This is a genomic window from Pseudoalteromonas sp. SG43-8, from assembly GCF_014164245.1.
Classification (GTDB): Bacteria; Pseudomonadota; Gammaproteobacteria; order Enterobacterales; family Alteromonadaceae; genus Pseudoalteromonas; species Pseudoalteromonas distincta.
Genome location: NZ_JACJEX010000006.1, coordinates 71,427 through 118,645 on the forward strand (window position 1 = coordinate 71,427; position 47,219 = coordinate 118,645).

The window sequence follows — 47,219 nt, forward strand, 5'->3', positions numbered from 1 at the left end:
TGGTGCCGACTAACCGAGTCGAACGGTTGACCTACTGATTACAAGTCAGTTGCTCTACCAGCTGAGCTAAGTCGGCACACAAAACTGTGTGCTAAGGCACGTTCAATTTTAAAGATTGAGAACTTTTATAAAGCACTTAAAATAAAAAAACCTTGCATAAGCAAGGCTTTTCAATAAATGGTGCCTCGACGCGGAATCGAACCACGGACACGAGGATTTTCAATCCTCTGCTCTACCGACTGAGCTATCGAGGCACATAAACTGTGCTAGTTACCGATTAATAAAATTAACCTTTAACTTAATAAATGGTGCCGACTAACCGAGTCGACGGGTAATTTGAACAGACTACCGATTACAGTTTTTCTTTTCAAACTACTTTAAATAAATGGTGCCGACTAACCGAGTCGAACGGTTGACCTACTGATTACAAGTCAGTTGCTCTACCAGCTGAGCTAAGTCGGCACACAAAACTGTGTGCTAAGGCACGTTCAATTTTAAAGATTGAGAACTTAAAGTAAATGGTGCCTCGACGCGGAATCGAACCACGGACACGAGGATTTTCAATCCTCTGCTCTACCGACTGAGCTATCGAGGCACATAAACTGTGCTAATTAATTGTGATACTTTACAATTAACTTTATATAAATGGTGCCGACTAACCGAGTCGAACGGTTGACCTACTGATTACAAGTCAGTTGCTCTACCAGCTGAGCTAAGTCGGCACACAAAACTGTGTGCTAAGGCACGTGTAATAATGTTTAAACTGTTGATTAAACACCACTACTTTAATAAATGGTGCCTCGACCCGGAATCGAACCAGGGACACGAGGATTTTCAATCCTCTGCTCTACCAACTGAGCTATCGAGGCACTTAAACAGTGCTAATTAAAAGTCTTAAATGATTTTTAATGCAATCCCCACTCATCTCTACCGACTGAGCTATCTGGGCGTGCGGCGTATTAAACGAGTTTTGCCCTTACAAGTCAACTTTTTTTTTATTCTTTATAACTGTTTGAACGGTTTTCAGGCAACTCAGTGCATTTTTTATTAATAACGTTCATTTTTACCACAAGTCGAACTATAAATATAAATAAATCAGACTAAAACAGTAGTGAATTATTTTTTGTAAATGTTACGATTAGCTTAGATACGTACGATAGGGACTTATCGTAGTAAAATCACATCAATTGGAAACAATCAATGCAGAGTAAATTTTCATCGCCAGTCAAAGGCTTATTACCTCTTTTTTTAATCATAAATATTGCAGTAACAGCGCTTGCTATTATTGCCCACTCATTTTATTCACAAACTGAAGTTAAGACAGCCCAACCTGCATCATCTGTTAATATTGTAACGCTTGCCGATAGATTAGACTTACCTATGGTTGATGCATTAACTATGTATGGTCAAGGTAAAGTAAGGCAGTTACTTGATTTAACGTCGTTATTAGATGATGACTTTGAATATACTCTATATCGCTTCAATCCAACATCAGGTACTCAATTGGTATATAGCAGCAGTAAACCTGCTATCGCTTCAATTAAAACTGAAAAGCATCTAGTAGAAGAAGGCATCCTACATCACTTACTGCTGTTAAACGATCAACCTATTGGCGAGCTTATTATTAAGCAAAACCGACCAACCGCTCCTTTAAGCGCTCAAAACTCTCAAGTTATTGCCTACATTATTGCTATAGCAAGCGTAGCTGCATTATTTATATTTACTTTAATGTTTAATATGTACATTAATAGTCGCTTACGAAAAAGTACTGACACTCTTACACAAGAGCTGCAGGCAATCACCGAAAATGCTAATTACAATAGTAGTGTTGATGAGCAGCTTGATATTGGTTTAGGTGTAGTGGCAAAAAACATTAACTTACTACTACAAAAAGTACAGACTGCGATGAGTGAGAATGACGCCGCACAAAAAGAGCTTTATAAATTACAAAATGGCCTAGAAGCCGAAGTGCAAAATCGTACTATAGCGCTTGAGCAAGCCACATTAAAAGCAGAGCGAGCAAGCGAAACCAAAACGACCTTTTTAGCCACAATGAGCCACGAAATAAGAACACCGATGAATGGTGTTATAGGCACTATTGATTTACTGCGCCAGACCGAACTTGATGGCGCTCAACATCGTTTAAGTACAATTATTCGTGAATCAGCATTTTCGTTATTGAGCATTTTGGATGATATCTTAGATTTTTCTAAAATTGAGGCTGGAAAGCTAAATATTGACCCGATCCCATTTTCGGTAACCGATACCATTGAAGAAGTTGCTCGAGTGCTCTCATCAGTTGCTAAAAAACGTGAGCTTGATTTAGAACTAGCAATAGCACCTGATATTCCAATCAACCTTACCGGTGATAGTGTGCGTGTACGTCAGGTGCTTTATAACCTATGTAGCAACGCAATTAAATTCACTAGCACTGATGAAAAAACCCAAGGCCATGTAAAAATATCAGTAGAGGTGGTTCATAATACGACTGATCACTTTACCTTACGCTTTTGCGTAACTGATAACGGTAAAGGCATGTCGCAGGCGCAACTTCGCGAAATATTTAATCCATTTATTCAAGCCGAAAACTCAATTACCCGAGAATATGGTGGCACCGGTTTAGGTCTTTCTATTTGTAAAAGCTTAACTGAGCTTATGCTAGGTACTATTCATGTAACTAGTCATACCGGGATTGGCAGTGAATTTACAGTAGAGCTGCCGTTTAGCACATCGGGTAAAATTAAGTACGCACATAAAGGTGCATTAAATGGTAAGCAAATTGTTGTAGTTAGTAATCACCTAGAACGTGAAAAAACAATGTACCGTTATTTATCGTTCATGGGCGCTAAAATAATTTATGCACACACAGAAGAAGAAATTGAAGAGCACCAGCATTCACAAGATATTATTTGGGTGGCTGATGGCATAGACAATATGGATAAAACTAATGCGCTGCTTAGACGTTTATTTTATTCATTAGAGGACTATAACCAACAAGTTGTTGTACTAAGTAAGCTTGATGAAGCAGCTATAAATCATAAAAACATTTTTTATATTAATGCCTCTCCTCTATGTAAATCTAACTTTATGCTTTCTATATTGGTGGCTGCAGGGTTACATACACCTAAGCAAATTAAAAAAACCAAAACACTTAATAACTATTTAAATGTTGAGCAGGCACGTAATTCAAACAAATTGGTTTTGCTTGTTGAAGATAACCTTCTAAACCAACAAGTCCTCACCGATCAACTACATATACTGGGCTTTGGCGTTGAAATAGCGAACAACGGTGAGGAAGGCCTAGATATGTGGAGAAAAGGTGATTACTCACTTATTTTAACCGACTTACACATGCCTAAAATGTCGGGTTACGATATGGTCGAAAAAATCCGTAATGAAGCAGAGCTATTAGAATCGATTGATGCACAGCCTTACATTATTGCAGTAACAGCAAACGCACTTAAAGGCGAAAAAGAGCGCTGTTTAGCGGTAGGTATTAACGACTTCATTACCAAACCTATAGAGCTGAACGCGTTAGAAGAAACTCTAAAACGTTGGAGCGATAAACAAAGCCAAAACCCGAATGTAGTTATCCATCAAACTATGGCACTACCTATTGATATGGAAGCTGTTGCTAAATATGTAAACGGTGATAACGCTAAGCAAATTCGTTTCTTCAAAATGTATTTAGAACAAAGCCAAGGCTTAATTAAGAGTATTAATTCCGGCGTTATGGTTAACGACTTAAATGAGATTATTGAAGGGTGTCATCAATTAAAATCGATCTCCAAGACAATTGGTGCCCAAACGGTGGCAGAACTTTCAAGTGCATTTGAAGATAAATGTAAAGAAGGTGAACTCACAACCGATGAATTAATAGAGTTAAGAGATAAGCTGGAAATTGAATACTCTAAAGCTGCTCAATTTTTAAAGGAACAAATTAAAATATCTGAGCAAGAAGATGAGTTAAATGAATAAATAAACATAAAAAAAGGGCTTAATAGCCCTTTTTTATGTTTAAAACATTACTTTTCAGGCGGTCGATAACCTTCAATTTCTACATCTTTGTTTTCAAACAAAAAACCAACCATTTGCTCTTCTAAAAATGTGCGGTGTTCTGGGTCCATCATATTTAAATGCTTTTCGTTAATAAGCATTGTTTGTTTATGTTGCCACTGAGCCCACGCTTCTTTAGAGATGTTATTAAAAATCTTTTCACCAATTTCACCAGGGTATAACTGAAAGCCAAGCCCTTCGGCTTCTTTTTGTAACTTTTGACAAAATACTGTACGTGCCATGATTGATTCTCTCTAACGCTAAATATGGAGCTATTCTATACTATTGCTGTAATTTGTTTAACCAACTTTTTAGTTGGCGCTGCTAGACCAACCTCTATTGATTGATCAAGCGGATACCAGATTAATTGCTTATCGTTTACCACATCAGGAGTTTTCTTAACATTAAGTACATACGGGTTAATCCTCAATTCAAAATGTGAAAACACATGAATAAACGCTTCAAGCTCTACTAAACTAGCCTCCAGGCCTTGCTGAGCTAAAAATATTTGAAGCTCTTCGTACTCATTAAATTCAAAAAAGCCAAACAATCCGCCCCAAATACCGCTGTTAGGACGTTTTTCCATAAGCACTTTATCACCACACTGAATAATTAACTGATGACAACTCTTTTTAGGAACTGCTTTTTTAGGTTTAGAATGTGGAAACTCTTTTACTTTACCTGCATTAAAAGCACCACAGCCTGAGTTTAATGGGCAAGCCTCGCAATCAAACCGGCTGCGTGAGCAAACGCTCGACCCTAAATCCATCATAGCTTGATTAAACTCAGTAACATTATCTTTAGGCGTTAACTGCTCTGATAAATGCCAAAGCTGGTTTTCGACCTTTTTAACGCCGTACCAGCCCTCAATCATAAAATAGCGCGCTAAAACTCGCTTCACGTTCCCATCTAAAATAGGGTGATGCTGCCCAAGCGACAATGATAAAACAGCCCCTGCAGTAGAGCGCCCTATTCCTGGTAAATCCATTACTTCATCGAGTGTTTTCGGAAACTCACCTTGGTATTTGTCACGCACTATTTTAGCTGTTTTGTGTAAGTTACGCGCACGAGCGTAATACCCTAAGCCAGTCCAGTGATGCAAAACTAAGTCTTCATCCGCATCAGCTAAAGCGATAATATCTGGAAAGCTTTGCATAAACTTTTCAAAGTATGGAATAACAGTAATAACTTGGGTTTGCTGCAGCATCACTTCAGACACCCACACTTTATAAGGTGTTTTACCTAGCTGCCACGGGAGTGTTTTACGCCCATGAAGGTGATACCAATCAACAACATGATTAGAAAACCAGTGTGACTGTTCTTTATTTAAATCCAACATTTTTAACTTTTACTGATGCCCAATGGCGGCTCAGTCTATTGCAGTTAACAAAAAGATCAAGCTATACGGGGTGTAAAACCAGCTAATACTTGTGATTGCGGCCTCGGTCAGGGATAATATGCAACCATTTTTAAACACATTGTTTTTGTCAGGCCAATAATATGAGTGAATCAAGCAACACTAACCTTGAGCAAGCTAAGCAAGAAGGTAAATACATCCGCACCATTCGCAGTTTTGTAAAACGCGAAGGTCGATTAACCAAAGGCCAAGCCGCTGCAATCGAAAAATGCTGGCCAACAATGGGCCTAGAGCATAAAAACGGTATGCTTGATTTAAGCGAAGTTTTTGGCAACAACAACGATGTAGTAGTAGAAATTGGTTTTGGTATGGGTAAGTCGCTTGTCGAAATGGCAACAAATGCCCCTCACCTAAACTTTATCGGTATTGAAGTACATCGCCCTGGCGTTGGTGCTTGTTTAATGGATGCCGATGAAGCAGGCATTACCAACTTACGTATTTTTGAACACGATGCAGTTGAAGTACTTGCAGATTGCATACCTAATGAAAGCTTAACAACACTACAACTATTTTTCCCTGACCCTTGGCATAAAAAGCGTCACCACAAACGCCGTATTGTACAAACTGAGTTTGTTGAAAAGCTAAGAGCCCAACTTAAAATGGGTGGCGTTTTTCATATGGCAACAGACTGGGAAAACTACGCAGAGCACATGCTCGAAGTAATGAATGTAGCTCCTGGTTTTAAAAACCAATCAGAAACAAATGATTATGTTCCTCGTCCAGATTTACGCCCGCTTACTAAGTTTGAGCAGCGCGGACATCGCCTAGGTCATGGCGTGTGGGATTTAATGTTTGAGCGCACAGAATAATTAAATTTAATTACTCACTTTTACTTTTTAAAACTAAATATACTGTAAGGCAAAGCCATTTATGAGCGTACTAACCAACCCAAGTTTACTGTTACTTCGTAATAGCGAGGCACTAACGGGAAAATCTATCTTGGTGGTCAACTTTGTTCAAGATGGCTTTTTAACAGAGCTTAAAAAACTTAATCCGCAAAGCAAAGTAACTGCGTTTAGCTACAATCATGCTAACGGAGAGTTTGCTAAAAACACCAAAGATGTTGATGTTCATGTAAGCCACACAATACCTGGTAACGACTACGATTTAGTTATTCTTTACTACCCTAAATCAAAACCAGAGTTATTAATGGCACTTGATAATATTCGATCTGCTATTACTGATGATGCCGAACTATTAGTGGTAGGCGAAAACAAAAGTGGTGTTAAGTCAATTGAAAAGCAACTAGCTGGTAAAGCTGAGTTTAGTAACAAGATTGATTCAGCTAAGCACTGCGTTCTTTACTCATTTGCTGAAATTTCTAAGCACCCTCACTTTGATATTACGACTTACCATAAAAAGTTTGTTGTTAATGTTGCCGACACTGAATTTACAGCTATTAGTGTTCCTGGAGTGTTTAATCACGGTAGTTTAGATATAGGAACGAAAGTTCTACTGGAAAACGCACCGACAATTAAGCAAGGCAAAGTTCTCGACTTTGGTTGTGGCGCAGGTTTAATAGCAACTTTTTTAGGGCTTCATAATCCAGCACTTGAGTTTGTGTGTAGTGATGTAAGTGCGCTGGCAACTTATGCAACACAGCAAACCCTAAAGCTTAACAACATCAATGGTGAGGCTATATTAAGTGACGGCCTTAAAAGCATTAATGGCAAGTTTGATTTAATTATTAGCAATCCACCTTTTCATACTGGTATTGCAACCGACTACACAGTAGCAGAAACATTTTTAGCTAATGCAAAACAGCATTTAACTAAATTAGGGAAGCTAAATATTGTTGCTAACAGCTTTTTAAAGTACCCGCCTATTTTAGAAACTCAGTTTGAAAGCTATCAAACTGTATTTAAGAACAATAAATTTGCTGTATATAGCAGCTAATTTAAATTTGTAAAATGATTGAGCACAAACGTGCTCAAGCTAACTTTCGAATAAATATAAGAATTAATTTAGTTTTTTTTCCTTCATTTTTCCACGTCTTTGCTAAACTAAAACTCTAAATAATTAAATTTAACTCAGGCGATAATGAAATAATGCCTAAAAAAGTTCATCAAAGTAGCATTCGAAAAGCACTCATTAATTTGATCATGCTTATTACAGCTATTTGCTTATCGTTATCTATTTCTATCTCTACGTATTTAAGCGTGAAAGAACAAAAGCAATTAATAGTTAATAAGCTTGTTATTCTTTCTGAAATTGTAGCTTTTGATGCTGGGCAATCGGTAATTGAAGATGATCGTAAAACAGAAGAAAAACGCCTTAAGTCATTTGAAAAGATCCCTCTTGTAAAAAACATACATATTTACTCAATAGAAAAAGCATCCCAAAAGCCTGTTTTCTTTATTAGCTTTAATGCTAAAAAAACACCTCCTGTGCCACTGAGAATAGACAGTGTAGAAGAGCTAAAAACACCACGAATTACCAGTGACCATATTGAGCTAACCCGCCCTATTTACGATAACGAACAAGTAGTAGGTTATGTGTATATGCGAGGAAGCCTCGAGAGTTTAGAGGTTTATATTGAGAGAAAAATATTAATAGACGTGTTATTAACATTATTAATTCTGGCGGTTGTTTACTTTATTGCTATTAAAGTTCAACGACGTATAGCTAAGCCAATAGAGCAATTAAGCATGTTATTGCAGAATGTGTCTAAAAATCATAACTACGATGCACGCGCACCAGTAACTGATGTAAAAGAAATAAGTGCTCTTTCAAATAGTTTAAATATCATGCTTACGCGTACAAAAAAACAACTTGAACGCCACGAAAAAGATAAGCAAGAAATCAAACAACTAAACCTAAGCCTTGAAGAAAAAGTAAACCAACGAACAATCGCCCTTAGAGAGGCAAATCAAGAGCTTTTATCAACTCTTGAGCGGATGCATCAATACCAAACACAAATTGTTGAAAACGAAAAAATGGCATCTTTAGGGCAAATGGTTGCAGGTGTTGCCCATGAAGTTAACACACCAATAGGGCTAGGTATTACAGGTTCTACGTTACTTAGAGATAAACTAGCAGACATACAGCAAAGCTTTGATGACAAAAAACTGACCTCAAGCCATCTAAAACGCTTTATAGATGAAGGTATTGAAAACTTAGATTTAATTTACCGCAACTTAAATCGTGCAGCTGACCTTATATCTAACTTTAAAAAAGTAGCGGTTATTCAAGATGACGGTGTAAATACCTATATTAATGTGCACAAATTAATAAGTGATGTTTTAACATCTATTCAATCTGAATTATTGCCCAAAAAGCCTGTTGTCACTATCAACTGTCCGACCGACTTGGCTATTCATAGTAAATCTGAACCTCTACAACAAGTTTTTCAGCAGTTACTTATGAACTCTGTAATTCATGGATTTATAGGTAAAGAAAACAATGAAATTCGCTTTGACGTAGAACTCGTCGGGAAAAAATTAACAATCGTTTATTCTGACAATGGTCAGGGCGTTGACAAAAATATTAAAAATAGAATTTTTGACCCATTTGTAACTTCAAAGCGCGGGCAAGGCGCAAGTGGCTTAGGCATGCACTTAGTTTATAACCTAGTAACACAAGCACTTGGCGGAAGAGTGATGTTTGATCTTGAAGAAAAACGCGGTGCTCGCTTTATAATTACTATTCCTTAAATAAAGACTATTAAAAAGTGCATATATTTAAAATTTATCCTTGAATTAGCATTTAATGACCTCATTAATGAGGCATGTGATAAGTGCGTAACATTATTTAATTGCTTTAAATAAATATTACCAAGCGATTTATGAACTTTTTTATCTTTGCTGTATCACATACATTGATGAAAGGTTAAAAAGTGATATAGTTTTGCTTTGAATTAGTCTGATTATTTTAAGTACCTTGTTTGATTGAATGATATGTCAATTATCAAAGGAAAATGGCTTCGACTTTATGATTCAAATAGCTACATCCATGTATATATCAATTAAACAGTAGTTTTTGCACTGTCCTTTTTAGCAGACTTTGGACACCCTACTGTTTTATTTTTATCCAATTTGTTTTTTCCTTGTTAACAAATGGGTATAATCCTATAATCTCTAGTAATCGGTTATAAATTAGTCACCGATTTTTTATAAATAATATATTCCAAAAGGTTAATTAATAATGCAAACGCCAGTCATTCTAATCGTAGAAGATGAAGACGTAACTCGACTGAACCTAGTTAGTTTATTTGAAGCTGAAGGGTACAAAGTTATTGAAGCCATTGATGGCGATGATATGCATGACAAGCTTACAAATAACGATGACGTTAATCTTGTAGTTATGGATATCAACCTTCCTGGTAAAAACGGTCTTATTTTAGCCCGTGAATTACGCCAAAAGCGTAAAGTAGGTCTTATATTCCTAACTGGTCGTGATAACGATGTTGACCGTATTTTAGGTCTTGAAATTGGCGCAGATGACTACGTTACTAAACCATTCAACCCGCGTGAATTAACTATCAGAGCTCGCAACCTTATTACTCGTACTGCCTTAGGTGGTGAAGAGTCAGCACTAGAAACAAATGGTGTTATTACGTTTAATGGTTGGGAACTTGATGAAAACAGCCGTTGTCTTACTTCTCCAAATGGCGACGCTAAGCGTTTACCTAAAGGTGAGTACAGAGCACTTCGTTTAATGCTTGATTCTCCAGGTCGCATTTTCAGCCGTGAGCAATTAATTAAGCATATGACAGGCCGTGAGCTTCGCGCAAATGACCGTACTGTTGACGTTACTATTCGTCGCATTCGTAAGCATTTTGAAAGTGATAACTCAACGTCTGAGTTAATCAGCACCATCCATGGTGAAGGTTACCGTTTCATTGGTAAAATTGACGCTTAATTAGAGCTAATTAGTTTCACTCTAATTGCTGTAAAAATAAATGAAGGGCTTTTTGTCCTTCATTTATTTTATCTGCCAGAATATCTAACCACTGCTTTAACACCTCATCAGATTCATCAATAGCACCATGCTCCATTATTTTGGCATGAAGCTGCACATCATTAAGACCTACTGAGCCAGCCGCCCCTTTGAGTTTATGCGCTACTGATTCATACTCTTCTCTATCACCAGTATTTAATGAAGTAAGTAACTCTTGCTGATATTGTGGACTTAGCTTTTCGAATAGCTGACTACTGCGTCTAAACACAGCTAAGCCCATTGAATTGACAAAGTCTTCTATTGTTTCTATATCTAATAAGTGTGAATCAATGCCTTTAAGGGCTTCTTCACTTACTTTTAACAGCGGCTCTGTGCATTCACTTTGCTTAATTCCAAATAAATCAGCCAGCATTTTATCAAGCTTCACTGTGTTAATTGGTTTAGCAAGCGCCCCTTGTATTGATATGCCTTCAAGCTCTTCTTCAGCACTGCGAACATTTGCCGTTAGCGCTACAATAGGTAGTTTATCAAAGTGACTGTCTGAGCGTATTTGCTTGGCAACTACGTCACCATTTATATCAGGCAATTGCATATCAAGTAATACTAAATCTAAGTCATCTTCGGTTTCGACAAACGAGAGTGCATCTTCACCGGTTTCAGCCCACAACACCTCATGCCCGCGTTGCTCTAATAAGTTTGTAGCAATTTCGGCGTTAAGAGGTACATCTTCTACTAGTAAAATATACAAACCACGACCAACATAACTTTGCTCTGTTGGTGCTACACATAAACTAAGCGGTATCTGCACTGTAAAGCAGCTCCCTTCGCCCTCAGTACTATTTACTGTAATTATTCCTTTCATTGCACTTACAAGCGCCTTAGTTACAGCTAAACCAATACCTGAGCCTATAGCGTTAGTCCCGTTTAAGTCTGGCGCCTTGTAATACATATCAAATATATGAGCAAGCTGCTCTGGCGGAATACCTTGGCCGGTATCCGATACTTTAATAACTAACCACGGGCCTTCAACTCTATTCTCTCGGCTACATTCAAGAGTTACCTTTCCTTGCTGTGTAAACTTAACGGCGTTATTAATTAAGTTCCAAACAACTTGGCGTAAGCGAGTTGGGTCGAGCTGTGCGTAAATATCCAGCATCCCATTGCGCTTAATATCAAACTCTAGCTCTTTTTGCTCCGCGATTAAGCCCGCAAAGTTAACAACGTCATTTATAAAGTCTGACACGTTAATAGAGTTGGTCACTATATCGAGCTGATCTCTATCTATTTTGTCTAAATCAATAATATCGTTAAAAATATTACCGAGCGTTTCAGCACTCGAAAATATAGTATTACCCCAACTACGCTGCTGTTTGTTTAAGTCAGTATCAAGCAGCATTCGTGTTAAACCAACAATACCATTAAGCGGTGTTCGAAGTTCATGGCTTAATGTAGCAATAAACTTACCTTTGTCTTTATAGGCCGTTTCGAGCGCTTGAGCGGCCTCCTTACGACTTGTGATATCACGACCAAAGCCCAGTAAACCAATGTAGTCACCGTCATCATTTATAAAAGGCAATTTACGCAGCTCGAACCAACGCATTTCACCATTCACCTCATAACCCACATCAATAGTCAGCGCTTTATGGCTTTGCTCTACTTCTTTATCGGTTTTCAAAACTTCAGATAAAAAGTGACTAGGAAATATTTGCTCAACCGTTTTGCCAATTAGTTCGCTACTTGATTTGCCCATTACTTCTTCAAACATTTTATTACAACCAGCAAACACGCCATTATTATCGCGGTAATAAAACAAATCAGGAGATGAATCTACTATTGAGCGCTGCAGCATGCTTTGTTGAGCAAGTTCTTGTTGTGTTTTTTTACGCTCAGCAATTTCTCGTCGTAGTTCTTCAATAGCGCGGTGCTTGGCATGAAATGCCATTTTACGCTCATCAATTTCGATATTTAGACGATTAATGTTATCTTTTAAGGTTTGATTTAAAAGCTTTTCTTGCTTGGTGGCGCTATCTAAATAAGCATATGAGGCATCTAGTTGTCGAATTGAATTAAGCAACACACTTATAATTAAAGGAGAAACTACAGCCGTAAAAAATACCACGGCTAAAATATCAACCAGGTGTAATTCGCCTATCGCCACATAATAAAACATGCTCGATAAAATAAGAGATACAGTTAAAAATAAAGTGTAACAAATAGCAGCGGTTTTAAATTCACCAAATCGCGTTATTGAGCTGGAAAGTACCCGAGCCCAAGGGCTCAAAGAATAATCGGTCATACGTAATTTTATCTCTTAGCTGTGTACTTAATATAAAGAAGGCAATGCGTATGTATAAACATACCATTTTCCCAGATTTTAGCATTTTTCTCCTACCACTACTCACGTTGTGCGATAAAAACAGAATTTTTCATGTTTGATTTAGCTCATCTATTAAACTCATCATTTCAGCAATAAATTATTTAGTGTAAAATGCCCCGCTTTATTATCCCCAAAATACGAGTAGCGCACATGCAAACCAATATGCCAGATATAGCAGACACTGCACCCGCTTTACAAACAGGTAAATTAGACTGGGTTGGCATGGGCGAAATAGAACTGCCATTTATTTTTGAATCCCGAGACTTATCTCCAGTTACAGTAAACGCCAAAGCTCGTGCATTTGTAAATTTACATAAAGAAGATGCCAAAGGCATTCATATGTCACGTCTATTTTTGGCACTTGATCTGCTTTCAACTGAGCAGCAAGTCAATCCGCAAACAATAGCGCAAGCACTCGATACCTTTATAACTAGCCACGAAGGGCTGAGCGATAAAGCACAAATTGAATTTAAATTTGAATTACCGCTACGCCGTAAGTCACTATTAAGTGGTAAAGCGGGCTGGAAAAGCTACCCAGTTGTACTGACCAGTACGATTGAAAATAACTTTATTAGCTACGAGCTAACCGTAGATGTTACTTATTCTTCAACGTGCCCATGCTCTGCTGCACTTGCGCGCCAGCTTATACAAAACGCGTTTAACGAAAAGTTTAACCAAGAAACGTTGAGCCAAAAAGATGTGCACGAATGGCTAGGCACTACACAAGGTATTGTAGCGACTCCCCACTCGCAGCGCTCTATTGCCAACGTAAAAGTAAAGCTTGATAGCAACGTTCAAGAATTTGACGTAGTTACGCTAATTAACACTCTTGAAGCTGAGCTTAAAACACCAGTACAAGCAGCAGTAAAACGTGAAGATGAGCAAGAATTTGCCCGTTTGAATGGTCAAAACCTTATGTTTTGTGAAGATGCAGCGCGTAAAATTAAAGCATTGCTAGAGGCAAACCATTACAGTGATTATTGGCTGCAAATAAACCACTATGAATCACTGCATGCACACGATGCTGTAGCTATTGCAGTGAAAGGTGTTAAAGGAGGCTACAAAGCTTAATCGCTGTGTAGCTATTGCTTGTAAACCAGCCGGTAATTATTTTATAACCCATACTTTTTAGGCACGTAAATTGCTTTGTTTGAGCAGTGTCAATTTGTTGTTATGGAGTTACCGTATGGAATTCGCTTTATTATTAATCCTAGTATTAGTTGTCGGGGCCTCTGTTGTTGCGTCAAAATTTAATGACGATGGCGGAAACCCGTATCCTTTTACTCGCAAGCAAACTGTTTTTACGCAGGTTGAAGGCGCTTTTTTAAATCTTCTAGAGCGTGCTGTTGGCGATCAATATAAAATTGTTAGTCGTGTTAAGTTAATCGACGTTATTGACTGTAAGCAAGGCCTTTCAGTAAAGTCTAAACGTGCTGCTTTAGCTAAAGCTAAAAATAAGCAACTCGACTTTGTTTTAATCGACAAAGAAAAACTAACAATCATTGCTGCTGTTGACCTAGTTAACAATGCCAACAAAGATGGCCACAAAGCTCAACGCGACTGGTTTGTAAACGGTGCACTAGAGTCTGCGGGCATTCCACATATTCGTATGAAAGTTAAATCGGGCTACCGCCCTTCTGAAGTACGCGATGCAATTATGTTTAAACTTGGTAAGCCTGCAGCAACACAAACTCAGCGCCCTGTTCGTAATCGCTCACATAAGCCAGCGGTACTTTCACCTTCTCAGGCTAAAGCGCAAACCACCGCGTTAGCTGAAATTTAAAAAACGAATTAAATACTCTCCTAAAAAGTATTTAAAGCGAGCTCATAAACAAGCTCGCTTTTTTGTTTTTTATTGTTAACTTCACGTATAATCAAGTGATTCAAACTCAGGAATTAAACTTTATGAATGTTGGTATTATTGGCGCAATGGAGCCAGAAGTTAAAATTTTACGTGAAGCTATGCAAAACCCACAAATTTTAACTAAAGCAGGTTTCACTTTTTATACTGGCGAGTTGGCTGGTAACACGGTGACACTTGTTCAATCTGGTATTGGTAAAGTTGCATCAACTATTGCAACTACCTTACTGATCGATAACTTCAAACCTGATTGCATAATTAACACAGGCTCAGCCGGTGGATTCGATCCATCGCTAAGTGTTGGCGATGTAGTAATTTCGTCAGAAGTACGTCACCACGATGTAGACGTAACTGCTTTTGGCTACGAAATTGGCCAAGTACCACAAATGCCGGCAGGCTTTGCAGCACACCCTAAATTAGTTGAAGCAGCACAGCAAACAATCGAACAAATCAGTGATGTTAAAACACTCGTTGGCTTAATTTGTACTGGTGACACATTTATGTGTGACCCTATACGCATTGATAAAGCACGTAGTGATTTTCCTACAATGCTTGCTGTTGAAATGGAAGGTGCTTCTATTGCACAAACGTGTTTTACGCTAAACACACCATTTGTTGTAATTCGCTCAATGTCTGATATTGCTGGTAAAGAGTCACCACAATCATTTGAAGAATACCTAGAAACGGCATCAATCAACTCATCTAAAATGGTTGTTGCACTTTTAGAAAAACTAACAGCAGTATCTTTGTAAATGCTTAGCAATATTGTTCAAAATCACTTGGACTTTATTGCCTTTATACTAGCGCTCCTTGCTGAGCGCTTTATTCCCCTTATTAGCTGGTATCATCCTAATACGGCGTTAAATGCTGTTTTTAGTGCTATTGGCAAACGTATATACAAAAGCAAAGAACCTAAAAGCTATCAATATTTGGCAGCTATACTCGCAAGCTCACTTATTTTAAGTGTCATTCTCATTATTGTAGTGTTGCTACTCGAGTTTGCTTTTTATCCTGAATTACTCGCTGGCCTTATTTTATACTTATGCTTAGAAAGTAAGAGCATTGATAAAAAAGCACTTCGCATTGCAAAGCTAACTAAACAAAATCAAAAATCCACAGCGCGCGAATTACTAAAGCCACTGCTTGCCCGTGAAGTTAATAGACTTTCATCAGCTGGTATTATCAAAGCATTAATTGAGAGTTTAATACTGCGCACCGCTCGATACTATTTCGTAGTCATATTTATATTTTTAGCATTTGGTCCTATAGCTGCCCTTGCCTATCGGTTACTTACCTTAATACAACAAGCATGGCGTAGTGATATCCCCCCAAATAGTTACTTTTTAAAACCGCTTAAAACACTCTTGTTTATTATTGAATATATTCCGATGCGCTTACTCGCTTTAACTATTGCAGCAAGTCGAGCAAGCAAACAAAGCATGCATTTTATAAAGCATTATGGCAGGCATTTTTATCAAACAAATACAGGCTGGCTCTTAAGCACATGTTCTGCATCGCTTGGCGTGCAGCTGGGCGGGCCTGCAGTTTATTTAGGTACTCGCTTTAATAAAATGCGTATTGGTACTGATAGACTACCTACACCCGAGGATGTACCTGTAATAGTTAATAGGTTAAATCAGGCCCGTGTATTTTGGTTGTTAGTAATAGCCAGCATTGAAATATTAAAATTGATTTAAAGGGCTCAAAATACGAGCACAAAAAAACCAGCCGAGGCTGGTTTTTTAGTTTTTAAACTGTGCTTAAGCTACAGTGATGTTTGCAAACTTACGTTTACCTACTTGGTAAATAGCCGTTGTGCCTTTTGCTATTTCAAGTTTGGTATCAGTGATTTTATCTTCACCGTTAAGTTTAACTGCACCTTGCTTAATCATACGCATTGCTTCTGATGTACTTACTACTAAATTTGCTTCTTTAAGCAAGTTAGCAATTAAAATAGTATCTTCTGCAATAGTGATTGTTAGCTCTGGGATTTCATCTGGTAACGCTTTTTTCTGAAAACGCTGAATAAAATCATCATGTGCACCTTGTGCATCAGCTTCACTATGAAAACGAGCAATTAGCTCTTTAGCTAGTTCAATTTTAATATCGCGCGGATTCGTACCTTGCTCAACACGTTCTTTTTGAGCTGCAATTTCTTCAATAGAAAGCGCACTTAATAAGTCGTAGTAACGCCACATTAGCACATCACTAATTGACATTATTTTACCAAACATATCGTTAGGTGCATCAGTAATACCAATGTAGTTACCAAGCGACTTAGACATTTTTTGAACGCCGTCAGTACCTTCAAGTAATGGCATCATTAATACTGTTTGCGGCTTTTGACCTTCTACTTTTTGTAGCTCACGGCCCATTAACAAGTTAAAGCGCTGATCAGTACCACCTAGTTCAACATCTGACTCTAGTGCAACCGAATCCCAACCTTGTACCAGTGGATATAAAAACTCATGAATTGCAATTGGTTGGCCGTTTCCATAACGCTTTTTAAAGTCATCACGTTCAAGCATACGTGCTACGGTTTGGTTTGCAGCAAGTTTAATCATGCCTGCAGCGCCTAACTTTTCCATCCAAGTAGAGTTAAATGCAACAGTGGTTTTAGCAGGATCTAGAATTTTGAATACTTGTTCTTTATATGTTTCGGCATTGGCTAGTACGTCTTCACGAGTAAGTGGTTTACGCGTTACGTTTTTCCCCGTTGGGTCACCAATCATGCCAGTAAAGTCACCAATTAAGAAAATAACCTCATGACCTAAATCCTGAAAGGTTTTCATTTTATTAATTAGTACAGTGTGTCCTAAGTGTAAATCAGGCGCTGTAGGATCAAAGCCTGCTTTTATTTTTAGCTTCTTGCCCGACTTTAGTTTTTCAACTAGTTCGTCTTCAATTAATATTTCTTCTGCACCGCGTTTTATCTCTGCTAGAGCGGTTTGTAAATCCACTGTGTATTACTCCAAAATTCTGCCGACGAAGGGGCGACTAGTTACTTGCGTAGTCACGGTTTAATAAAGGTTTAAACCGAATAAATAGATGTAGCTAACATAACAAATTTCTACCTAATTAAAACAACTTTTTAAGTGATTCATGCAACTAAACTAAATCAATTGAGTCTTAGCTAGGTAGAGCGTTAAAAAAGACTTTCTAAGCCCGATTTTAGCGTAGTTTAAGGTCAGTTTAAATCTACAAAACACTAGTATTCGTACATTATTAAGTATATCCTGCAATATTATGTATTTATTATCTTGACAGCAGAAAAAGGCACGTTATGGTTCACGTGGTTCACACGCTCCCCAAAAAACACAAATTGCTTATTCTAGGTTTGGTTTCTGCTATTGTTGGCTTAGCCTTTCTTCCTTCTGAAAAAGCCACTGCATCCAAAGACAATAGTGCAAATGCACTAGAAATTGGTAAGCGCTATGAGTTACAAGTTAAAGTTGATAACAACGAAAAATTAACTGAGTTAAATTCAGAGCAAGCAGCAGAAAAGTTACCAGAATACGACTTTGTCGATCATAAAGTTAAAAATGGCGACAATTTAGCAATTATCTTTAAGCGTGCTGGTTTTTCGGCTCAAACGCTTCATAAACTAATTAACACTAATGCAGAGACTCGCAAACTTACTAAAATTCACCCAGGTGAAATACTTAGTTTTGCGACAGCTGAAGATGGCTCCTTAGCTCAACTGCGCTATGTGATTTCAAAAACAGATACTTTATTTGTTACCTTAAACGAAGAAGGTAACTACGATACAGCTATTGATAGCAAAGAAATTGAAACGCTAACCAAAACCGCTGGCGGCGAAATATCTAATAACTTTTGGACTTCAGCAATTGCAGCAGGTTTAAGCGAACGCCAAATAATGAACTTTGCTGACATATTTGGTTGGGATGTTGATTTTGCAAACGACATTCGTAAAGGCGATGTATTTGGCTTAATTTACGAGTCTCACTATGTTGATGGCGAGTTTATTGGTACCGGTAAGATTATTGCAGCTGAATTTGTAAACCAAGGTCAGCGCTTTGCAGCTATTCGCCATACCGACGGCAATTTTTATACGCCCGAAGGGCGTAGCATGAAAAAAGCATTTTTACGTGCACCTGTAAGCTTTAAGTATATTAGTTCGAGCTTTAATCCTCGCCGCTTACACCCTGTTACTGGGCAAGTTAGAGCGCACCGTGGTATCGACTTTGCTGCACGCACTGGCACACCTGTTGTTGCATCTGGTAACGGTAAAGTAATTAAAGCCGGTTACAGCAAGTACAACGGTAACTACGTATTTATTAGCCATGGCACGCAATATGTAACTAAGTACTTACACCTAAATAAGAAGCTAGTTAAAACGGGCCAAAAAGTTAAACAGGGCCAACAAATTGGTACTGTAGGTTCTACAGGTCGTGTTACTGGTGCACATTTACACTATGAATTTTTAGTAAATGGCGTTCACCGTAATCCTAAAACTGTAAAACTCCCTAAGTCAGAGCCATTACCTCGCTCAGAACTTGCCAAGTTTAAACCTATTGCTGATAACTTTATTGCCCAGCTTGAGCGCAATCGCGAGCTACAGTTAGCACTTAAATAAAGTTTATCAATAAACATTAAAAAAGCCTTTGCAGGTTTAACCTGCAAAGGCTTTTTTGTATACGCTATAAATCATTAGTACATCAGTACATAAATGAGCTGAATAACTAAAGACACCATCACTAATGGCCAAATATATTTACTGTATTTGGTTGCGCCGTTGAGCCCTATTTTACTTTGATACTTTTCAAGCAAGGGTATAAGTATCGCCAGCGCAACAAACAAACCAATTAAAATAACGAATATGTTCATATTAACGCCCTACTTATGGTAATTCGTGGCCTTTAGCGCTTACATAAAGTGCATACCAATGCTCACGAGTTAGCTCTACGTTTACAGCATCACAAGAGGCTTTAATCCGTTTAGCATTAGTTGTTCCAATAATTGGCTGAATAGATGCGGGATGGCGAAGCAACCATGCAAGTACAATTGCCTCAGCAGAGGTTTCATAAAGTGCAGCCAGCTTATTAACTAAAAGACTGGTGTTGATATCTGCCTGAGATGCGTTTGATAAATCACTACCGCTGTACAAGCCTTGGCATAAACTACCCCAGCTTTGAATTTGGATTTCAAAATGGCGACAGTACTCAATACTACCTGGCGTAAAATTAAGATCTTTACCGTCACTGTTACCGGCATATACACCTTCATCAACAAACTGATGTTTTTGTAAACTAGCCTCAATTTGGTTAGCCACAATTGGCATATCAAGCGCATGTTGTAAAAAGTTCATTTGGTGCTGCTGCATATTAGACACTGCAAAATTGCGCACTTTACCGCTTTCTTTTAAGCAACTAAATATACGAGCAATCTCGTTAACTTCCATGAGTGGATCAGGGCGATGCAGCATAAGTACGTCTAAATAATCTGTATTTAATCGTTTTAATGATGCTTCAACTGACTGCTCAATCCACTTTTGGGAAAAATCATAACGCTTTGGCCCTAAGTCATCTTCAAAACGAATCCCACACTTAGATTGAATATACATGTGCTCTCTAAGCTCTGGTCGCTCACTTAATGCTTTACCAAAAACCTGCTCTGCTTTACCAAAAGTATAAATATCAGCATGGTCAAAAAAATTAATACCACCTTCAATGGCGTTATCTATACATTCATGAGCTTGCTTAACATGTGCATCAGTGATTGCGTCTTTATTCCAACCGCCGCCCAGACCCATACATCCAAATACAAGTTTACTAACATGAGGCAAGTGCTTTGCTAAAGGTGTGTGAAGCATGATAACTATCCTTAAAATGTTGAAGAGCTGTTACTGTAAACAAAAAGCACTAAACAAGAAACCATTAAGAGGCGAAGAAATTAAGAACAAAAAAAGCGCAGTAAACTGCGCTTAATAGTTAATCTATTTTAAATTACATTTTTAGCCAACAAGTGCTAATAAAATACCCGCAGCAACTGCACTACCAAGTACACCCGCTACGTTGGGTCCCATTGCATGCATAAGTAAAAAGTTATGTGGGTTACTTTCAAGGCCAACTTTATTAACTACTCGTGCCGCCATTGGCACAGCAGATACACCTGCAGCCCCAATTAATGGGTTTATAGGTGTTTTAGATATACGGTTAAGTCCTTTTGCCATAAATACGCCAGATGCCGTACCAATTGCAAAAGCCAGTGCGCCAAGCACTAAAATACCAATCGTCTCAACAGTTAAAAACTTATCTGCAGCAAGCTTTGAACCTACAGCTAAACCTAAAAATATAGTTGTAACATTGATGATTTCGTTTTGAGCACTGTTACTTAATCTATCAACAACACCCGACTCTCGCATTAAGTTACCTAAACAAAACATACCTACCAGCGGTATAGCAGCCGGTAAAAACATAGCCGTTAAACTAAGTACCATAAGAGGAAAAATAATCTTTTCCTTTTTAGATACTTTGCGAAGCTCTGGCATTTTTATTTTACGTTCTTCTGGGGTTGTTAATGCACGCATAATTGGCGGCTGAATAATTGGCACAAGTGCCATATATGAATACGCAGCTACTGCTATTGCGCCTAGTAAATCAGGTGCCAGTTTTGATGCTAAAAATATTGCTGTTGGCCCATCGGCACCACCTATAATGGCTATAGCCGATGCGTCCTGTAGAGTAAATTCAAAACCTGGCACATAGTTAAGTAATATAGCGCCAAACAATGTAGCAAAAATACCAAACTGTGCAGCCGCACCTAATAACAACATACGTGGGTTTGCAATAAGCGCGCTAAAGTCGGTCAGCGCCCCTACTCCCATAAATATCAACAGCGGAAAAATCCCCGTATCAATACCCACATAATAAACGTAGTACAAAAGCCCACCTGGGTCTGACAAACCTGCCACTGGTACATTTGTTAAAATTGCACCAAAACCAATAGGTAGTAATAATAGTGGTTCAAAGCCTTTAGCTATCGCTAAAAACAGTAATAAACACCCTACCGCAATCATTATTAACGATGGGATTGTAAAGTTAGCAATGCCTGTCGCATTCCAGAGGTTTAAAATACCTTCCATCCTCTATTTACTCCTAAGCTAATGCAATCATAGCGTCGCCGGTAGTTACAGCATCGCCTTCACTAACTAACACTTCAGCAATTGTTCCGGTATGCGTAGCGCGTATTTCAGTTTCCATTTTCATGGCTTCCATAATAATCACTACATCGCCTTCGTTAACAACTTGCCCAGCTTTTACCTTAATCTTAAAAATATTACCGGCTAGAGGCGCGTTAAGTGTTTCACCTGATGCAACCGAAGCAGATTGAGGAATGTGCTCAGAGTCTTTTAATGTTACTTCTTTAAGTTCACCACCTTGCGCTACTACTACGTCATAAACTTTACCATCTACTTTTACACTGTACTGCTCAGCCTTCACTTTGTTACTATTTGAAACTGATTTAGAAGGTGCTTTACTGCTTTTATCTTCAACAGAAGGTACTGGCTCAAATGCATCTGGGTTGTTGCGGTTTTTAATAAACTTCAAACCAACTTGTGGGAATAATGCATAAGTTAATACGTCATCAATTTGATCATCAGCAAGTGTTAAACCTTGCTCTTGTGCTTCTTTTAATAACTCACCTTCAAGCGTTGCAAGCTCAGGTGCAATGTTATCAGCAGGGCGACAAGTAATAACTTCCGCTCCATCAAGCACGCGCTCTTGTAGCTCTTTATTCATTGGTGCTGGTGTTAAGCCATATTCACCTTTTAATACGCCAGCAGTTTCTTTAGTAATTGTTTTATAACGCTCACCCGTTAGCACATTAAGTACCGCTTGAGTGCCAACAATTTGCGACGTTGGTGTTACTAAAGGTAAAAAGCCAAGATCTTCACGTACACGTGGGATCTCAAGTAAAACCTCATTAAGCTTATCGGCTGCGCCTTGCTCTTTAAGTTGGTTTTCCATGTTTGTAAGCATGCCACCAGGTACTTGAGCTAATAAAATGCGCCCATCAACCCCTTTTAAGCTACCTTCAAATGCCGCATATTTTTTACGTACATCTCTAAAGTAAGCAGCAATTTCTTCTAGGTGGCTTAAATCAAGCTCAGTATCACGCTCAGTCCCTTCAACTATCGATACAATAGTTTCAGTTGCAGAATGTCCATAAGTCATACTCATTGATGAAATAGCGGTATCGAGCATATCAATACCAGCATCAATTGCTTTTTGGTAAGTAGCAGTACTTAAACCTGTTGTAGCGTGGCACTGCATAGCAATTGGAATAGATACAGTTTCTTTAAGTGCTTTAATTAGTTTTTCAGCATCGTACGGCTTTAATAAACCCGCCATATCTTTAATACAAATTGAGTGACAACCCATATCTTCAAGCTGCTTTGCAAGAGTTAGCCACATATCAAGTGTATGAACTGGGCTAACTGTGTACGAAATAGTACCTTGAGCGTGAGCGCCTACTTTTACAGCTGCTTTAATAGCTGTTTCTAGATTGCGAACATCGTTCATTGCATCAAATATACGAAATACGTCAACGCCATTTTTATGTGCGCGTTCTACAAACTTTTCAACTACGTCATCAGCGTAATGGCGGTAACCTAATAAGTTTTGACCGCGTAATAGCATTTGCTGTTTAGTATTAGGCATCGCTTTTTTAAGTGCACGAATACGCTCCCAAGGATCTTCGCCTAAATAACGAATACACGAGTCAAATGTAGCACCACCCCACGATTCAATAGACCAATAACCCGCATCGTCTAATTTGCTAGCAATCGGTAGCATATCGTCTAGGCGCATACGCGTTGCTAATAATGATTGGTGAGCATCGCGTAATACCAATTCTGTTAATTTTAATTTAGCCATGTGTGTGCCCCTTATTTATTATTTGATTTGTACTGAGCAATGGCAGCACTAATAGCAGCGATGTGCTCATTAGGCACACCTTGAGATTTAAAAGATGGTGATTTAACTGGTGTCGCCAAGTCAGGTTCGCTAAAGCGCGTCACCAAATTAGACATAAGCGTTACTGCACCAATTAATATCGACAGAAATACAAACACCCCAACCATGCCAGTAAGCATTAAGTTACCAGCCGTTGTGAGTAGAGCACCTATATCCATTTTTCTCCCCTTGAAACCCATATCGAAAATAAAAAATCGATTTAATTAAATATTTATTCACTGGATAATAACAAAACTAATCGCTTTGTCTACATCTTGTAAATTGGTAAAACCAATTAAACAATAAACAACATAACACTCAATTAATTTACATGCTATAACTCAGCAATCACGCGCTCTACAATACATACAAGAAATAACGACTATAGCTAATAGTTATATGGAATTTGTTAATTAACTATCAAGCTAAGTAAAAATAAACACTAATTCTTAATATAAAGTGCAAAGCCACACACCAATTGTTAATTGGTCTTACCAAAATAAGTTTATTTAGTGAACATTTAGCAGTTATTTGCAACAGTGTGAATAACTTACATAACAAAGCGTAAAAGTTACTAACCAACTAATAACTAGAACAACAGCTAAAAACCATAACCAATTGATATTTATACAAAATAAACTTTGGCATATAACTGGCATTAGTTATTATGAGCAAATTTGATAACCAAGGAGAAAACAATGTTACGCTGGACAATTACATTTTTAGTTATTGCTTTAATCGCTGCAGTGTTAGGTTTTGGTGGCATCGCAGGTGCCGCAGCTGGTATAGCAAAAATTATATTTTTTATCTTTTTAGTACTTTTAGTGATTTCATTAGTTTCAGGTGCACTACGTGGTAAATCACCCAGGTAGATAAAGCATTCAACTAACAAACACTAAAATTTAATTAATATTTACAAGGAATTACACTATGAACTCTACAACTTTAAAAGCAGCACTAATCGCAGTATTTGCAGGTTTTTTCATGATGGGTTGTGAAGACAACCATGCAGAAGATGCTGGCGAACGTATCGACGAAGCAGTAACTGATGTGCAAAACTCTGTTGAAGATGCATGTGAAAATGTTAAAGAAGGCGTGAACGCTGAAGAAACTAACTGTTAATCCTTCTTGTACCGCTAAAAAAAACGGCTTTCGAGCCGTTTTTTTGTGCCAGTAATAAAATCACTGACTATAAAGCTGCTCATTTAGCAGTTAGCTTGTTAAAATAAAAAAAACGATATTTAAAGCAAGGCAAAATGGCATTCACAACCACCTACACATTAGATAAACCCTACTTTTACGAGTGTTTTGATGAGTCACTCCCTTATAGTAAACGTGCAAAACCTAAATACTTTTTACTTGTGTTGCTAGTTGCGCTTGGTTTATTTGGCATTTATGTTTTAGACGATCATTACTTAGGATCGTTTATGATCATGTTAGCGGTACTCGAGTGCGTCGCTTTTTACTATCGCAGACCATGGTGGGTAACCAGACAAATGCTCAGCAGAGCATCAGGCTCTGAGGTAACACTTACCTTTGATGAAGAAGGTATTAAATCTGCTAATCATTACAAAAGCTATCAATTAGAATGGCAAAATATAAGCGAAGTAATAGACACCCAACAAGGTATTATTATTAAAAACAAAAGCGGCATGCAGTACATATCAAAACAAATACTTAGTCCTGAAACACTCGCTTTTATAAACAAAAAAGCCACTCAGTGAGTGGCTTTTAGTCTAGTTGAGTTAATTACTCAACTACGTATACGTGTTGATTAAGCATTGCCCGGATTAGGGTTCGACTTTTCAGCTTGTATGCGCATGTAAATCTCTTCACGATGCACTGATACGTCTTTTGGTGCATTAACACCGATTCGAACTTGATTTCCTTTAACACCTAGAACAGTAACTGTTACTTCGTCACCAATCATTAGGGTTTCACCTACTCTACGAGTTAGTATTAGCATTCTCTTGCTCCCATGTTCCAATAAAAATTATAAGATTCCGCTTAAACATACTAATGAAAATTAGACTGAAAAGTAAGTAAAAACTCGCAATCTATCCATTTTCTGTTAAAAATGCCTTGTGTAATGCACGAACAGCCAACTCTAAGTACTTTTCATCTATTAAAACTGAAATTTTAATCTCTGAAGTCGAGACTAAAACCACATTAATATTTTCCTGCGCTAATGCATCAAAAAATAAACTAGCGACACCAGAATGTGATTTCATACCCATGCCAACAGCAGAAACTTTAGCTACTGCTTGCAACCCGCTTATATTTTGAGCACTGAGCTGAGCTTGATCTTCACTCAATAATTCAAGTGCTTGCAGATAATCATTCGAGTGCACAGTAAAAGCATAGTCTATTTTTTCAAAGTTATGATTAACTTGATTAATCATATCTATTTCGATGCCATTTTCGGCAAAAAGTTTCAATATTTTTGAAAGATATTGCGTGCCCGTTGGCACACCTTGTACCTTAATTAAACATTCGTCACGATTAAACGCAATCCCCGATACAACCTTGCTTGGCATATCGTTCTCCTCAAAACTTATTAATGTACCTTCATCGGGATTAAAGCTCGAAAGCACCCTAAGTGGCACATTATGTTTTCCTGCGGCTTCTACTGAGCGAATATGCAAAACTTTCGCCCCTAAACTTGCCAGCTCCAGCATTTCGGCAAAGGTAACTTGGCTCATTCTGCGCGCGTTAGGTTCAACACGAGGATCTGTAGTATATACGCCGTCAACGTCTGTATAGATCTGGCATTCGTCAGCTTTTATAGCCGCTGCTATTTCTACAGCCGATGTATCGGTGCCGCCGCGCCCAAGCGTTGTAATATTGCCCTCAACATCACGCCCCTGAAACCCAGCAATAATAGCAATACGATTATGCTCAAGCTCATGCTTCAAACGCGTAGCAGCAACCTCTGCAATACGAGCTTTACCAAACATGTTATCGGTTAAAATATTGACTTGATCGGCTAATAAGCTCACAGCAGAGTGGCCACGTTTTATAATAGCCATAGCAAGTAGTGATACAGAAACCTGCTCTCCGGTGCTAATAAGTACATCTAGTTCACGGCTACTCGGGCGAGTATCGATTTGTTTGGCGAGATTAATTAAGCGGTTGGTTTCTCCCGACATAGCCGAGAGCACCACAACCACTTGGTGTCCTTGTTGTCTGGTTTTTACAACAAGGTCGGCGACCGCTTCAATTCTCTCTATCGAGCCGACCGAAGTGCCACCGAATTTTTGAACAATAAGCGCCACTTAGGCTTAAGTACGCTCAGTTAACCAAGCTGTAACGCTATCTAGTGCAGCAGCAAGGTTTTGTGGCTCGCTACCACCGGCTTGTGCCATATCTGGACGACCGCCACCTTTACCACCTACTTGGCCTGCCATGTGGTTAACTAACTCACCGGCTTTTACTTTGCCTGTTAAGTCTTTAGTTACACCAGCAATTAGGCTTACTTTGTCGCCACTGGCAACACCGAGGGCAATAACACCTGAGCCAATTTTGTTTTTAAGGTCGTCAACCATACCGCGCAGTGCTTTAGATTCAGTACCTTCAACATTTGCTACAAGTAGCTTAACGCCGTTAATTTCAACAATCGAATCAAGTAAAGATGCACCCGCTGCACTTGCTAACTTATCGTTAAGTTGCGCAATTTGCTTTTCAAGGCCCTTTGACTTTTCAAGTAACGCAGTTACCTTTTCAAGTACCGATGCGCTATCACCTTTAACTAAAGCAGCTACATCATGTAATTGTTGCTCTTGCTCACTAACATAAGCAACTGCATCTGCACCGGTTACCGCTTCAATACGGCGAACGCCTGCTGCAATACCGCTTTCAGATACTATTTTAAATAAACCAATATCGCCTGCGCGCTCAACGTGAGTACCACCACAAAGCTCAATAGAGTAGTCGCCAATAGTAACTACACGTACTTCGTCATCGTACTTTTCGCCAAACAACGCCATAGCACCTTTCGCTTTAGCATCATCAATAGCCATAAGCTCAGTATTAAGTGCAAAGTTACGACGAATTTCGTCATTAACTACACGCTCAATTTCACGTAGCTCATCTTTTGTAACCGCTTCAAAGTGCGAAAAGTCAAAACGTAAACGATCAGGCTGAACAAGTGAGCCTTTTTGGCCTACATGGTCGCCTAATAATTGGCGTAGTGCTTCGTGTAAAATATGTGTAGCTGTGTGGTTTTTCTTAATGCTATCGCGGCGTGCATCATCAATAGTCGCATCCACTTTATCGTTAACACCAATGCGGCCTTGCACAGTACCGTGGTGAGCAAAAGCATTACCAAGTTTAGTGGTATTAGTAACATTAAATTCGCCACCAGCAACTGTAATAGTACCCGTGTCGCCCGTTTGGCCGCCTGATTCAGCGTAAAACGGTGTGCGGTCTAATACTACAATACCCTGTTGACCATCTTCTAATAACTGAACAGCTTCGCCACCGGCAAAAATTTCTACCACTGTCGCGCTATGGTGTGTGCTGTCGTAGCCTTTAAACTCAGTAAGCTTTTCTGATTTTAATTGCTCGTTGTAATCAGCACCAAACTTACCCGCTTGTTGCGCTGTTTTACGTTGTACAGCCATGCATTCTTCAAAGCCTTGATGATCAATCGTCATCTGGCGCTCACGCGCAACATCGGCCGTTAAATCAGCTGGAAAACCATACGTGTCGTAAAGTTTAAATACTAAGTCGCCCGGTATAATATCGCCTTTAAGGTCAATTAAGCTTTCTTCTAAAATAGCTAAGCCACGTTCAAGTGTTTTACCAAACTGTTCTTCTTCAATGCGTAATACTTTTTCGATAATTTCTTGTTGCTTAGCAAGCTCTGGGTACGCTTGACCCATTTGCTCAATTAGCGCAGCAACTAATTTATAGAAAAACGAACCTTGTGCACCTAGCTTATTACCGTGGCGCACAGCACGACGAATAATACGACGTAGTACATAACCACGACCTTCGTTAGATGGCATAACACCGTCAGAGATTAAAAACGCACACGAACGAATATGATCCGCCACTACGCGTAGTGACTTATCGTCCATATCTTGCGCGTTAGTAACACTTGCAGCTGCTGCAATTAAGCCTTGGAATAAATCGATTTCGTAATTTGAATGCACACCCTGCAAAATTGCAGAAATACGCTCAAGGCCCATTCCCGTATCAACAGACTGCTTAGGTAGAGGCAACATAGTACCGTCGCTTTGACGGTTGTATTGCATAAATACAAGGTTCCAAATTTCGATGAAACGGTCGCCGTCTTCCTCTGGAGTGCCCGGAGGTCCGCCCCAAATATGCTCACCATGGTCATAAAATATTTCAGAACACGGACCACATGGACCAGTATCGCCCATAGACCAAAAGTTGTCAGAGGTCGCAATACGAATAATACGATCTTCACTTAAGCCAATATCTTTTGACCAGTACTCAAACGCTTCTTCATCATCGTGATAAATAGTAACAAGCAGTTTTTCTTGAGGTAATTTAACAACCTCAGTTAAAAACTCCCACGCAAACTTAATCGCGTCTTGCTTAAAGTAATCGCCAAAGCTGAAGTTACCTAACATTTCAAAAAATGTATGGTGGCGAGCAGTGTAGCCTACGTTTTCTAAATCGTTATGCTTACCGCCAGCACGTACACAGCGCTGCGAACTTGTCGCACGTGTATAAGGGCGGCTTTCTGCGCCTAAAAATACATCTTTAAATTGCACCATGCCGGCATTATTAAATAACAACGTGGCATCGTTACCCGGTATAAGCGAGCTAGAAGGTACTATTTGATGTTGCTTGCTGGCAAAAAAGTCTAAAAATTGTTGCCTAATTTGTGCGGTAGTCATGTGCTGCATTTGAAAGTCTCACCTGTATTTACTGTGCTTGCATTGCAAAATTAATTTCATCGTAGCTAAAACCTCGATACATTAAGTAGCGCACGCGCTTAGCTTTATCTTTGTAATCGAGATCTGGCGGTGTATTCGAATATTTTTTATTGTACGCATCCTGCGCAAGCTCAAACCAATCTATTTCAAGCTCTTCAACTACCATTTCAAGTAGCGAACGATCAATCCCTTTGCCCATAGCTTCGCTTTGTATTCGCTTAAGCCCGTGGCATTTAAATATGTGTTTTCTTACAAAGCCTTCACAGTATCGCTGCTCGTTAATAAAATTGTGCTTTTCGCACCAATCAAGCAGCGTTTCAATAAACTCTTCTGTCGCTTCTTTTTGCTGTAATTTGAGCGTTAACTCACGACGCGAATATTCTTGGCGCCCTAGTAACCAAAGTACATAATTTTTTAGTTTTTGCTTTAATTTATCATCCATTAAGCGTCAAAACGTCCGCTTGTTTCACTACTAAGTGGCTTAACATTAATGTCGTCACTTAATGGTACAACAGGCATAAAAATGGCTTGATAAGATACAAAAAAGCTAATGTAGCAAATCGGCATTAAAATCAACAGTGGTAAGAACGATAAGAACATCGAAAGCGCCATAAATAATGCGCAAATAAGGCCAAAAACGCCAAGTGGAAAAATGTTATGATAAAACACCATTAACGATTTTTTAAGTGCCGTTAAAATGCGTGTTTCTTTACTAAAATAAACAAGCGGTACAGCGTAAGCAAACGCTGTTAAGTAAATTAGCATTGCCATAAAAAATAAAATGACATTCGCGCCCGAAATACTCTCAAGCATTTGTTCAAGTGCCACGTTTGGATCAAGTCCTGGTTGGCTCATAACACCCACTGCATCGGCAAATAAGCCATTAGCAAGTAACGCCATTAAAATACCCGCACCCATTTGGTAAAGTGCTAAACGTAATAACCCTAAACGATTTCCCTTAGCCGTAAATGGCTTGAGAATATCGGCTAGCATAATTTTTCCGCCCTGCTGCTTACTAAGCACCGCTTGGTAAAACCCTGCGGTTAAAAATGGCGTAGCGAGTGCTGCTACTACTTGCAGCAGCGGTAAAAATAAAGACAGCAGCCCTACAATGCCAATAAATAAATGCATAAAAATAAAGGTTGCTGGCTGGGTTTTAAAAATAAGCCACCCGGCTTTTAACCACTTTAGCCCTGCATCGGCTTTAAAAATTCGTAATTGTGTAGACATACTTGCTCTTAATTTAAAACGAAACACGCCAAGTATAACTTGGCGTGAGGGGGGATTAATAGACGAAACGTAATTAAATAATTAAGGTTTTTTAATTTTCTTAATATCTAACATATGCGCGCCATGCTTAATTTTTGTTTCTAGGTACGATTTATTACCCGCAACACCCGCTTTAATGTGCGCATGTGTACCCACAACCGAGTCAACATTAATACCGGCATCTTTTAATGCATTAAGCTTTTTAGGATTATTAGTCATTAATTTAACGTGGCTTAAATTAAGCGCATTGAGCATTAATACCGCATCCGAAAAGTCACGCAAATCATCAGCAAAGCCTAAATGATTATTAGCTTCGTAGGTGTTCATACCTTGCGATTGCAATACGTAAGCGTCTATTTTGTTGTATAAACCAATGCCACGGCCTTCTTGGCGTAAATACAATAAAATACCGCCTTGCTCGTGCATCATTTCAATACATTCATTTAGCTGCTCACCACAATCACAACGAGATGAGTAAAATACATCGCCCGTTAGGCATTCTGAATGCATACGAATTAGCGGTACATCTTGCTCTGTATCGGCGTTGTTAAACACCATAGCAATATGTTCTTTACCATCTTTTAAATCAGTAAATGAGATTATTTCTGCAGGGATATCACTATTTCTGCCAACTTTAAGCTGGACTCTTGCTCTTACTTGCGCCACGACAAATCCAAATATTTAAATAACTACGACACGACAATAAAGTGATAGTATCACAAAATAGGATAAATACACCGTAGTACAAGACTGTTTATGGCAAATATATGGCGACGACAGGCGTTATTTTCAATGATTGTTAAGCAATAAATTAATACAAATAACCGCCAATATTATTTACGTTGATTTACCTTAATCAGTGACACCTACAGGCACGTTTGGTATTTTGTATTTTAAACAACGATAGGGATTATTATGAAACGTCAGCAACTCGCTTTATTTATAGGTTTAAGTTTGTCTGCTTTAAGCGCAACCACTTTAAGTACTACAGTACTTGCAAGCCAAGCAAGCGATCCTCAAATAGTATTTAGCCAAGCATACCAAAGCTATTTAGCAGCAGTTAAAGCAGACGAAAACGTACAACAAGCTGCCAAACTTGCTTACACATCAGGTAAAGCCGTTTACGGTAAAAGCGACGACAATACTGCTAACTTAGCTATTAACTACGCTAAAGCTATTAAAGGCTACGGCGATGAGCTATACGAACAACGTTTTGCACTTTATGATGAAGCACATACTATTTTAGCGGCTAATCACGGCAAACAATCAATAGAAACAGTTGATGCACTGCTCGGAAAAGCTAACTACACAACATCAGCTTACAAAGCAGCTAACTTTTTAGAACAAGTAATAGGTATAGCTAAAACACAAAATAACCCTAAGTTTGTAGCCGACATGAAACTTGAAGCTGCAACGCTACTGGCTAAAAAGTTTAGTTCTAAAAAATATCGTGAGGCTAAAAACTACCTAGAAGAAGCCGACGAATACTACCAAGAAAACTTACCTGAAAACTCACTAGAGCGCATAAAAGCCGATTTTTTAATGGCCTCATTCGCAGAGGGTCGTAAAAGATACAATCAAGCGATTGAAAGGCTAAATCGTATAGTTACTGTATTCGATAGTAACTTAAACTTTGATCATGGTGCAGAGCTAACAGCTCATTCAAAGCTTGTAGGTCTGTACGAAAAACAAGATAAAAGCGAAGAAGCAACTAAACATTGCCTAGCTATCGCTCAAATGGTGCCATGGAAAGAATCGCAAGAGCAAACGCCGCTTTACCGTGTTAATCCTAAATACCCAGTTAACAAAGCCAGGTTTAGTACCGATGGTAGAGTTGTTATGGAGTTTGAGGTAGACGCAGCTGGCTTTGTAAAAAACCCAAAAGTACTTAGCTCTGAAGGCGGCAGCGCATTTGAAAAATCAGCCAAAGCAGCGCTTGAGCAATGGCGTTACGCGCCAAAGTTTGAAAATGGCAAACCTGTTAGCGCTATTTCTCAGGTACAACTCGACTTTAAAATTAACCGCCACTAAAAGCGGCTCATTAAAAAAGGCGCTTTAAGCGCCTTTTTAATACCAACTAATACAAATCCTACGTAGTTAAAATTCATAACTTACGCTAATACCGCCATCGGCTCTTTTTTCATTGCTGTCGCTTGCTTTACCGTAGCCCACATCTAGCTCTAATCTAAAACCAGCGCTGTTCAGTTCATTAAAATTGTAGCTGTACGTAAGCCCTATGCCGTTTGTTGTTTCTTCATCAAAAATACCGCCAATTACACAACTTAGCGTATTAGCAAAGTCAGTTGCTACATCATTAGTTGAACTTTCACACTCTTGGTCTGTATCTCTTGCACCAATAGCGCCCACAAGTACGCCAAAAGCATGCTTTTTATTATCGCTAACCGCTTGTTCAAAACCGGCAGAAAATCCATCATCAAGGCCTAGTTTATAGTTTGCATACCAGCGCTGTGTGTCGTCGTTAGCCGATAAAGACACCTCAGGAATAACTAAATAAGGATAGCCACCCCCAATCGAAAAACTAACATCGTTAGCAAAAGTAGAACAAGAAGCAATAGATAAAGTGAGTAGTAATATTTTTATTTTCATAAAGTTCCCTTTGAGTAAGTATAAAACGTACTTACTTTAGGAACGCCATGCAATACGACTAAAAGCTCGTTAAATTTAGCTTTAGTAATAAAATAGGGATTAAATTTTAGCGAGTATTTTATCGCTAGCCGCTTCTATTAAATTGAGCACATTTTCAAAGCCATCATCGCCGCCGTAATAGGGATCGGGAATAGCGCTTTGGGCTTGCTCGCCATATTCTAAAAACAGCGCTAATTTGTACTGTAGATGCTCAGGGCACTGGGCTTTTAAATCAGCTAAGTTTTGCGTATCGGCCGCTAAAATTAAATCGAACTCAGTAAAGTCGCTTGTACGCACTTTACGTGAATAAATGCCTTTAAAGCTGTAACCGCGCTTCTCCCCTGCTGCCATTGAGCGACTATCAGGCGTTTTACCTTCGTGATAGCCAATAGTGCCCGCCGAATCAACTTTAACGTTAACACCTAGCTTTTTAGCGCGGGCTTTTAATACCGCCTCTGCGGTTGGCGAGCGGCAAATATTACCTAAACACACTATGAGTACTTTTTTCATTAAGGCTCCTCCAACTAATTTAAAAACCTAAGCTTTAAAACTGTTTTAAAATGCTTTCATCGTAATCTTCAACATTAAGCGTTACGTTATGTTGTGCTGCAACAGATTCAAGCTCAGCTTGTTTAATGGCTAAATCGTCCATGGTGATTAGGTTATCGTCTAGTTGCCACAATAACCGAGAGCCCGCGTAGCTATAATGAATCGCTAATAACGCATCGGCATTACCTTCACGGCCAGCGGCTTTTAACTTAGCCATTTTACGGGTTATTTTATTAAGTGCTTTTTTAAGCTCCCACACATAAACAACTTCAGTCATAAAGCTATGTGTACGGTATTTATTAAGTAACCACGCAAGCCCAACGCTTGTAATAGCAACGCCTATTAAGTTCCAATGAAAGTGGCTACCACTTTCATCAGGAAATAAAGCAATCAGCGTTTGCGATATAGCCAAGCTGCCTACAGCCAAACCAATACCGCATCCTGCAATAACACGGTTTAAATGTTTACGGTAACGCGCTTTATTTATTTCAATGAGTTGCATAACAGCCTAAAAAGTTAATAAGTAAAAGAATGCGAATGGCTATTGTAACTAAACCCCACATTTTTTATAAAATTATTTCACCCCTTTTTGATTTGCCACCCGTTATAGCTTTGAAAACACCCTAATAGTAGTGGTCAATAAAATTTGGAGCGGCTTATGCACACACTTGAAGTACCTAACAACCCAGTATTTATTAAAACATCGACTGCCGTTATCGGCGGCGCCGCAATGACCTTTGCAGCTTTTGCGTTTATGCAATATTTAATAAGTGGCGAGCAACGCGCACCGGTTAAACTAGGGGGCGATATTATAGTAGAGATTTTTCAGGCACCTGAGGATTCAAAAGTCAGGCATATACAAAAAATACAGCCGCCACCGCCAATGCCTAAAGTGCCGAAAAAAGCTCCACCGCTTGATACATCAGCCGATCCTGTGTTGGCAATTAGCGACTTTACGCCAGTTACGATTGACGATTTTGGTGGCGACATTAACAATACTATTAATCGCCCTACTGGGGATGCAACACCCATAGTGCGCATAAACCCTAAATACCCAACCACAGCCGCGCGCGATGGTATTGAAGGTTGGGTACAACTAAGCTTTAGTATTTCGCCAACGGGGGAAGTAATCGACCCGGTAGTTATTAACGCCGAGCCAAAACGTACCTTTGACCGCGAAGCAATAAGAGCCATTAAACGCTGGAAATATCGCCCCAAAGTAATTGAAGGTGTGGCACAATTACAAACAGGTCAAACCGTACAACTCGATTTTAAATTAGATAACTCTATTTAACGGACTAAACGCCTATGCTACTAAGTATTAAGTCATGGTTATTTGAAACGCCAAGCAAGGACTGCATGGCAAGTTACGCAAAAAGTGGCGACAATCGTTACTTAGAGCAGCTTATTGCCCTCTACAGTAACGACTTATACCACTACCTTGTTACGCAATCTAATACGCATTTAGCATACGACGTAAGCCAACAAACATGGCTAAAAGTAATCGAAAAACGCCACCTTTACCAAGCGCAAACCACACCCAAAGCGTGGTTATTTAAACTTGCCCGCAACACACTCATTGACGAATACCGCAGGCAACAGCACTTTGTAGAGCTTGACGAAAAAACGCATTTAGCAGCACAAAATGATAAAAGCGAAAGCGATTTAAATAGTGGTGACTTAAATAGTGGTGACTTAACTAGTGGAGACTCGCATATAGGCAGCTCAAACATAAGCTATGACGCGTTCGATGCCGCGCTAAAACAACTCAGCTTTGTACAGCGTGAAGCCATAACATTACAACAAGAAGGCTTTTCGCTCGCCGACATAGAACTTATAACGCAAAGCAGCCTTGAGACCATTAAAACAAGGCTGCGCTATGCCAAGCAAAATCTTAAACGTTTATTAGGAGCAAACAATGAACAAGCCTGATGAGCCGCTTGATCAAAAGCTCGCACAACACTACAAAGAGCGAAAAGCGCGCACTACACTTACAAGCACTCAGCAAAAAACGCTACTTAAAAAGGCCACTAACACAAAGCCTAAAAAGTTCGGCTTTACACTACAGCTAACCAGCCTTGCCTGCGCTCTGGGTGTATTTGCTTTTATTGTGTTTGATAATAACGATGGCATTAACCAGGCGCCTAAAACTGTACTTAACAGCGAATTTAACACCATAGACATTCACGACTATTCAATTATAAAAACACACGAAATAAACCAAGCTGGTAGCTACGCAAGCTCCATAAACGAGCAAAAACACGCGCTCGATAGTCAATTAGCTAACGATTTACGCCGCCACCAACAACGCCACATAGAATACGGCACTTTAGTGAAGGTAGATAACGACTGGTACATAGCCAGCTGTAATGATGAAGTACTCGTGCAAATTAAGCATTCGCTGTTGAGTGATTTAAAAGGTAAACACGCGGTTGAAAGTAATATAAATACAGGTGATATGTTAGCTATGGCGCATAACGGTAAAGGGCAGATTATTGCACTTAAACATGCGGGAGTTGGGGTTAAGCAGTGTGGGGCTTAGTAATTACTATATGTTTAGTGATATTCTAGTTATTCTTGAAACAACGTATTTTAATAAAAGAAAGCCTCGCTAAGGAAAGCTATGAAACCAATAAAAAAAGTTGATTTAGAACTAACCACCATACAAAAGTGGTCTAGTGCACTTTTGTTGTTTTTAGTACTTATTTTCATTTGTTTTGTCAATGTATTCGGTATCGGTGCACCAAAAAACATTCAAACCTGGACAAATACCTCTAGTGTGTTTTATAACCTAACAAGTACGTGTATCGCTGTAATATCCCTCATACTTCTATTAAATATCTGGAGAGATAATAGAAAAGAGCTCAAAGAAACTCGTGAGGCTCTACAAGATCAACTGAACATTCAAAACTTTACAGTCACTAAAGAGACCGTAACTTCTGTTATATTTCAAATAAAAGAGTTAAATAAAAGGCACTTAATACTCATTGAAAACAATTACAACTATGTAATTAAATCGGTTGGAGAAAGAGGCGATTTAGACTTCACTTCGTTAACAATAAATAATAATGGAAATTCGGATCAATTTACACATAGCCATTTTTTTGAAGAATATTTTCTATCAGTTGGCTCTAAAAATATAAGTAATGATTACTCACATCCAAATAATTATAAATCTCTTATTTTTGATAAGAACTTTTTTATCTATAAGGATAAAATCATTGCTCTCGGCTTACTTCTTAGCTCTGTTAAGTCCGAAGAATATAAAAAGATTTTACGAGTGATACTCTATCCTGAGTTATCAATCTTCACATGGTTATTTGTACTAGAAATATCTTCTCACCTACACCTATGTGAAAAAGGAAAGCATCATATAGGTATGGAAGCAGTCTTCATAGAGATTGCCTATTTAGTTTCCTTTCAAATCGAAAATAAAGGGCTATTAGGCTGGCTCTCTGAAGAAACAAGAAAAAATATGGAAGATCAAGGTATAGCTATTTAAAAATTTAATATACATGAATAAGCCTGCTACTTAGCAGGTTTATAGCTTCAGAACTAATAATAGTCCAATATAATGCTGAACAGCCCATCATATTAACCATCAAAACCGTCACTAAACACTCCCTTAGATAGCCCACCGACGCGCCAGCAAGCTAAGCGCCTACAAAACAGTGTATATACTTGGCTTTAAAGCGGTGAAATAAATTGGTGATACGTTGGGTTTCGTGTCACTCAACCCAACCTACGTACGCTATAAACGCGGTGTCACCATCTAATAGATTATTGTAAATAGTTACTGCTTTAAAAGTCGTTTTTCTGGATTATTTAAGTACTTTAAGCCAATGGTAACTATGCGTGTATGCACCATTGTTATAACGCGTATTTGCACATTACCAATAACAACAATATCGCCTTTACTGACTTCTCCTGAAAGCTTTTGGTTGATCACTTCTTCCAAGCTTATTTCTTCTGGGGCGTCTATTTGCATGTGATAAGAGTAAAATATATCGCCTACCAACGTTACCCCTTTCACTTTAAGTTCGTTGTGCGCTAAGTGGCTATCTTGATGGTTTGTTTTATCGGTTGCTGTAAAAACTAAATCAACAAAAGGTCTGTTATCTGGTTTTAAAACAACAAATAAGTGATCGTTTGGTTTTAACTTAGTTGAACCCCGTGGCGGTATGATTGACGGACCCCGTGTGATCATAGCAACGACCACACTCTCAGGAAGTGCGGCATGTGACAAGCTGCGCCCAGAAACCCGAGAAACGTCACTTAAGGTGTATTCTACAATTTCTATATCAATATCGTTTAGTGCTGTGATTTCGAGCGTTGCAGCAGCCAAATCAGGTGGCGGCTCTACTAAATTTAGTTTTTTAGCCATCCACGGCATTGTTGAGCCCTGTAGCGTGGCTGAAATTAATACCACGAAAAAAACGACATTAAAAATAAGTTCAGCCCCTGAAAGGCCAAATAGTAATGGGAATATAGCTAAAATAATGGGCACCGAGCCTCTAAGGCCAACCCAAGATACAAACAAGGTTTCGCGATTATTAAAGCCAAACAGTTTTAAAATAGGCGCTACCGCTAATGGGCGAGCAACAAAAATGAGTGCCAATGCAATAAGTAATCCTTCTAACCATACATCAACCAACGACGACGGATTAATAAGGAGGCCTAATACAACAAACATGGTTATTTGCCCAAGCCATGCTAAGCCGTCATGAAACAGAAAAATACCGCGTTTATATACAAATTTGCTGTTACCTAAAATAACACCCGTTATAAATACAGCTAAAAATCCACTGCCGCCGAGCGTTGCAGAAAGGCCAAATGAAAGCAGTCCAAATGCGGTTACCATCACTAAATACAAACCCGATGCATTTAGTTTAATTCGATTAATAAACCAAACCGATATTTTACCAATTAAAAGACCACAAATAGCGCCAACACCCATTTGTTGAGCAAATAACTGTAGTAAATCCAGCCCTACTGGCATGTCATTAACGAGCATTTCGAGCAAACCAACCGTTAGAAAAATAGCCATTGGATCGTTCGAGGCGCTTTCTATTTCAAGGGTCGATTTAAGCTTTTTATTTAAGTGAATACCCGCACTTCGTAAAAGTGCAAACACTGCTGCAGCATCTGTAGAGCCAACAATGGCGCCCAGTAATACACCTTGTAATATGGGCAGGTCTAAAATATAAGTAGCCACAAGGCCTGTAATTACAGCGGTAAATAACACCCCGATGGTTGCTAAAGCAGACGCGGGTTTCCACACTTGTTTAATTGAACTGGTGGGCGTTTGTAAGCCACCATCAAATAGAATAATAGCAAGCGCGAGAGTACCCAGAGCATGCGCGGCCTCTGCGTTGTCGAATGATATACCTGCAATACCGTCTTCACCTGCGAGCATACCTACAAGTAAAAATAGCACCAACACTGGTAAGCCAACGCGTGCAGAGAGCTTACTCGAAATTACTCCAAGTAAAATTAAAATGGCACTGACGAGAATGATATTATCAATTACAAACATAGTGTGGGTTTACAGCCTTATATGAGTTAAAAAGTAAGAATTTATAGCTACCAAAAAGCTTAAAGCTCATGCTATACAATAACCTAAAAAATATAAATACGGATACTTAAGTCTATATTTAAATTGTTTGTTTAATAGCTAGAGCGTCGTTAAGCTTGGTATTACTCCGCTCGGTCTTAATTTAAAAACAAAAAAGCCTGCAATAAGCAGGCTTTTGACTAATCATAAGCAATAACAAGATATACGAAATATTTAAAACTATTATTAATAATCCTAATTCTTATGAAAATCCGTGCTCAATATCTCGAAACGTCCATTGTCCGTTTGGATCTGCTATATCAATTAGTTCACAGGCTTTTTTATTCCAAGCAGCTAACCATGAAATATAATTTGTTAGTTGGTGATAAGCGCGGTCTGGGGCATCAGGACGAATTCTTGACATTGAGAAACCTGAATACGTAGCACCACTTCCTACCCAACTAACAATTGATGATACGGCTCCACCGGCAGGAACTACAAAACCAACAGTCGTTGTTACTAACCCTAATATAGTCGCTGTTTTTTCAACAGCATTACCCGTTTTCATTATGTCGCCGCTTATAACTGGGTGTAACAAAGCTAATAAGCTAACTGCTTGTGGCTGATTAGAGGCAACTGCAACATCATTTGACGTTTTTGAAGTGTTTGTGGGTGAAGCTTTTCCTCGCATTGCAGGAAGTAAGCTATTAAAAGATTTTTGGCTACTATTACTCGTTGAAAAAGTAACTGATTGTGTACTTAAGCCTCCAGCTTTAACTCTTTTTTCATCTCGTGGCGTTACAGTTGATTTGTAAGTGCGCTGTAATCGACGATAAACAGCTGCACTACATTGAGTCATTTGTATTGCTAATGCAGCTTGCTCTTTGAAGTCTCGACCGATTGCTCGCTCTGATAACTGAGTTAGCTGATTTTTCTTTTTAAGAGCTTGCTGACCAATCATAATATCCATAAAAATGTCCTTATTTATTATTTAATTGGTGAAATCATATCATTTAAAGTTACGTAGAGAAATCCTGACAAGTTATTATTACAATGATTCAAGGTACATAAAAAGCTGCTTCAGAGTATTCGATTTATGCTTCTTTAACAGAGGAATATCTTAAGTATGAACCATGACTATATGTAAAACATAAGCCCTTTACTAAGTTTACTTAGTGAATTATTTGAGGCTTAATATTACTAAAATCACTGTGGATTGTAATCTCTACATTATCAGGTTTTATAGCAGCGTCGCTTAAACCCGTATTAGTGAAATACTCTTCGAAGCCCTGCTGATATTCAGGAAGAACCTGCTTATATGCAGTAATAAATAAACTCAGCTTTTTAGCTATAGTTGGATACTTAGCTGCAAGGTCTCGTAGCTTTTCAGGCTCAGAAAAAGCAAATTCGGCGAAAATATTAAAGTCGTTCTCAATATTAGTTTTACCGTAGGTAGATAAAAATCCATTTTCATAATCAGGCCCTATACTTCTATCTTGCGTTAAAGCCTCATAATTCGAGGAAGCAGGACTCCAACTTTCAGGCAAAAGACCTTGCCATGCAAGATTAACAAAAGGGGAGCGTAAATAAATTAAAGAACTAAGCTCGTGATGAACTCCCCGTAAAGAATTTTCATAATTGAAGTTAGTACCGTTCTTATTTGAGATATTTGATAATATTATAGAATTTCTTGAATATGTTCCCCCCGCTTCAGCCCCCTCCATGAGCATAGGTCCTGAAATATAAATAGCATTAATAAATTTGGAAACAAAGCCTTCAGGATAAACCTCCAGCGCGGTTTCAATGCCATCAAGTGACTCTGAAGAATCCTCCAAAGAAGTGCTTTCCATCTCAAGCGTAGGTGGCTTGCCTCCAATTCCTAAAAATTGTTCAGGAAAAAATAAACGAGTATCACCAGCTTTAATATCAAGCTGGTATGTTTTTGCTAATCTATTAGCTTGTTCTGTTTCACTTTCTGGGTAAGAGCATGCGTTCAAAAACAATAAAAAACTAAACAGGACAAAAACTTTATTTTTCATTTAAACAATCCTTGTTTTGTCCCCTAAAAAAGCCTGCATATTTGCAGGCTTTCAAGGCATTTTATAAATAATTAAAACTCAGCATTTACAACTCACTTTCATAACACGTTTTTACAACACAATAATACTTGTTATTAAGTACGCTAAAAACGTAAGGCCGCCACCAAATAAGGCATACGGTAGCTGCGTTTTAACGTGGGTGAGTAAGTCACACCCCGATGCAATAGCCGATACAGCGCTGGTGTCGGATATAGGCGAGCAGTGATCGCCAAATATACCACCACCTAAAATAGCACCAACAACAAGCGATGGCGGTAAACCTAGCGCTTGAATAAGTGGCACACCAATTGGGATTAATATAGCAAACGTGCCCCACGATGTACCCGTAGTAAACGACATTACCGCGCCGGTTAAAAACAGCACAGGTACGATTAAGTAAATAGGTAGGTAGTCGCCAACAAGCGACGCTACAAATACGCCAGTACCCAATTCTTTTAAGCTTGCGCCAAGTGTAAGCGAAAGCAGTACAATGGCGACCAGTGGCATTAATTCGCCCATACCTTTAAAACCGGTATCAACTAATTGATGATGGGTAAATTTACGTGAGCCAATCATTAAAAAGTAAGCGACAACAATGGCTAAAACCGTTGCATATAATACGGATTTAGAGCCGCTGCCCTCTGCTAATACACCATTACCGGTGTAGTACATAAAGCCAACCATGCTGGTAATAAGCGTAATAAGCGGGATTAACATGTAACGCGCTTTAGAGCCTTTTACTTCTTCTTTTAAGTCAGTTGTTTGAAGCTCTAGTTTTTCTTCGGCTTCTTTCATTGGGCCATGCACTTTATCAAACGCGATGGTATAAAAAACAATGGCAAGGGTAATTATGGCGTAAAAGTTATACCCAACGCTGCCCCACAACACCGATACAGCCGACTCACCTAGCTCGTAGTTACCTAACAAACCAAGTACAAACGCACCCCAGCCATTAAGTAGTATTAAAATACACACTGGCGCACTGGTGCTATCAATAATGTACGCTAGACGCGCTCGGCTCATTTTAAATTTGTCGAATAAGCCACGCGATAAAATACCCGAGGTAAGTACGCTCAAGTTAGATTCTATAAACACTGCAATGCCGGTAAACATGGTTAAAAACCCCACTTGGCGCTTACTTTTTGCAATACCTTTGTTCATTAACATATTAACAGTTGCTGCAACGCCGCCAGATTCGCGAATGTAGGCAAGCAGTGCACCAATTAAAATACTAAATATTAATATGCGTGTATTACCTGGCGAGCTGGCAACCGAAATAATACGTTCAATGGTATTTAAAAAAGTGTCAAACAAGCTATTACCTTCGCCCTGAAAGGCGAGTAAAAACTCAGAAGAAGCAACAGCAACAAGTAGCGCCATAATCACTTCTTTTCGCCAAAACACGATAGCAATCGCAATTAGCGGCGGTAAAATAGAATACCAATGCATAAAAAGTTAACCTTAATTATTAGCGAGCCACTCTCGCTTTGTACGCGTTTTATCGCTTATTTGTTAAGCCTAGCAGCATAAACTGGCTTAGATTTGTAAACCGCTTAGCTTAATGGATTGCCTTACTCAAGTCACCTGTAAATAAATCACTTAGAGTAATGCTGTTAGTACGTTTTAACCTATACGATAGCTTATTGATTTAGTAGCGCTTCATAAATAAGCGACACCACCGATCCGTACTGCGCGGTTTCAAATTGTTTACCTGTAAATTCGTAACGTTTTTGCGAGCCTTTAATTGCACTGTGGCGAGCATTGGTAAGTAAAACAATAGCTAAATCGTAAGCGGGGTCAATTACGGTCACTGTTCCCGTCCAACCTGTGTGCCCATAAGCCTGCGCGCTTGCATAAGGGCCAAAGTGCCAGCGCCTTGCTTGGTTGTTACCAGCAAGCCTAAAGCCAAGCCCGTAGGTCTCATCGCTTGATTGCGGCGTTAAAAATTGCGCTAAGGCGCTTGCACTAAATAATTGTTGGTCGCCGTAGCCACCATTATTTAGTAATAGCTGGCAAAGCACCGCTAAGTCATGAGCATTACTAAATAATCCTGCATGCCCTGCTACGCCATCAAGAGAATAGTAAGCGCGCTCATCGTGCACTTGTCCTTGTAAAACACTGGTGCGAACATTATCAAACTTAATGCGCCCGTCTCGTGTGTTGCCGCTAAGCTCAGTGGCTGCAAATTGCTGCGGCTTAAAGCCTTTTTTAAGTGGATTAAATAACGTGTTAGTTAATTTTAATGGCGCGTACACTTGCTGCTCTAGGTACTCATCAAGGGGCTGCCCAGTTATGCGCTCAATGAGTACGCCTAAAATCATGTAATCAATATCTGAGTAAACATGCTGCCCAGATAATTTACGACTAAAAGGCACGCTGGTAAGTAATAGCTGTTTGGTGGTTTTACTGTTTTGCGAATAAAACGCTTCGCCGTAGCTGCCATCTTTACGATGAAAGTCAAATACTGGCGGGTATCCGGCACTGTGTGTGAGTAAGTCTTTTACTGTGCGCTTTGCTCGCCCTTCGCCTTTATATTCGCTTAGGTAGCTTTGCACGGGTTTATTAATATTTAACAGCCCTTCACTTACTAATTTCATAAGTGCAAAGTTTGTGGCAAATATTTTGGTGTTTGAGGCAAGATCAAATAAAGTATTAGTTTGCATGGGCTCTGGGCGTAGTAGCATTAAATCACTTTGCTGGTATTGCTTTGCATCGCCATAGGCGGTTAATTTTATTAGCTCGCCATTTTTAACAACGGCCAACACAGCCCCAGGAAAACCCGCTTTTACATCGCGTTCAATTAATGTGTCTACTTCAGTAAAATCTATATGCTTTTTTGGTTCATCGCTTAAAGTAGGAAATGCAAAACGCAGCGTTAAACTTGCGCCAGCAGGGAGAATATTTTCAACTTTAAAGGTATTAACACCGTTGTGAGTATTTTTTGCCAAACTGTAATTGTATAAGGTGTTGGCGCTTAGTTGGTTAACGTCGAGCTTTTGATTATTAATGTAAATATCGGCGCTTTGTGCGTTGTGGTTTTGTATTAATAATTGCCCGCGCCCTTTGTAAGCTTTAAACGTTCCTCGGTTATTTACATAAAACCGGCTACTTGGATTTACCTCAGGAAACGTTACAACCACTTGTGCATTAGGCAGCTCTACAAGTTGGCTTTTTGTAAGTGGTAGCACCGAGCTAATAGGCTCAGGTGGTGTACTACAACCCACAATAATAAAGCTCAATGCCGCTATAAATGCTTGTTTGATATAACCATACCTTTGATTTTTTAAAGCAATAAACATGCTTAGCCCTTATTTATATAACAAGTAAGGCGCTCTTTGCGCTTTAAATTGCGCAAGCCCCGCCTGCCAGCTTTGTTTTATTTGCGCCTCTGATTGCCCTGCTTCAATAGCTAAGCGCAATTTATTAGTACCCGCTAGCTTATCCATAAAGTCAGCGCGCTCAAAAAACGAGATGTTATTTTTAGTAAGCTCCGTATACGCATTTATTAAGTAAGTTAAATTTAAACCTGAAATATTTGCTTGTCTTAAATCGAGCCCTTGTACGGTTTGGTTTTTAAATTTAGGGTTTAAAGCAGCGCCTTTAATTGCGCGCGGTGTAAAATTAAAATCACCTAATGCAACTGGCGAATAGCCAATTACTTGAAATGCAAAGTCGGTGCCTCTACCAATGCTAATAGGCGTTGCTTCAAAAAAGCAAAGTGATGGGTAAAGCGCAATGGCTTGATCGTTAGGTAAGTTAGGGCTGGGTTTTACAGGCAAGCTGTAAGTACTTTTGCGAGTGTAATGATCAACAGGGATCATCGTTAATTTTAAATCGGCCGCTTTATTGATCCAGCCCTCGCCCTTGATCATTTTGGCAAGTTCGCCAACGGTCATGCCGTGTAAAACAGGAATTGGGTGCATGCCTACAAACGATTTAAATTCTGGCTCTAATATTGGCCCATCAACGTAGGCAATATTTGGGTTGGGCCTGTCGAGCACCAAAAATTCTATCCCCTGCTCTGCAGCGGCTTCCATCATGTAGTGCATAGAGCTTATGTAGGTATAAAAACGCACTCCCACATCTTGAATATCAAAAATAATCACATCAACATCGGCTAAAGCAGCTTGGCTTGGTTTTTTATTTTTACCGTAAATAGAAATAAGTGGAATACCTGTTTTACCATCAACGGCATTTTTCACATGGGCGCCCGCATCGTGATCGCCACGAAAGCCATGCTCAGGTGCAAAAATTTTAGTTATATTAATATTTTTAGTCAGCAGCGCATCTACTAAGTGAGTTTGCCCCACCATTGATGTTTGATTAACGACTAGCCCTACACGTTTATTTTTTAACTGCGGTAAGTATTTAGCATATTGCTGTGCACCTACTACAAGTGAGTTATTAACTTCGTTAGCTTGCACGCTTGCAATAAAAATGGTGCTAAAAATAAAAAACAACGTAATAAATAGGGTTTTAAACATACTGCAATATCCTTTTAAACAAGGCGTTTAAAATAACATAGGTAATAATAAAGAGCAGCTTTAGAAAAGGGTTAAGTGGGCTTGAGTAGATATAGTGATTAGAAGCTGTCGCTTCTCACACGAGCAAGCTCTGCGTCTACAGCGGATAAATAAACTCGAAGTTTAGATTTAAAGATTAGAGCTAGTTTTACTTGAAAATACCACCTCTCATTTTAAGCTTAAAGACCGTATTTAACCTTCTTAGAGCTAAACGCTTCTAGTTATTTAGTTTCTTGGTCAATGAACCACTTAAAGATCTATTACACATAGAGAAGCGAAAGAGAAGTAAATGAGAAGACATAAGCCCGGGTTTATTAATTTAGCTTTATTACTACCTCTAAAAGCGCAGCGCCTCTTAACCTCTTTGTGAATAAATTACTTATTTCTGGCGTTGCCAACAAATAAAATCTTATAAATTATATTTTTGAGGGGGGAATAGAAGCTGTCGCTTCTCACGCGAGCAAGCTCAGCGTCTACAACGGATAAATAAACTCGGAGTTTGGATTTAAAGATTGGGTTGGTTTTACTTTTAGGCGTGCAGCTTGCTGACGCGACGAGCGTAGCTCGTAAATAAAGTATCAGTTATATCGGTGGCAAGTAACTAGAAGCTGGCGCTTCTCACGCGAGCAAGCTCTGCGGCTACAACGGATAAATAAGCTCGGAGTTTAGATTTAAAGATTAGGGCTGGTTTTATCTGTAGGCGTGCAGCTTGCTGACGCGACGAGCGAAGCTCGTAAATAAAGTATCAGTTATATCGGTGGTAAGTAATTAGAAGCTGGCGCTTCTCACGCGAGCAAGCTCTGCGGCTACAGGAGTGGTAGCTTACATTTCACTTTATTTCAGGCACAAAAAAACCGACTTAATGTCGGCTTGTTTATGAAAGTGGTGGGCGCAGGACGTATCTTGTAAGAGTGAACCTCCGACTGCTTGGTTCTAAATTCGCCTAAACCTACACTTCACTTTATTTCACTTTATTTCACTTTATTTTAGGCACAAAAAAACCGACTTAATGTCGGCTTGTTTATGAAAGTGGTGGGCGCAGGACGTATCTTGTAAGAGTGAACCTCCGACTGCTTGGTTCTCAATTCACCTAAACCTAC

The 47,219-nt window shown here is 39.0% G+C and carries 42 protein-coding genes and 6 tRNA genes; 18 read left to right on the forward strand and 30 right to left on the reverse strand.

From position 1 onward, the window contains the following. From H5122_RS12690 to H5122_RS12715, 6 genes are all read right to left on the reverse strand, one after another. Positions 1–76 (reverse strand) — tRNA-Thr (locus H5122_RS12690). 102 nt (positions 77–178) lie between these two features. Next, positions 179–254 (reverse strand) — tRNA-Phe (locus tag H5122_RS12695). Positions 255–386: 132 nt separating this feature from the next. Then, positions 387–462, reverse strand: a tRNA-Thr gene (locus H5122_RS12700). Between the two features lie 57 nt (positions 463–519). Continuing rightward, positions 520–595 (reverse strand) — tRNA-Phe (locus H5122_RS12705). Positions 596–646: 51 nt separating this feature from the next. After that, positions 647–722: transfer RNA gene (locus H5122_RS12710), tRNA-Thr, on the reverse strand. 71 nt (positions 723–793) lie between these two features. Further along, positions 794–869, reverse strand: a tRNA-Phe gene (locus tag H5122_RS12715). A gap of 331 nt (positions 870–1,200) precedes the next feature. On the opposite strand from H5122_RS12715, the gene H5122_RS12720 reads away from it, so the two are divergent. Then, a complete protein-coding gene (locus tag H5122_RS12720; protein WP_182682386.1) occupies positions 1,201–3,978 on the forward strand; it encodes an ATP-binding protein in 2,778 nt (925 codons plus the stop codon). A gap of 47 nt (positions 3,979–4,025) precedes the next feature. Here H5122_RS12720 and H5122_RS12725 read toward each other — a convergent pair whose 3' ends face one another. After that, positions 4,026–4,298: an oxidative damage protection protein gene (locus tag H5122_RS12725; protein ID WP_002962543.1), complete on the reverse strand. Its 273-nt coding sequence runs from the start codon at positions 4,296–4,298 to the stop codon at positions 4,026–4,028. 35 nt (positions 4,299–4,333) lie between these two features. Beyond that, entirely contained in the window at positions 4,334–5,395 is a 1,062-nt protein-coding gene (gene mutY, locus H5122_RS12730) for an A/G-specific adenine glycosylase (protein WP_182682385.1), read from the reverse strand. Positions 5,396–5,556: 161 nt separating this feature from the next. On the opposite strand from mutY, the gene trmB reads away from it, so the two are divergent. The 4 genes from trmB to arcA all read left to right on the forward strand — a co-directional run bounded on the left by trmB (position 5,557) and on the right by arcA (position 10,333). Beyond that, positions 5,557–6,282: a tRNA (guanosine(46)-N7)-methyltransferase TrmB gene (gene trmB, locus H5122_RS12735; protein ID WP_007582957.1), complete on the forward strand. Its 726-nt coding sequence runs from the start codon at positions 5,557–5,559 to the stop codon at positions 6,280–6,282. Positions 6,283–6,343: 61 nt separating this feature from the next. Further along, positions 6,344–7,369, forward strand: coding sequence for a 16S rRNA (guanine(1207)-N(2))-methyltransferase RsmC (gene rsmC / locus H5122_RS12740; RefSeq protein ID WP_182673995.1), 1,026 nt, complete (start codon positions 6,344–6,346; stop codon positions 7,367–7,369). 152 nt (positions 7,370–7,521) lie between these two features. Then, complete coding sequence (locus H5122_RS12745; protein WP_182673996.1) at positions 7,522–9,126, forward strand: sensor histidine kinase; 1,605 nt, start codon at positions 7,522–7,524, stop codon at positions 9,124–9,126. A 490-nt stretch (positions 9,127–9,616) separates the two neighbouring features. Next, positions 9,617–10,333, forward strand: coding sequence for a two-component system response regulator ArcA (gene arcA / locus H5122_RS12750; RefSeq protein WP_002962549.1), 717 nt, complete (start codon positions 9,617–9,619; stop codon positions 10,331–10,333). Between the two features lie 16 nt (positions 10,334–10,349). Here the strand turns inward: arcA and arcB are convergent, their stop codons facing one another. Next, positions 10,350–12,668 carry an aerobic respiration two-component sensor histidine kinase ArcB gene (gene arcB / locus H5122_RS12755; protein ID WP_182682384.1) on the reverse strand — a complete coding sequence of 773 codons (2,319 nt, stop codon included), beginning with the start codon at positions 12,666–12,668 and terminating at the stop codon, positions 10,350–10,352. 231 nt (positions 12,669–12,899) lie between these two features. Here arcB and folE2 point away from each other — a divergent pair, with 231 nt between their 5' ends. The 4 genes from folE2 to H5122_RS12775 all read left to right on the forward strand — a co-directional run bounded on the left by folE2 (position 12,900) and on the right by H5122_RS12775 (position 16,307). After that, positions 12,900–13,820, forward strand: a complete 921-nt coding sequence (folE2, locus tag H5122_RS12760; protein ID WP_182682383.1) for a GTP cyclohydrolase FolE2 — start codon at positions 12,900–12,902, stop codon at positions 13,818–13,820. A 115-nt stretch (positions 13,821–13,935) separates the two neighbouring features. Continuing rightward, positions 13,936–14,532, forward strand: coding sequence for a DUF2726 domain-containing protein (locus tag H5122_RS12765; protein ID WP_002962552.1), 597 nt, complete (start codon positions 13,936–13,938; stop codon positions 14,530–14,532). A 122-nt stretch (positions 14,533–14,654) separates the two neighbouring features. Continuing rightward, positions 14,655–15,362 carry a 5'-methylthioadenosine/S-adenosylhomocysteine nucleosidase gene (gene mtnN / locus H5122_RS12770; RefSeq protein ID WP_024597687.1) on the forward strand — a complete coding sequence of 236 codons (708 nt, stop codon included), beginning with the start codon at positions 14,655–14,657 and terminating at the stop codon, positions 15,360–15,362. Further along, positions 15,363–16,307: a regulatory signaling modulator protein AmpE gene (locus H5122_RS12775; protein ID WP_182682382.1), complete on the forward strand. Its 945-nt coding sequence runs from the start codon at positions 15,363–15,365 to the stop codon at positions 16,305–16,307. A 63-nt stretch (positions 16,308–16,370) separates the two neighbouring features. Here H5122_RS12775 and tyrS read toward each other — a convergent pair whose 3' ends face one another. Beyond that, the gene (gene tyrS, locus H5122_RS12780) at positions 16,371–17,570 is read right to left on the reverse strand and encodes a tyrosine--tRNA ligase (RefSeq protein ID WP_182682381.1); all 1,200 of its coding nucleotides are present in this window, start codon (positions 17,568–17,570) and stop codon (positions 16,371–16,373) included. A gap of 323 nt (positions 17,571–17,893) precedes the next feature. On the opposite strand from tyrS, the gene H5122_RS12785 reads away from it, so the two are divergent. Then, complete coding sequence (locus H5122_RS12785; RefSeq protein WP_024597684.1) at positions 17,894–19,207, forward strand: peptidoglycan DD-metalloendopeptidase family protein; 1,314 nt, start codon at positions 17,894–17,896, stop codon at positions 19,205–19,207. Between the two features lie 74 nt (positions 19,208–19,281). Here H5122_RS12785 and H5122_RS12790 read toward each other — a convergent pair whose 3' ends face one another. The 5 genes from H5122_RS12790 to H5122_RS12810 form a co-directional block, all read right to left on the reverse strand. Further along, entirely contained in the window at positions 19,282–19,458 is a 177-nt protein-coding gene (locus H5122_RS12790; RefSeq protein WP_007583822.1) for a hypothetical protein, read from the reverse strand. A gap of 13 nt (positions 19,459–19,471) precedes the next feature. Next, entirely contained in the window at positions 19,472–20,443 is a 972-nt protein-coding gene (locus tag H5122_RS12795; RefSeq protein ID WP_182682380.1) for an aldo/keto reductase family oxidoreductase, read from the reverse strand. Between the two features lie 141 nt (positions 20,444–20,584). After that, entirely contained in the window at positions 20,585–21,715 is a 1,131-nt protein-coding gene (locus H5122_RS12800) for a sodium ion-translocating decarboxylase subunit beta (protein ID WP_002961942.1), read from the reverse strand. 13 nt (positions 21,716–21,728) lie between these two features. Then, positions 21,729–23,510 (reverse strand): sodium-extruding oxaloacetate decarboxylase subunit alpha, encoded by a 1,782-nt coding sequence (gene oadA / locus H5122_RS12805; protein WP_182682379.1) that lies wholly within the window; start codon positions 23,508–23,510, stop codon positions 21,729–21,731. 11 nt (positions 23,511–23,521) lie between these two features. Then, entirely contained in the window at positions 23,522–23,767 is a 246-nt protein-coding gene (locus H5122_RS12810; RefSeq protein ID WP_182682378.1) for an OadG family protein, read from the reverse strand. Between the two features lie 519 nt (positions 23,768–24,286). Between H5122_RS12810 and H5122_RS12815 the strand changes: the two genes are divergently transcribed. The 3 genes from H5122_RS12815 (at position 24,287) to H5122_RS12825 (ending at position 25,312) form a co-directional block, all read left to right on the forward strand. Beyond that, on the forward strand, positions 24,287–24,460 hold the full coding sequence (locus tag H5122_RS12815; RefSeq protein ID WP_002961939.1) for a DUF1328 domain-containing protein: 174 nt from the start codon (positions 24,287–24,289) through the stop codon (positions 24,458–24,460). A 58-nt stretch (positions 24,461–24,518) separates the two neighbouring features. After that, entirely contained in the window at positions 24,519–24,710 is a 192-nt protein-coding gene (locus tag H5122_RS12820; RefSeq protein WP_002961938.1) for a hypothetical protein, read from the forward strand. A 134-nt stretch (positions 24,711–24,844) separates the two neighbouring features. Further along, complete coding sequence (locus H5122_RS12825) at positions 24,845–25,312, forward strand: YcxB family protein (protein ID WP_165744115.1); 468 nt, start codon at positions 24,845–24,847, stop codon at positions 25,310–25,312. Positions 25,313–25,362: 50 nt separating this feature from the next. On the opposite strand, the gene csrA is transcribed toward H5122_RS12825, so the two are convergent. The 6 genes from csrA to ribA form a co-directional block, all read right to left on the reverse strand. Further along, entirely contained in the window at positions 25,363–25,554 is a 192-nt protein-coding gene (gene csrA, locus H5122_RS12830) for a carbon storage regulator CsrA (RefSeq protein ID WP_004587515.1), read from the reverse strand. A gap of 91 nt (positions 25,555–25,645) precedes the next feature. Continuing rightward, positions 25,646–26,863, reverse strand: coding sequence for an aspartate kinase (locus H5122_RS12835; protein ID WP_024597680.1), 1,218 nt, complete (start codon positions 26,861–26,863; stop codon positions 25,646–25,648). A 6-nt stretch (positions 26,864–26,869) separates the two neighbouring features. Further along, positions 26,870–29,470, reverse strand: a complete 2,601-nt coding sequence (gene alaS / locus H5122_RS12840) for an alanine--tRNA ligase (RefSeq protein ID WP_182682377.1) — start codon at positions 29,468–29,470, stop codon at positions 26,870–26,872. A 19-nt stretch (positions 29,471–29,489) separates the two neighbouring features. Further along, positions 29,490–29,942, reverse strand: coding sequence for a regulatory protein RecX (locus tag H5122_RS12845; protein WP_002961933.1), 453 nt, complete (start codon positions 29,940–29,942; stop codon positions 29,490–29,492). Next, positions 29,942–30,730 (reverse strand): BPSS1780 family membrane protein, encoded by a 789-nt coding sequence (locus H5122_RS12850; RefSeq protein WP_182682376.1) that lies wholly within the window; start codon positions 30,728–30,730, stop codon positions 29,942–29,944. Before H5122_RS12850 ends, H5122_RS12845 begins: the two co-directional genes overlap by 1 nt. A gap of 81 nt (positions 30,731–30,811) precedes the next feature. Continuing rightward, the gene (gene ribA, locus H5122_RS12855) at positions 30,812–31,435 is read right to left on the reverse strand and encodes a GTP cyclohydrolase II (RefSeq protein ID WP_002961931.1); all 624 of its coding nucleotides are present in this window, start codon (positions 31,433–31,435) and stop codon (positions 30,812–30,814) included. Positions 31,436–31,684: 249 nt separating this feature from the next. Between ribA and H5122_RS12860 the strand changes: the two genes are divergently transcribed. Further along, positions 31,685–32,800: an energy transducer TonB gene (locus H5122_RS12860; protein ID WP_182682375.1), complete on the forward strand. Its 1,116-nt coding sequence runs from the start codon at positions 31,685–31,687 to the stop codon at positions 32,798–32,800. 66 nt (positions 32,801–32,866) lie between these two features. Here H5122_RS12860 and H5122_RS12865 read toward each other — a convergent pair whose 3' ends face one another. The 3 genes from H5122_RS12865 to H5122_RS12875 all read right to left on the reverse strand — a co-directional run bounded on the left by H5122_RS12865 (position 32,867) and on the right by H5122_RS12875 (position 34,466). After that, the gene (locus H5122_RS12865; RefSeq protein ID WP_182682374.1) at positions 32,867–33,376 is read right to left on the reverse strand and encodes a hypothetical protein; all 510 of its coding nucleotides are present in this window, start codon (positions 33,374–33,376) and stop codon (positions 32,867–32,869) included. Between the two features lie 99 nt (positions 33,377–33,475). Next, entirely contained in the window at positions 33,476–33,925 is a 450-nt protein-coding gene (locus H5122_RS12870; RefSeq protein ID WP_002961928.1) for a low molecular weight protein-tyrosine-phosphatase, read from the reverse strand. Between the two features lie 34 nt (positions 33,926–33,959). Continuing rightward, positions 33,960–34,466 (reverse strand): DUF3087 domain-containing protein, encoded by a 507-nt coding sequence (locus H5122_RS12875; protein WP_024606258.1) that lies wholly within the window; start codon positions 34,464–34,466, stop codon positions 33,960–33,962. A gap of 156 nt (positions 34,467–34,622) precedes the next feature. Between H5122_RS12875 and H5122_RS12880 the strand changes: the two genes are divergently transcribed. The 4 genes from H5122_RS12880 to H5122_RS12895 all read left to right on the forward strand — a co-directional run bounded on the left by H5122_RS12880 (position 34,623) and on the right by H5122_RS12895 (position 37,466). Then, the gene (locus H5122_RS12880) at positions 34,623–35,258 is read left to right on the forward strand and encodes an energy transducer TonB (protein ID WP_182682373.1); all 636 of its coding nucleotides are present in this window, start codon (positions 34,623–34,625) and stop codon (positions 35,256–35,258) included. Between the two features lie 14 nt (positions 35,259–35,272). After that, complete coding sequence (locus H5122_RS12885) at positions 35,273–35,896, forward strand: sigma-70 family RNA polymerase sigma factor (protein WP_259395778.1); 624 nt, start codon at positions 35,273–35,275, stop codon at positions 35,894–35,896. Further along, on the forward strand, positions 35,883–36,506 hold the full coding sequence (locus tag H5122_RS12890; protein ID WP_182682372.1) for a hypothetical protein: 624 nt from the start codon (positions 35,883–35,885) through the stop codon (positions 36,504–36,506). Before H5122_RS12885 ends, H5122_RS12890 begins: the two co-directional genes overlap by 14 nt. Before the next feature lie 81 nt (positions 36,507–36,587). Further along, complete coding sequence (locus tag H5122_RS12895) at positions 36,588–37,466, forward strand: hypothetical protein (protein WP_182682371.1); 879 nt, start codon at positions 36,588–36,590, stop codon at positions 37,464–37,466. 291 nt (positions 37,467–37,757) lie between these two features. Here the strand turns inward: H5122_RS12895 and H5122_RS12900 are convergent, their stop codons facing one another. From H5122_RS12900 to H5122_RS12925, 6 genes are all read right to left on the reverse strand, one after another. Further along, the gene (locus H5122_RS12900) at positions 37,758–39,500 is read right to left on the reverse strand and encodes a potassium/proton antiporter (RefSeq protein ID WP_182682370.1); all 1,743 of its coding nucleotides are present in this window, start codon (positions 39,498–39,500) and stop codon (positions 37,758–37,760) included. 280 nt (positions 39,501–39,780) lie between these two features. Continuing rightward, entirely contained in the window at positions 39,781–40,488 is a 708-nt protein-coding gene (locus tag H5122_RS12905) for a hypothetical protein (protein WP_182682369.1), read from the reverse strand. A gap of 202 nt (positions 40,489–40,690) precedes the next feature. After that, on the reverse strand, positions 40,691–41,557 hold the full coding sequence (locus tag H5122_RS12910) for a hypothetical protein (protein WP_182682368.1): 867 nt from the start codon (positions 41,555–41,557) through the stop codon (positions 40,691–40,693). A 111-nt stretch (positions 41,558–41,668) separates the two neighbouring features. Continuing rightward, positions 41,669–43,045: a Na+/H+ antiporter NhaC family protein gene (locus H5122_RS12915; RefSeq protein WP_165744124.1), complete on the reverse strand. Its 1,377-nt coding sequence runs from the start codon at positions 43,043–43,045 to the stop codon at positions 41,669–41,671. A 191-nt stretch (positions 43,046–43,236) separates the two neighbouring features. Continuing rightward, positions 43,237–44,895, reverse strand: coding sequence for a penicillin binding protein PBP4B (gene pbp4b / locus H5122_RS12920; protein ID WP_182682367.1), 1,659 nt, complete (start codon positions 44,893–44,895; stop codon positions 43,237–43,239). Between the two features lie 9 nt (positions 44,896–44,904). Continuing rightward, complete coding sequence (locus H5122_RS12925) at positions 44,905–46,080, reverse strand: exo-beta-N-acetylmuramidase NamZ domain-containing protein (protein ID WP_182682366.1); 1,176 nt, start codon at positions 46,078–46,080, stop codon at positions 44,905–44,907. Positions 46,081–47,219: the final 1,139 nt, after the last annotated feature.

Bases quoted from the DNA above. Each gene is read 5' to 3' on its own strand.
- H5122_RS12720 (WP_182682386.1), top strand. From the start codon at position 1,201: ATGCAGAGTAAATTTTCATCGCCAGTCAAAGGCTTATTACCTCTTTTT.
- H5122_RS12725 (WP_002962543.1), bottom strand. From the start codon at position 4,298: ATGGCACGTACAGTATTTTGTCAAAAGTTACAAAAAGAAGCCGAAGGG.
- mutY (WP_182682385.1), bottom strand. From the start codon at position 5,395: ATGTTGGATTTAAATAAAGAACAGTCACACTGGTTTTCTAATCATGTT.
- trmB (WP_007582957.1), top strand. From the start codon at position 5,557: ATGAGTGAATCAAGCAACACTAACCTTGAGCAAGCTAAGCAAGAAGGT.
- rsmC (WP_182673995.1), top strand. From the start codon at position 6,344: ATGAGCGTACTAACCAACCCAAGTTTACTGTTACTTCGTAATAGCGAG.
- H5122_RS12745 (WP_182673996.1), top strand. From the start codon at position 7,522: ATGCCTAAAAAAGTTCATCAAAGTAGCATTCGAAAAGCACTCATTAAT.
- arcA (WP_002962549.1), top strand. From the start codon at position 9,617: ATGCAAACGCCAGTCATTCTAATCGTAGAAGATGAAGACGTAACTCGA.
- arcB (WP_182682384.1), bottom strand. From the start codon at position 12,668: ATGACCGATTATTCTTTGAGCCCTTGGGCTCGGGTACTTTCCAGCTCA.
- folE2 (WP_182682383.1), top strand. From the start codon at position 12,900: ATGCAAACCAATATGCCAGATATAGCAGACACTGCACCCGCTTTACAA.
- H5122_RS12765 (WP_002962552.1), top strand. From the start codon at position 13,936: ATGGAATTCGCTTTATTATTAATCCTAGTATTAGTTGTCGGGGCCTCT.
- mtnN (WP_024597687.1), top strand. From the start codon at position 14,655: ATGAATGTTGGTATTATTGGCGCAATGGAGCCAGAAGTTAAAATTTTA.
- H5122_RS12775 (WP_182682382.1), top strand. From the start codon at position 15,363: ATGCTTAGCAATATTGTTCAAAATCACTTGGACTTTATTGCCTTTATA.
- H5122_RS12785 (WP_024597684.1), top strand. From the start codon at position 17,894: ATGGTTCACGTGGTTCACACGCTCCCCAAAAAACACAAATTGCTTATT.
- H5122_RS12790 (WP_007583822.1), bottom strand. From the start codon at position 19,458: ATGAACATATTCGTTATTTTAATTGGTTTGTTTGTTGCGCTGGCGATA.
- H5122_RS12795 (WP_182682380.1), bottom strand. From the start codon at position 20,443: ATGCTTCACACACCTTTAGCAAAGCACTTGCCTCATGTTAGTAAACTT.
- H5122_RS12800 (WP_002961942.1), bottom strand. From the start codon at position 21,715: ATGGAAGGTATTTTAAACCTCTGGAATGCGACAGGCATTGCTAACTTT.
- oadA (WP_182682379.1), bottom strand. From the start codon at position 23,510: ATGGCTAAATTAAAATTAACAGAATTGGTATTACGCGATGCTCACCAA.
- H5122_RS12810 (WP_182682378.1), bottom strand. From the start codon at position 23,767: ATGGATATAGGTGCTCTACTCACAACGGCTGGTAACTTAATGCTTACT.
- H5122_RS12815 (WP_002961939.1), top strand. From the start codon at position 24,287: ATGTTACGCTGGACAATTACATTTTTAGTTATTGCTTTAATCGCTGCA.
- H5122_RS12820 (WP_002961938.1), top strand. From the start codon at position 24,519: ATGAACTCTACAACTTTAAAAGCAGCACTAATCGCAGTATTTGCAGGT.
- H5122_RS12825 (WP_165744115.1), top strand. From the start codon at position 24,845: ATGGCATTCACAACCACCTACACATTAGATAAACCCTACTTTTACGAG.
- csrA (WP_004587515.1), bottom strand. From the start codon at position 25,554: ATGCTAATACTAACTCGTAGAGTAGGTGAAACCCTAATGATTGGTGAC.
- alaS (WP_182682377.1), bottom strand. From the start codon at position 29,470: ATGCAGCACATGACTACCGCACAAATTAGGCAACAATTTTTAGACTTT.
- H5122_RS12845 (WP_002961933.1), bottom strand. From the start codon at position 29,942: ATGGATGATAAATTAAAGCAAAAACTAAAAAATTATGTACTTTGGTTA.
- H5122_RS12850 (WP_182682376.1), bottom strand. From the start codon at position 30,730: ATGTCTACACAATTACGAATTTTTAAAGCCGATGCAGGGCTAAAGTGG.
- H5122_RS12860 (WP_182682375.1), top strand. From the start codon at position 31,685: ATGAAACGTCAGCAACTCGCTTTATTTATAGGTTTAAGTTTGTCTGCT.
- H5122_RS12865 (WP_182682374.1), bottom strand. From the start codon at position 33,376: ATGAAAATAAAAATATTACTACTCACTTTATCTATTGCTTCTTGTTCT.
- H5122_RS12870 (WP_002961928.1), bottom strand. From the start codon at position 33,925: ATGAAAAAAGTACTCATAGTGTGTTTAGGTAATATTTGCCGCTCGCCA.
- H5122_RS12875 (WP_024606258.1), bottom strand. From the start codon at position 34,466: ATGCAACTCATTGAAATAAATAAAGCGCGTTACCGTAAACATTTAAAC.
- H5122_RS12880 (WP_182682373.1), top strand. From the start codon at position 34,623: ATGCACACACTTGAAGTACCTAACAACCCAGTATTTATTAAAACATCG.
- H5122_RS12885 (WP_259395778.1), top strand. From the start codon at position 35,273: ATGCTACTAAGTATTAAGTCATGGTTATTTGAAACGCCAAGCAAGGAC.
- H5122_RS12890 (WP_182682372.1), top strand. From the start codon at position 35,883: ATGAACAAGCCTGATGAGCCGCTTGATCAAAAGCTCGCACAACACTAC.
- H5122_RS12895 (WP_182682371.1), top strand. From the start codon at position 36,588: ATGAAACCAATAAAAAAAGTTGATTTAGAACTAACCACCATACAAAAG.
- H5122_RS12900 (WP_182682370.1), bottom strand. From the start codon at position 39,500: ATGTTTGTAATTGATAATATCATTCTCGTCAGTGCCATTTTAATTTTA.
- H5122_RS12905 (WP_182682369.1), bottom strand. From the start codon at position 40,488: ATGGATATTATGATTGGTCAGCAAGCTCTTAAAAAGAAAAATCAGCTA.
- H5122_RS12910 (WP_182682368.1), bottom strand. From the start codon at position 41,557: ATGAAAAATAAAGTTTTTGTCCTGTTTAGTTTTTTATTGTTTTTGAAC.
- H5122_RS12915 (WP_165744124.1), bottom strand. From the start codon at position 43,045: ATGCATTGGTATTCTATTTTACCGCCGCTAATTGCGATTGCTATCGTG.
- pbp4b (WP_182682367.1), bottom strand. From the start codon at position 44,895: ATGTTTATTGCTTTAAAAAATCAAAGGTATGGTTATATCAAACAAGCA.
- H5122_RS12925 (WP_182682366.1), bottom strand. From the start codon at position 46,080: ATGTTTAAAACCCTATTTATTACGTTGTTTTTTATTTTTAGCACCATT.